The organism is Eximiradius sp., from assembly GCA_937127445.1.
Lineage (GTDB): Bacteria > Bacteroidota > Ignavibacteria > Kapaibacteriales > UBA2268 > JAKIZO01.
The window spans coordinates 1-57671 of record CAKZLY010000030.1; the positions used below are offsets into that span (position 1 = coordinate 1).

The 57671-nt window shown below is 34.6% G+C and carries 53 protein-coding genes and 1 tRNA gene (1 of these 54 running past the window's edge); 18 read left to right on the top strand and 36 right to left on the bottom strand.

The genetic code is table 11. The annotated features are described in order from the left end of the window. The coding region (locus AC6QZF_RS09090) for a fibronectin type III domain-containing protein (RefSeq protein WP_499799569.1) at positions 1-797 on the bottom strand (797 nt) is incomplete at its 3' end. A gap of 114 nt (positions 798-911) precedes the next feature. Then, positions 912-2219, bottom strand: a complete 1308-nt coding sequence (locus AC6QZF_RS09095) for an SdrD B-like domain-containing protein (RefSeq protein WP_499799570.1) — start codon at positions 2217-2219, stop codon at positions 912-914. Positions 2220-2560: 341 nt separating this feature from the next. Between AC6QZF_RS09095 and AC6QZF_RS09100 the strand changes: the two genes are divergently transcribed. Then, on the top strand, positions 2561-4216 hold the full coding sequence (locus AC6QZF_RS09100; protein WP_499799571.1) for a S41 family peptidase: 1656 nt from the start codon (positions 2561-2563) through the stop codon (positions 4214-4216). An 86-nt stretch (positions 4217-4302) separates the two neighbouring features. Here AC6QZF_RS09100 and AC6QZF_RS09105 read toward each other — a convergent pair whose 3' ends face one another. The 6 genes from AC6QZF_RS09105 to AC6QZF_RS09130 form a co-directional block, all read right to left on the bottom strand. Continuing rightward, the gene (locus AC6QZF_RS09105) at positions 4303-5235 is read right to left on the bottom strand and encodes a leucine-rich repeat domain-containing protein (protein WP_499799572.1); all 933 of its coding nucleotides are present in this window, start codon (positions 5233-5235) and stop codon (positions 4303-4305) included. Positions 5236-5318: 83 nt separating this feature from the next. Further along, positions 5319-5867 carry a PepSY-associated TM helix domain-containing protein gene (locus AC6QZF_RS09110; protein WP_499799573.1) on the bottom strand — a complete coding sequence of 183 codons (549 nt, stop codon included), beginning with the start codon at positions 5865-5867 and terminating at the stop codon, positions 5319-5321. A gap of 86 nt (positions 5868-5953) precedes the next feature. Further along, on the bottom strand, positions 5954-6463 hold the full coding sequence (locus AC6QZF_RS09115; protein ID WP_499799574.1) for a hypothetical protein: 510 nt from the start codon (positions 6461-6463) through the stop codon (positions 5954-5956). A gap of 58 nt (positions 6464-6521) precedes the next feature. Then, complete coding sequence (locus AC6QZF_RS09120; RefSeq protein ID WP_499799575.1) at positions 6522-7277, bottom strand: type III pantothenate kinase; 756 nt, start codon at positions 7275-7277, stop codon at positions 6522-6524. Next, positions 7264-7995 (bottom strand): biotin--[acetyl-CoA-carboxylase] ligase, encoded by a 732-nt coding sequence (locus AC6QZF_RS09125; protein WP_499799576.1) that lies wholly within the window; start codon positions 7993-7995, stop codon positions 7264-7266. Before AC6QZF_RS09125 ends, AC6QZF_RS09120 begins: the two co-directional genes overlap by 14 nt. Before the next feature lie 3 nt (positions 7996-7998). Continuing rightward, complete coding sequence (locus AC6QZF_RS09130) at positions 7999-8895, bottom strand: dipeptidase (protein WP_499799577.1); 897 nt, start codon at positions 8893-8895, stop codon at positions 7999-8001. A 150-nt stretch (positions 8896-9045) separates the two neighbouring features. Between AC6QZF_RS09130 and ftsY the strand changes: the two genes are divergently transcribed. After that, entirely contained in the window at positions 9046-10101 is a 1056-nt protein-coding gene (gene ftsY, locus AC6QZF_RS09135; RefSeq protein ID WP_499799578.1) for a signal recognition particle-docking protein FtsY, read from the top strand. Here the strand turns inward: ftsY and AC6QZF_RS09140 are convergent. Together AC6QZF_RS09140 and AC6QZF_RS09145 are read right to left on the bottom strand one after the other, a co-directional pair. Further along, positions 10076-10822: a hypothetical protein gene (locus tag AC6QZF_RS09140; protein WP_499799579.1), complete on the bottom strand. Its 747-nt coding sequence runs from the start codon at positions 10820-10822 to the stop codon at positions 10076-10078. The two genes, ftsY and AC6QZF_RS09140, sit on opposite strands and share 26 nt — an antisense overlap. Before the next feature lie 8 nt (positions 10823-10830). Next, positions 10831-12069 carry an ATP-binding protein gene (locus AC6QZF_RS09145; RefSeq protein WP_499799580.1) on the bottom strand — a complete coding sequence of 413 codons (1239 nt, stop codon included), beginning with the start codon at positions 12067-12069 and terminating at the stop codon, positions 10831-10833. A 219-nt stretch (positions 12070-12288) separates the two neighbouring features. Between AC6QZF_RS09145 and AC6QZF_RS09150 the strand changes: the two genes are divergently transcribed. Next, positions 12289-13833: an acyl-CoA carboxylase subunit beta gene (locus AC6QZF_RS09150; protein WP_499799581.1), complete on the top strand. Its 1545-nt coding sequence runs from the start codon at positions 12289-12291 to the stop codon at positions 13831-13833. Between the two features lie 10 nt (positions 13834-13843). Further along, positions 13844-14158, top strand: a complete 315-nt coding sequence (locus AC6QZF_RS09155) for a biotin/lipoyl-containing protein (RefSeq protein ID WP_499799582.1) — start codon at positions 13844-13846, stop codon at positions 14156-14158. Positions 14159-14248: 90 nt separating this feature from the next. Here AC6QZF_RS09155 and AC6QZF_RS09160 read toward each other — a convergent pair whose 3' ends face one another. Further along, positions 14249-16414 carry a vWA domain-containing protein gene (locus AC6QZF_RS09160; RefSeq protein WP_499799583.1) on the bottom strand — a complete coding sequence of 722 codons (2166 nt, stop codon included), beginning with the start codon at positions 16412-16414 and terminating at the stop codon, positions 14249-14251. 224 nt (positions 16415-16638) lie between these two features. Between AC6QZF_RS09160 and AC6QZF_RS09165 the strand changes: the two genes are divergently transcribed. Further along, positions 16639-18285, top strand: coding sequence for a dipeptidase (locus AC6QZF_RS09165; protein ID WP_499799584.1), 1647 nt, complete (start codon positions 16639-16641; stop codon positions 18283-18285). Positions 18286-18513: 228 nt separating this feature from the next. Here the strand turns inward: AC6QZF_RS09165 and AC6QZF_RS09170 are convergent, their stop codons facing one another. The 8 genes from AC6QZF_RS09170 to AC6QZF_RS09205 all read right to left on the bottom strand — a co-directional run bounded on the left by AC6QZF_RS09170 (position 18514) and on the right by AC6QZF_RS09205 (position 26076). Beyond that, positions 18514-19230 (bottom strand): LolA family protein, encoded by a 717-nt coding sequence (locus AC6QZF_RS09170; protein ID WP_499799585.1) that lies wholly within the window; start codon positions 19228-19230, stop codon positions 18514-18516. Positions 19231-19299: 69 nt separating this feature from the next. Then, positions 19300-20178 carry a DMT family transporter gene (locus AC6QZF_RS09175; protein WP_499799586.1) on the bottom strand — a complete coding sequence of 293 codons (879 nt, stop codon included), beginning with the start codon at positions 20176-20178 and terminating at the stop codon, positions 19300-19302. Further along, positions 20175-21290: a L,D-transpeptidase gene (locus AC6QZF_RS09180; RefSeq protein WP_499799587.1), complete on the bottom strand. Its 1116-nt coding sequence runs from the start codon at positions 21288-21290 to the stop codon at positions 20175-20177. The genes AC6QZF_RS09175 and AC6QZF_RS09180 overlap by 4 nt, the downstream gene beginning before the upstream one ends. Before the next feature lie 10 nt (positions 21291-21300). Next, positions 21301-22137, bottom strand: coding sequence for an energy transducer TonB (locus tag AC6QZF_RS09185; RefSeq protein ID WP_499799588.1), 837 nt, complete (start codon positions 22135-22137; stop codon positions 21301-21303). Positions 22138-22237: 100 nt separating this feature from the next. Further along, positions 22238-23542 carry an ABC transporter permease gene (locus AC6QZF_RS09190; RefSeq protein WP_499799589.1) on the bottom strand — a complete coding sequence of 435 codons (1305 nt, stop codon included), beginning with the start codon at positions 23540-23542 and terminating at the stop codon, positions 22238-22240. After that, the gene (locus tag AC6QZF_RS09195; protein ID WP_499799590.1) at positions 23532-24452 is read right to left on the bottom strand and encodes an ABC transporter ATP-binding protein; all 921 of its coding nucleotides are present in this window, start codon (positions 24450-24452) and stop codon (positions 23532-23534) included. Before AC6QZF_RS09195 ends, AC6QZF_RS09190 begins: the two co-directional genes overlap by 11 nt. Positions 24453-24651: 199 nt before the next feature. Then, positions 24652-25143 carry a hypothetical protein gene (locus tag AC6QZF_RS09200; RefSeq protein WP_499799591.1) on the bottom strand — a complete coding sequence of 164 codons (492 nt, stop codon included), beginning with the start codon at positions 25141-25143 and terminating at the stop codon, positions 24652-24654. Positions 25144-25212: 69 nt separating this feature from the next. Continuing rightward, complete coding sequence (locus tag AC6QZF_RS09205) at positions 25213-26076, bottom strand: hypothetical protein (protein ID WP_499799592.1); 864 nt, start codon at positions 26074-26076, stop codon at positions 25213-25215. 88 nt (positions 26077-26164) lie between these two features. On the opposite strand from AC6QZF_RS09205, the gene AC6QZF_RS09210 reads away from it, so the two are divergent. The 4 genes from AC6QZF_RS09210 to AC6QZF_RS09225 all read left to right on the top strand — a co-directional run bounded on the left by AC6QZF_RS09210 (position 26165) and on the right by AC6QZF_RS09225 (position 29559). Continuing rightward, positions 26165-26236: transfer RNA gene (locus tag AC6QZF_RS09210), tRNA-Glu, on the top strand. 96 nt (positions 26237-26332) lie between these two features. Next, positions 26333-26791: an acyl-CoA thioesterase gene (locus tag AC6QZF_RS09215; protein ID WP_499799593.1), complete on the top strand. Its 459-nt coding sequence runs from the start codon at positions 26333-26335 to the stop codon at positions 26789-26791. Between the two features lies 1 nt (position 26792). Further along, the gene (locus AC6QZF_RS09220; RefSeq protein WP_499799594.1) at positions 26793-28337 is read left to right on the top strand and encodes a glycoside hydrolase family 3 N-terminal domain-containing protein; all 1545 of its coding nucleotides are present in this window, start codon (positions 26793-26795) and stop codon (positions 28335-28337) included. A 25-nt stretch (positions 28338-28362) separates the two neighbouring features. Next, the gene (locus AC6QZF_RS09225) at positions 28363-29559 is read left to right on the top strand and encodes a glycosyltransferase (RefSeq protein ID WP_499799595.1); all 1197 of its coding nucleotides are present in this window, start codon (positions 28363-28365) and stop codon (positions 29557-29559) included. Positions 29560-29561: 2 nt separating this feature from the next. On the opposite strand, the gene AC6QZF_RS09230 is transcribed toward AC6QZF_RS09225, so the two are convergent. From AC6QZF_RS09230 to AC6QZF_RS09255, 6 genes are all read right to left on the bottom strand, one after another. Further along, complete coding sequence (locus tag AC6QZF_RS09230; protein WP_499799596.1) at positions 29562-30014, bottom strand: LytR C-terminal domain-containing protein; 453 nt, start codon at positions 30012-30014, stop codon at positions 29562-29564. 54 nt (positions 30015-30068) lie between these two features. Further along, positions 30069-31046 (bottom strand): response regulator, encoded by a 978-nt coding sequence (locus AC6QZF_RS09235; protein ID WP_499799597.1) that lies wholly within the window; start codon positions 31044-31046, stop codon positions 30069-30071. Positions 31047-31103: 57 nt separating this feature from the next. Then, positions 31104-35423 carry a PAS domain S-box protein gene (locus AC6QZF_RS09240; protein ID WP_499799598.1) on the bottom strand — a complete coding sequence of 1440 codons (4320 nt, stop codon included), beginning with the start codon at positions 35421-35423 and terminating at the stop codon, positions 31104-31106. Between the two features lie 136 nt (positions 35424-35559). Continuing rightward, positions 35560-37263, bottom strand: coding sequence for a tetratricopeptide repeat protein (locus tag AC6QZF_RS09245; protein ID WP_499799599.1), 1704 nt, complete (start codon positions 37261-37263; stop codon positions 35560-35562). A gap of 1 nt (position 37264) precedes the next feature. Then, positions 37265-38191, bottom strand: coding sequence for a substrate-binding domain-containing protein (locus AC6QZF_RS09250; RefSeq protein ID WP_499799600.1), 927 nt, complete (start codon positions 38189-38191; stop codon positions 37265-37267). Next, a complete protein-coding gene (locus AC6QZF_RS09255; protein WP_499799601.1) occupies positions 38175-38405 on the bottom strand; it encodes a hypothetical protein in 231 nt (76 codons plus the stop codon). The genes AC6QZF_RS09250 and AC6QZF_RS09255 overlap by 17 nt, the downstream gene beginning before the upstream one ends. 217 nt (positions 38406-38622) lie before the next feature. On the opposite strand from AC6QZF_RS09255, the gene AC6QZF_RS09260 reads away from it, so the two are divergent. From AC6QZF_RS09260 to AC6QZF_RS09275, 4 genes are read left to right on the top strand one after another with little or no spacing between them, the layout of a single operon-like run. Next, positions 38623-40266, top strand: a complete 1644-nt coding sequence (locus AC6QZF_RS09260; RefSeq protein ID WP_499799602.1) for a polysaccharide biosynthesis/export family protein — start codon at positions 38623-38625, stop codon at positions 40264-40266. Continuing rightward, positions 40267-41472 (top strand): GumC family protein, encoded by a 1206-nt coding sequence (locus tag AC6QZF_RS09265; protein ID WP_499799603.1) that lies wholly within the window; start codon positions 40267-40269, stop codon positions 41470-41472. Continuing rightward, complete coding sequence (locus AC6QZF_RS09270; RefSeq protein WP_499799604.1) at positions 41456-41752, top strand: FtsL-like putative cell division protein; 297 nt, start codon at positions 41456-41458, stop codon at positions 41750-41752. Before AC6QZF_RS09265 ends, AC6QZF_RS09270 begins: the two co-directional genes overlap by 17 nt. Further along, positions 41742-43823 carry a penicillin-binding transpeptidase domain-containing protein gene (locus AC6QZF_RS09275; protein WP_499799605.1) on the top strand — a complete coding sequence of 694 codons (2082 nt, stop codon included), beginning with the start codon at positions 41742-41744 and terminating at the stop codon, positions 43821-43823. The genes AC6QZF_RS09270 and AC6QZF_RS09275 overlap by 11 nt, the downstream gene beginning before the upstream one ends. Before the next feature lie 33 nt (positions 43824-43856). Here AC6QZF_RS09275 and purE read toward each other — a convergent pair whose 3' ends face one another. Genes purE through AC6QZF_RS09295 form a run of 4 tightly spaced genes read right to left on the bottom strand, consistent with a single transcriptional unit; the run spans position 43857 to position 46050 of the window. Then, positions 43857-44348, bottom strand: coding sequence for a 5-(carboxyamino)imidazole ribonucleotide mutase (gene purE / locus AC6QZF_RS09280; RefSeq protein WP_499799606.1), 492 nt, complete (start codon positions 44346-44348; stop codon positions 43857-43859). Between the two features lie 15 nt (positions 44349-44363). Further along, entirely contained in the window at positions 44364-44837 is a 474-nt protein-coding gene (locus AC6QZF_RS09285; protein WP_499799607.1) for a hypothetical protein, read from the bottom strand. Positions 44838-44863: 26 nt separating this feature from the next. Further along, complete coding sequence (locus tag AC6QZF_RS09290) at positions 44864-45754, bottom strand: T9SS type A sorting domain-containing protein (RefSeq protein ID WP_499799608.1); 891 nt, start codon at positions 45752-45754, stop codon at positions 44864-44866. Positions 45755-45756: 2 nt separating this feature from the next. Further along, the gene (locus tag AC6QZF_RS09295; RefSeq protein WP_499799609.1) at positions 45757-46050 is read right to left on the bottom strand and encodes a hypothetical protein; all 294 of its coding nucleotides are present in this window, start codon (positions 46048-46050) and stop codon (positions 45757-45759) included. Between the two features lie 71 nt (positions 46051-46121). On the opposite strand from AC6QZF_RS09295, the gene AC6QZF_RS09300 reads away from it, so the two are divergent. Both AC6QZF_RS09300 and AC6QZF_RS09305 read left to right on the top strand, forming a co-directional pair. Then, positions 46122-46835 carry a dolichyl-phosphate beta-glucosyltransferase gene (locus tag AC6QZF_RS09300; RefSeq protein ID WP_499799610.1) on the top strand — a complete coding sequence of 238 codons (714 nt, stop codon included), beginning with the start codon at positions 46122-46124 and terminating at the stop codon, positions 46833-46835. Then, positions 46835-48058, top strand: a complete 1224-nt coding sequence (locus AC6QZF_RS09305; RefSeq protein ID WP_499799611.1) for an MFS transporter — start codon at positions 46835-46837, stop codon at positions 48056-48058. The genes AC6QZF_RS09300 and AC6QZF_RS09305 overlap by 1 nt, the downstream gene beginning before the upstream one ends. Here the strand turns inward: AC6QZF_RS09305 and AC6QZF_RS09310 are convergent, their stop codons facing one another. Together AC6QZF_RS09310 and AC6QZF_RS09315 are read right to left on the bottom strand one after the other, a co-directional pair. Further along, complete coding sequence (locus AC6QZF_RS09310; protein ID WP_499799612.1) at positions 48059-48574, bottom strand: hypothetical protein; 516 nt, start codon at positions 48572-48574, stop codon at positions 48059-48061. A 143-nt stretch (positions 48575-48717) separates the two neighbouring features. Continuing rightward, positions 48718-49623, bottom strand: coding sequence for a hydroxymethylglutaryl-CoA lyase (locus AC6QZF_RS09315; RefSeq protein ID WP_499799613.1), 906 nt, complete (start codon positions 49621-49623; stop codon positions 48718-48720). Between the two features lie 93 nt (positions 49624-49716). Between AC6QZF_RS09315 and AC6QZF_RS09320 the strand changes: the two genes are divergently transcribed. Then, a complete protein-coding gene (locus AC6QZF_RS09320; RefSeq protein WP_499799614.1) occupies positions 49717-50574 on the top strand; it encodes a CHAD domain-containing protein in 858 nt (285 codons plus the stop codon). On the opposite strand, the gene AC6QZF_RS09325 is transcribed toward AC6QZF_RS09320, so the two are convergent. Genes AC6QZF_RS09325 through AC6QZF_RS09335 form a run of 3 tightly spaced genes read right to left on the bottom strand, consistent with a single transcriptional unit; the run spans position 50554 to position 53053 of the window. Next, positions 50554-51288: a hypothetical protein gene (locus AC6QZF_RS09325; RefSeq protein ID WP_499799615.1), complete on the bottom strand. Its 735-nt coding sequence runs from the start codon at positions 51286-51288 to the stop codon at positions 50554-50556. The genes AC6QZF_RS09320 and AC6QZF_RS09325 overlap by 21 nt on opposite strands. Then, positions 51288-52472 carry a hypothetical protein gene (locus AC6QZF_RS09330; protein ID WP_499799616.1) on the bottom strand — a complete coding sequence of 395 codons (1185 nt, stop codon included), beginning with the start codon at positions 52470-52472 and terminating at the stop codon, positions 51288-51290. The genes AC6QZF_RS09325 and AC6QZF_RS09330 overlap by 1 nt, the downstream gene beginning before the upstream one ends. Further along, on the bottom strand, positions 52469-53053 hold the full coding sequence (locus tag AC6QZF_RS09335) for an RNA polymerase sigma factor (RefSeq protein ID WP_499799617.1): 585 nt from the start codon (positions 53051-53053) through the stop codon (positions 52469-52471). Before AC6QZF_RS09335 ends, AC6QZF_RS09330 begins: the two co-directional genes overlap by 4 nt. 118 nt (positions 53054-53171) lie before the next feature. Between AC6QZF_RS09335 and cysS the strand changes: the two genes are divergently transcribed. Continuing rightward, positions 53172-54644 (top strand): cysteine--tRNA ligase, encoded by a 1473-nt coding sequence (gene cysS / locus AC6QZF_RS09340; RefSeq protein WP_499799618.1) that lies wholly within the window; start codon positions 53172-53174, stop codon positions 54642-54644. Here the strand turns inward: cysS and AC6QZF_RS09345 are convergent. Next, a complete protein-coding gene (locus AC6QZF_RS09345; protein ID WP_499799619.1) occupies positions 54637-56598 on the bottom strand; it encodes a monovalent cation:proton antiporter family protein in 1962 nt (653 codons plus the stop codon). The two genes, cysS and AC6QZF_RS09345, sit on opposite strands and share 8 nt — an antisense overlap. 2 nt (positions 56599-56600) lie before the next feature. After that, positions 56601-57494, bottom strand: coding sequence for an agmatinase (gene speB / locus AC6QZF_RS09350; RefSeq protein ID WP_499799620.1), 894 nt, complete (start codon positions 57492-57494; stop codon positions 56601-56603). Between the two features lie 122 nt (positions 57495-57616). Between speB and AC6QZF_RS09355 the strand changes: the two genes are divergently transcribed. Further along, on the top strand, positions 57617-57671 hold the start of the coding sequence (locus tag AC6QZF_RS09355; protein WP_499799621.1) for a hypothetical protein. It continues 725 nt past the right edge of the window; 55 of the gene's 780 nt are visible here — the first part of the coding sequence; its start codon is at positions 57617-57619; its stop codon lies beyond the right edge, outside the window.

Genomic DNA, 57671 nt, shown 5'->3' on the forward strand with positions numbered 1-57671 from the left:
GACCATACTGATGACCAATCACTTTCAGTTGTTCCAGCAGTAGCTTTTACTCGCCAGTAGTATGTTGTATTGTAGTTCAACCCACTTACATTATATGTCGTCCCTGTTACACTCTGATTTAATACTGTTGTTGCAAATGTACTGCTTGTCGATACCTGCAATACATAGCCTGTAGCTCCACTTACTGCATTCCATTCAAGTGTCGGATTTATCGATACATTTGTCGCATTGTTCACCGGTAATGATAATGTCGGTGCTGCAAGCGTCGGCCCTGCCGGAATTATTCCACCGTTGACATAAGATATAGTTACAGTTCCACCGTTCTCTACCAATAAATCTACATTCTCGTTCTCTACAAACGACACCTGCCCATAATTCGATACTCCCCATGTAAATGGTACTGCTCCTGGTCCATTATATATAACGTTAATATTAAACATTACGGAACCGTCAGGAAAACTCTTATTAAATAAATCACCTGCTATCCACCCATTCATTATCATCGTTGGTGAATAGCTCATATTACCTACCCAGTCTGCCGCGGGACACAATGGATGATAATCAGCAAATCCTGTACCTGTGCCCGTCTTTGTTATACCAGTCCCATGACTTATATATAATTCTGCTAACACAATTGCATTAGGCCCATTCGCCCCATATATCTTTACCGGAACTGACACTAGTTGTCCCGGTACCGCTGTTACTGTACCCAATTCTAATGTTATGACTGTATTACTTTGAGAAAATAAATTTAATGAGAGAAAGAAGAAAACCGCTATATAAAATATTTTTTTCATACTATTGCTTTAATATTGTTAAACATTAATTTTTTCAATCAACAAGTTATTCAAAGAAACGAATTCAAAAAAATCAATATTAATCCGAAAATTTAATACGGACATCATAATAATTTAATTGGATGGTGGAGTAAAGCTACCATCAACATCTCCAGAGCATAGTGACTCAATATTAAGAGTTCCATTAGCTCCGTTTATAGTTATATTTAACGGATAAAAGATATAATCAGGAGCTGTCCAGCTGTAACTTTGTTGTGCTAATCTTCGTCTCATTTGCAAAACGTCTACAGCATTAACTACTCCAAGAATATGCACATCAGCAGCTGAAAGTCTAACACCTGATAATGGAGTAATCGTTCCTTGAACACCTGCTAAATGCTGCCTTGTTCTAAGAACGTCAATATTTGCTAATCCACCCCAGGCTTTAGCAGTAGTGATTTGCAATGTATAGTTGCCATCTGCAACATTAGTAAATTCATAGAAGCCTTGAGTGTTTGTGGTTGTAGTGGCAATAGTTATTCCCTGGGAGTCTTTTAGTGTAACTGTACAGTTATTCATTGCGGTTTGAGCACTGTTTTTGTATTTTATATACCCTGAAACTGTGTAACCAGTAGCACCTGGTAAAGTAGTAAATGACCAAACATTTGACCAATTAGTTTCAGTTGTATTACGAAGTGCCTTAACACGCCAGTAATAAGTTGTGTTGTTCAACAATCCGGTAAGTTGAATGGACGTATTTGCAACTGTTCCACTATAAACTGTAGTAGCAAAAGTATTTGAAGTGGAAACTTCAACCATATATCCTGTAGCAGTAGGAACTGCTTGCCAAGATAGAGTAGGATCTAAAGCAATATTAGTAGACAAGTTTTGAGGCGATAACAATGTTGGTGGAACAAGAGCATCACCATAAATAGCATCATACATAAACAACATACTGCCGGAATAAGTTGTTTGGCACGGACCGAGATACGGATAATTAATTGCAGGGATACCATTAGTATTGCAAACGAGATTAGTTACAGGAACTTCCATTTGCAATTGAGCGTCCCACATCAAAAAGTTGAGAGTTTCGCCAGGATAGAAACCTTCTTTAATGTTTGGAGTAAGAGTGTCGTTTTCCCAAACATTTAAAGCATAGTTCATATCGTTGGTTGTGCCCTGCCAAACAATGTAACCACCGCATTTGCGGACAGTGCCATCATAGAAGAACACACCAATAGCATCACCTGCTGCCATTGGACGACCATTAATCATAAAAACACCACCATATTGTACAGGTTTGAACAGGATAGTCCCGTACTCACCTGGGTTAGGTGTAACAGTCCACGAAGAAGTCGGTGGACCATAAGTTTGAGCAACTGAATTTTCAGCTACTCCTACAATGAGTAAAAGGATTAAACATAAAACAGAAATTTGCTTCATATAAAGCTCCTATAAGTGAAACAAATAAAAATCTATACCTGAATTATTTTGCAATACCTGACTTCTTTCTTATTATTAGAAATATTTATTTACTTCAATATTTTCAATGTTTTTCAACAAATCTAATAAATAATTTGAAAATTCAAAACATTTTTTTTATACTTTTTTTATATTTTTATTAACCCTGTGATAACTAACAATCATAATTAATTAATTTAATCAAAACTAAGAGAAAAATTCAATTTTGATAGAAACTTTATTTATAGTTTTTACGTTTATATATTAATAATATTTTTAAAATTGCTATATTTGATTATTAAGTTTTACAGTAGGGAACAATAATGTACAGAAAAATTTCGCTCTATCTATCACTTCTTGGATTAGGAATAGTTGCTGGTGTGTTCTTAAGTCCTTTGATTTCAGGCGACAATATTTTCGACCAGCTTGAAAAATACAAAACAGTATTTAACACAGCATTCAAAAATTATGTAGACGAAGTTTCTCCAAACACACTCACTGAATCAGCAATCAAGGGAATGCTTAGCGACCTTGACCCGCACTCTACCTACATTAATGCTGAGGAAATGCAACGCGTTGATGAAGATATGCGAGGTTCTTTCGAGGGAATTGGGGTTCAGTTTGACATAATTAGCGATACAATTACTGTTATTTCTCCTATTGCTGGAGGTCCAAGCGAAGCAGTTGGAATTCTTGCTGGCGATAAAATTGTAAAAATCGACGGTGTATCTGCAATTGGAATGAGACAAGAAGACGTACCAAAAAAATTACGCGGGCCAAAAGGCACTAAAGTTGAATTAGAAATCTATCGTCCAGGACAAAAAGGAACAATGAATTTCACTATTATTAGAGACAAAATTCCCCTGTATAGCGTTACTGCATCTTACATTTTGGAAGGAACTGATATTGGGGTAATTTCAATTAATCGTTTCTCTGCTACCACTCACGAAGAATTGCTCAATGCAGCGAATGAATTACGCAGTCAAGGAATGAAAAGACTTATTCTTGACTTGCGTGGTAATCCAGGTGGCTATCTTAACCAAGCATTTTTAATGGCTGATGAATTTCTTCCAGGGCAAGGCGATACGATTGTCTATACCCTTGGACGAATGGAAGACGCTAATGAAGTATATCGTTCGCGTCGTGGTAATCAACTTGAAGATATACCATTAATTGTACTTATAGATTATGGTTCTGCTTCAGCAAGCGAAATTGTCTCAGGAGCGATTCAAGATTTAGATCGTGGACTCATTGTTGGAACTACTTCCTTCGGAAAGGGACTCGTTCAAAGACAATATCCGTTACAGGATGGTTCAGCATTCAGATTAACAATTGCACGATACTATACTCCATCAGGGCGATCAATTCAAAGACCATATAAAGATAAAGATAAGTATTTTAAGCGTTTTATGGAACGTTTTGAACTCGAAGAAGGATTAAATCTTGACCATACTATTGAAAAAATGAAGGCAGAAAAAGGAAAAGATAAAATTGAGCTTGATTCCATCCCACTATTCAAGACACGTGCAGGTAGAACTGTTTTAGGAGGTGGAGGAATAACACCTGACTATATTGTCAAAAGCGATACAATAACTAAATTATCGGCGCAAATTCGCAGCAAAAATCTCTACAACGAGTTTATTAACACTCGATATAACAATGGAAAAGAGTTAAGAGCTAAATACGAAAATAATTTTAGCACTTTTTACAAAGAATTTAATGTATCTAATGATGATTTAAAAGCATTCAGAAAGTTTGTTGAAAGCAAGGAAATAACCTGGGACGAAAAAGATTCTGAAACCGACAAGGACTATATTAAGACTGTAATTAAGGCTCTGCTTGCCAATATAGTATTTGACCGTTCCAAGCAAGCTTTGGTATTCAGCGATATAGACAAACAGTTGCAAGTAGCTAAAAATCTATTCCCAGAAGCTGAAAAAATTGCTAGAATGGGACAAAATAAAGGAAAGAAAAAGTAATAGGATTTTCAGTTATTCTTAAATTAAGAAGGCTGTCGCTAACAAAAGGGACAGCCTTTTTCAATTTATATTTATTTTAAATAGAATTATGACCAAATTATACTAACGTCTTTGAGCATTTCATTTATCTTTCGTTTCTCTTCGTCGCTAAAACTATTTTTAGTAAGAATGACACTCTTCAAATTTTTACAATTGACTATACTTTGTGGAAGAGAAGAAATCTCGTTGAAGCTTAAATCGAGTTCTTGTAATTCAACTAAATTCCCGAAATTATCTGGCAATTCTTGAAGTTCGTTCTCGTAGAGGAATAGTTTTCTTAATTTTGTCAAATTGCAGATAGATGAAGGCAAATGCGTCAATAAGTTTTTATAAGCTCGGAATTTTTGTAAGTTTTCCAGTTCGCCAAAATTTTCAGGAAGTTCAGCTAAATTATTCTCGTGAACTTCAAGTTTTTCTAATTTTTTCAAGTTGCAAATAAAGTTAGGTAATTTTGCGAGAAAATTTCCTGGAGCACGCAATTTTACTAAATTTTCTAATTTTCCGATTGTTTCTGGCAGCTCTGAAATTTCATTTTCGCTAAGAACAAGTTCCTGTAAATTTGTCAAGTTACCAATACTATCGGGAAGCCGTTTGATTTTGTTGTTATTCAATCCTAAACGTTTTAAGTTAATGAGCTCGCCAATACTTTCAGGTAATTTTTCGAGTTCGTTCCAACTAAGTACAAGTACATTGAGATTTCGTAACTCAGTAATGGCTTTTGGAACGCTTTTAATTTTGTTACCGCTGAGGTCTAATTTTTTAAGTGAAGTAAGTTGAGAAATCTCTTCTGGAATTTCTTCTATTTGATTATTCCATAGCAAAAGTTCTTCTAAGTTAGGGAATTCGAAAATTTGTTCTGGAAATTTGTTTAAATCTTTGAAATGTAGGTCTAAGCGAGTAACACTAAGGGGATCTTTTAAAGCAGCCTCGATTGAAAAATAAGTAATCGAGGGATTTTGAGAGCTTGTTTCGGTATTCATTTCGCCTCCGATATTCTTTTTAATAGTGGTAGAATTTTTTCATTTTATTATAGTTAAAAAAAAATTAAAAAGCAACAAATATTTTATAAATACAACAATAATATCAGGATTGGGATAATGATACCAACAACTCCCAAAATAGTTCCTCTCCATTTTAATCCATTTTTACCTTTGATGATGAAAAGCCCGGAAATAGCAAGAAATGCCAGTGCTACACAGTAAAAATCTGAGAAATATGTCCAGATTTTTCCAGGATTATAATGCAATTTGTTGAGATGAAAAAAAATTGGACGCCGTTTAATAGTTTCAACTTCGCAATAACCAGTATTTAACTCGCAAGTAACGCTACCACCATCAATAAAAATTTTCAAAATATTATTTTTGGGAAAGTAATGGCTTTTGTATGAATCAACATTGATAGAATTAAGTATTTGGGAAATTTTATCTCTGTCAATTCTATCGCGAGATAAGTTCTCATCTATCTGAAATGCTTCTTTTCTAATAATATAATTCGGATTCCAATCTTTGATATGATTGATAGCAATTCCAGAAACGGCATAAATCAGTGTCATGCCAATAAAGAAATAGCCCAAATCTCGATGAAGAGTACGATTAAGCTTGTATAAATTCATAATTAAATGTGGTTAGTTGAACATATATATAAAAATATCGAGACGCTCGGTGAGGCGTCTCGATACAAATTGAGCAACATTTCTGTTTATAATTTTTTAAAAGAAATAGCTGTCATAGTGTATTTAGAAATATACCCTTTAGGACTATTTTGAATTCTTTGCTTTAGGTTTTCAACTTTTTTCATACTTTCTTCGAATTCGCATGAATGGTCGGAGTTTTCTTTCTCTTCGGCTTTTATTTCTTCTTCTAATTTATTAGCGTACTCAATATCTAATTTTTCTTCTTCAAGAGTACCAACGACGGACACTTTTGTTCCTTCCAAATCTTTTGGGAAAGAGGAAATTTTATCGCTTGTGAAAATCTGAATTTTTTGCTCAGGATCATCAGGATTGCCAATAAACATTTTTTTACCACTGTGAGCACAAACGTGCAGAACCATACCTTCAAGTTCGACTTGTCCACCTTTGTATTCAAAATTATCAGACAGGACTTTCGCAAGTGTTAATTTCTCAACAACTTCGGCTGGCTTTTCAGCTTGTTTGCAAGAAACAAGAGCGAAAATTAATGCGACAAACCAAAAGAATGTTTTTTTCATAGTTGTTTTCCTTTATTAGATATTAGACTAAAAACTACAATACAAATTAACAAAAAAATTAGAAAATTTTAACTGATTTTGCTAATTTTTGAAGTCCTTTCAGAACAAGATTTGGATCGAAATGAACGTCAAAACCACTTAAATTGTCTGCAATAAGCGGTCCATCGCCACCAGTAACAACAACGGTAGGTTTTTGCCTTTTGAATTTTTTGCGAGATAAGTTAGTAATCACTTCTTTAATCCCACCAATTACTGAACTGAAGATCCCTATCTGTATAGCTTCGATAGTATTTGTACCATAAAATGAGGTTGGTTTGACAGGTTCAACAAATGGAAGCAATGAAGTGAATTTTTCTAATGACTTAGCTTGGGTTCGCAAACCAGGGAAAATAGCACCACCCAAAGCGATATTTGGCTCTATGAGCACATTAATGGTGATGGCTGTTCCGCAATCAACTGTAACCAGCGGTGGAGAAAACTCACCAACAGCAGCAATTAGCCCAAGACGTCTATCTATTCCCATACCTTCAACACGTGAAAAATTTACAATTTGAGATTTTTCTAAAATATCAGATGCATTAGAGAATAGGATACTTTTTTCCTTTAATAATTTAGTTAAATATGAATAAGCCTCTTGATTTACGCTCGAAATAACTATGAATTTATAATCATTATCCTTCAAAATATATTTTTCAAGTTTTTTGAGCCAATTATCATATTGAAGTTCATAAACAGAAAAAATATCATCGTCGAGCAGTTTTATTCTACTGTTCCCAATATCAATAGCAAGTGCTTTTTTCTTAATCCAGTTCATACCTTATTGAATCAGAATTATCAACAAAAATATAATTACCTGTATCCAATGACAATAGTTCCAATTGACCAGTAGGATAAAGTTTTGATGCTTGCCATAAACCATCTTTGTTTGAAACAGTAACAATTTTGCTAATAATATTCAACTTATTAGACCATTTCTCGAATATTTGACTGGGAGAAAGTTCTAAGTATTTCTTAATATTACCAGAAAGTGGTTCGATCAATCTTTCAGGTTCTGTTTCGATACCCAAAAGAGACAGAGAGGTAGGATTAATTCCTTCAGCAATTGGGAATTCTCTCTGGTTCACATTTATTCCAATACCAATCACAGAGCTTTCGCAACGATCGCCGGAAAAAGAATGTTCAACAAGCACACCGCTAATTTTTTTCCACCCGTTTGGAGTTTTGGCATAAACATCGTTTGGATATTTAAGGCGAAAGGAAATGTTTGGAGCAATTGCTTCAAGCAACTCCAATACGGCAAGGCAACCAACAAATTGATAAGAAACAAGTTCTTCGTAATTAACTTCCGTTTTGTGTTTTTTCCCATAAGAATAGTACAGATTGCTTCGATATCCTCCGAACCAATTTTTTTCGTTTCTACCACGTCCTTTTGCTTGGAATTCAGCGGTAACTACCACTTCATCTTCGATTTGAAGAAGATGTCCAATGTAATCATTTGTGGAAGAAATTTCACCAAAATGATAGTGTTTCATATCTTATTGAATATAGTTTAGAGTAAAATCTTTCAAATTTCTAAACATTATTTTATCGACTAAATCATCATCAGTAAGAGCAATTTTAAGCATTTCATAGATTTCGGGATAGCTTTCCACACCAGAGAATGGACAATGAGTAATGCCATCGAAATCAGCGCCAAAACCTAAAACTTTTTCGCCACCGAGTTTTAATATATGTTCAATATGTTCAAGCATTTTATTTTTCAGATTGTTTTTTTCGTCACCCAAGAAATTAGAATAAAGGTTAATGCCAATGAAACCTTTTCTTTTGATAATTTCCTGAATTTGTTCGTCGTAAAGATTTCTTGGATGGTCGAAAACTGAGCGAGCATTAGAATGTGAAGCAATAAAAGGAGAAGAAATTGTGTTGACAACATCATCGAAGCCAGCAATATTTAAATGAGAAACATCAACAATCATTTTGAGTTTTTCCATTTCGATGATAACTTCTTTGCCGAAAGAAGTAAGCCCGAAAGGTTCATCGATGCCATCGGCAAGGAAATTCCTATGGTTCCAAGTCAAAGTTATTGCGCGCACACCAAGAGAATAGAAAGCATAAAGATTGTTTATATCGTTAATTATTGGAGCTGCACCTTCGATGGAGAGTAAAATATTTACTTTACTTTCATCGTAATTGCTTGATTTTGTGAGCAATCTGACATCACCGGGCATTTGTTTAAGAAGGCGCCCAATGCAATTGACAGCAAAACTTAAAGCAGTATCGCCTACAAGCTCGGGTTCAGTAAAAAGAGCAAAATATTGGAGTCGCCCACCAACAGATTGAAATTTCGGCAAATTCCAATGGGCGTTTTCACAAAAAAAAATGTTATTTCTAAATGCGGTCAAAGTATCGCAATGAGCGTCTGATATATTCATAACACTATCCATTTATATTAAATTGCAAATATATGTATTTTTTTATTTTTATAAGATATAAAATTAAATTAAGTAGTTTAATTAATGAACACTTAATTTTTTTCTTGTGTTTTTTTTAATTAATTTTGAGTTTAAAACAATGGAGTAGAAATGAATTTTTTTAAGAAAATCAAAGATAAAGTAACCGAACAAGTTGAAAAAGCAACCACGCAATTTACCGAAGCAGTTAAGCAAGCAACTACGGCACTTGGTTTTGATAAAATTAAGCAAGGACTATCGAAAACACGTAATTCATTAGTAGATAATTTAAAGGCATTACTCGGAGGCGGACGAAAGATTGACGACGCTTTGATAGATGAAATAGAGGAAATTCTAATTTTATCGGATATTGGAGTAGCAACAACTGAAAGGATAATAGAAACACTGCGGAGAAGAGTTAAGCGAGAAGGGTACGAAAATGCAGAAGATTTGTATTTCCTACTGAAACAAGAAATACTAAATCTACTTGTTGAATCCCCATCAGCAAAAAATGACGCAATATATGAAATTCCTGAAGAGAATACTCCGTGGGTAATTATTGTTGTTGGCGTCAATGGTGTTGGGAAGACAACAACAATCGGGAAACTGGCGTACAATTATAAGTCAGTTGGCAAAAACGTCGTGATTGGAGCAGCTGATACTTTTCGAGCTGCTGCAAACGAACAATTAGAAATATGGGCTGAACGAGCAGGAGTCGAGATTATTCAGCAACAGCAGGGAGCCGACCCCGCCGCAGTAGCGTATGATACGCTTAAATCTGCAATTTCAAAGAAAAAGGATGTTGTAATTATTGACACAGCAGGACGACTGCATAATAAAGGGCATTTGATGGCTGAACTCGAAAAAATCACAAGAGTTGTGAAAAAATTAAAGCCCGATGCACCGAATGATGTTTATTTGATATTAGATGCTACTACAGGACAAAATGCAATTCAGCAAGCAAAAGAGTTTTCAAAAGTTGCAAATATAACGGGCATAGTTCTCACTAAATTAGATGGAACTGCAAAAGGTGGAGTTGTTATACCAATTGCTAATGAATTGAATATTCCTGTTAGATATATCGGGGTTGGCGAAAAGATTGATGATTTGCAACCATTCGACCCAAAAGAATTTGTTGATGCATTATTTGAGGACAGAGATACTAACGAAGAAAATACACAAGAGTAGAAGCAGTTTGAATGGTTAAATATGCTGAAAGAGCAAGGATTAAGGAAAATACAATATAAAGAATAATTCGAAGGATTAGTTTTCCTTTTGTTGAAATTAAGTGAAATAGTATTCCAAGAGTAGCAGTTAGAGACAAAATAAAGAGCAAGATTTCTTTTTTGATGTCAACTTTAACCTTTTCGAATTTTGTTTTATGCCAAAATTCGTGTGAATATATTTTTATTGGAATAGATGGGACAGCGAATGCGTAACCTATAAAGGGATCCGATTTATAGCTAAATCCCAATAATTTGACAACACCGATAATATCGTAATCTTTTAACCCACTTCGAGTATTGATTTGGTATGCATCATTTTTTTTTACAGAAAATATTGGCATTTTATTCAAACTAATAGGTGATTTATCATAGACTGGTTCCCAAATATCTGATTTGAATTTTCTGCCGATGAGTAGGAATTTTTGTTCGGTATTTTCTGTATTTTCAATTATTATTTGTTGAATATTATCAGGTGGATTAATATAGTTTTCGACATAAGGGAAAACAAACGGAATAATAACGTAGAAATAAGCTGCCCAAAAAGGGACAAGTATTGAAATTTTTAACGTCCATAAAAATGCAGATGAAACAATCCATTCTTTACGAAAAATTTTTCGCAACCACAAAAAAACATAAAATACTAAAGCAACAGAGAATATGTAAAAATAGTTTTCCAGATACATATAACTAACTAATTATTTAATGGAATTTCAATAGCAAAAGTTGTGCCTTTTCCTAATTGAGTTTCTTTGACAAAAATTTTACCGTTGTGATAATCTTCGATAATACGCTTTGCAAGGCTGAGACCAAGCCCCCAACCACGTTTTTTTGTCGTAAAGCCGGGATAGAATAAATTACGGCGAACTTTGCTTGTGAGCCCTTTACCATTATCTTCGATGTAAATAAGTGCGTATTTGTGAGAAACTTTTGTAGTGCGAATAATAATTTTACCTTCTTTGTGTTCGATTGCTTCGGCAGCATTTTTAAGCAAGTTTTCAAAAACCCAGGCAAGCAAATCCTGGTTAGCTTCGACTGTAATATTTTCGCTGAATTCCCGGACAATCTCGACTTTGCGTCCAAGGTGGGGCAAGCGTTTTTCGAAATATCTACATACTTCATCAATCAGTGTATTTAGCTCAATATGTTCTTTTTCTGGCATAGAACCAATTTTTGAGAAGCGAGTTGTGATAATTTGCAAGCGATTAATATCGTTACTCATCTCATTAACTGTATCTTCGACTGCTTTGGGGTCGTCTTTGGAATATCGCAAAATTTCGAGCCAGGCTAATAAACTCGACAATGGTGTTCCGAGCTGGTGAGCAGCTTCGCGAGCCATACCAACCCAGACTTTGGATTGTTCGTTTTTTCGCACACTGCTGAAAGCAACATATCCGATAGCTACAAAAGCTGAAATAATAATTAAAGAGACAAATGGGAAAAGGCGTAATCTGTCAATTAATTCAGAATGAGTATAATAAATTTTTTGGACAACGACACCGTTTTCGTCCTCAATAATTATCGGTTCATAATTTTCTTTCATTTTTTGAATATAACGTTTGAGAAAGGCTCGCTGTTCTTCGATAGTCATCATTTTACTGAGATTAATATTGAGGGTGTAAGAGGCAAAATCTTCGAGTGGTTCATCGTTTGCGTCTGTCATAATAACGGGAAAAGTAATAGTTGGTGTAATTTCGTCCAAAAAGAAAATAAGATACTCTAAATTTTTTTTGGGGTCCGAATAATGTTTGTATGTATTGGAATATAATCTTATAATTCGCTGTTCGTGTTGAATTAGTTCATTGACAAGTACTTGAGTAAAGATGACAACAGCGATAACAATAGAGAATGCAATAAGGGTGAGCAAAGTTTTAAGTTGCCATTTTCCGTCAGTGCTGAAAAGTGATTTTAATAAATTGATACCATTGAGCATATTATAGAATTATGAATTTTTTTAAATAATATAAGATAATTTAATAAGAAAAATGTAAAAAAATTAACTTTTTTGGTTCAATTTTGGGACAAACAACCAATTGATTAATTATAATTAATTGTATTGCAAAAACTTATGTAAATTTTTATTTAAATATTGATTAATTAATTTTATATTTGTGAAGAAAATAATGTTGTGAAATTTTTAAGGAAAAATAGTATGTCATTTCTGGATAGGGTACGAGATTTTTTCCAAAGAAAGAAAACAGTTGAAATCGGCGGTGGCGAGCAAGCAATTGAAAAACAGAAAAAGATGGGGAAGCTCACTGCACGCGAACGCATTCAGTATTTGCTTGATCCAGGGACGTTCCACGAATATGATATGTTTGTCGAGCATAAAGCAGAAGACTTCGGAATGGACAAGAAGTTTCTGCCGGGCGATGGTGTGATAACTGGTACAGGAAATATTCTGGGGCATCCCGTTTGTATTTATGCACAAGATTTCACTGTTGCAGGTGGTTCTTTGGGACTGGCTCACGCAAAGAAAATCACAAAGATGATGGATCACGCAATGAGAATGGGTATGCCACTTATTGGGATAAATGATTCTGGTGGCGCTCGTATCCAGGAAGGTGTTAATTCATTAGCAGGCTATGGAGAAATATTTTTCCGTAATACACGAGCTTCGGGAGTTATTCCACAAATATCGGTAATATTAGGCCCTTGTGCTGGTGGGGCAGTGTATTCGCCTGCACTGACAGACTTTGTATTCGTAGTGGATAAAATTTCTAAGATGTTCATCACGGGACCAGAAGTAATTAAAACAGTGCTTGGTGAAGAAATTTCGATGGAAGAGCTTGGTGGCGCCCGTGTTCATGCGGAAATTTCTGGGAATGCACATTTCTATGCAGAAAGCGAGCAAGAATGTTTTGAGCAGATAAAACGCCTTGTTACTTTTATTCCGTGGAACAATCGCAAGAAAGCGGACAAATTCCAACCTAAACCGCCAATTTTTGACAAGCCAATTGCAGAAATATTGCCCAAAGAGCCAAATGAACCTTATGACATTCGCGACGTGATTAAGGCACTGGTTGATAATTCTGATTTTCTTGAAGTTCAAGAACATTGGGCAAAAAATATAGTGATTGGATTTGCAAGAATCAATGGAGAAACAGTTGGAATAGTTGGTAATCAGCCTCTGGTACTTGCTGGAGTGCTTGATGTAGATTCGTCGGATAAAGCAGCACGTTTTATTCGATTTTGCGATGCATTTAATATTCCTTTGCTAACACTTGTTGATTTGCCTGGATATTTGCCAGGTGTTGACCAGGAACACGCAGGTGTAATTCGTCATGGGGCAAAAGTGCTTTATGCATATAGCGAGGCAACAGTATTGAAAACGACTGTGATATTACGCAAAGCTTACGGTGGTGGATATATTGCAATGTGTAGCCGCCATTTAGGAGCTGATTTTGTGTTTGCCTGGCCTACTGCAGAAATTGCTGTAATGGGTCCGGAGGGTGCTGCAAATATTATTTTCAAAAATGAAATTGCTAATGCACCAAATCCAGAAGAGATGCGTAAACAAAAGGTTACAGAATATATCGAAAAATTCGCTAATCCATATAAAGCAGCTGCAAATGGATATATCGATGCAGTAATCACACCGGAAGAAACACGCGATTTCATCATCCACGCTTTGTGGGTTTCGCAAAACAAAGAAGATGTTCCGCCAAAGAAAAAACACGGTGTTCCACCATTCTAATGGAGTAGAAATGAATAACGAAAATCTTGGGAAATTAATTCTTGATGATACAGTTTACGAAACGCAACTGACAAAAAAATTTACCTTACGGAAAAAATATGTTCCGAAAGATCCGAAAAAGATTACAGCATTTATTCCAGGTGTAATACGTGAAGTGTACGTAAAAATTGGTGATAACGTAAAAGTAGGCGATAAATTACTAGTGCTTGAAGCAATGAAAATGAGAAATACGATAACATCACCAATGAATGGGAAAATTCGCTACGTTGCTGTTTCGACGGGTAAATCCGTTGCGAAGAATGAACTGTTGGTTGAATTTGAATGATTTTTTTAAATTAATTTAATGTAATATTCAACATAATTCAACATAGAGACGCAGAACATTGCGTCTCTATTTATGTTAAGCTTTGCATCTCTATAACATACCGCTTCGCTTACGAATAAACCATTCTGCTGAAAGAAGCAGAACAACAAGAATAAGCAAATAAGGTAGATTCCAGATAATTATATCGTCGCGTTTTTTTATGCTACGTTCAGTAAAAAATCTATTGCTTCGAATATCATCTACAATAGATGAAACATTATCCGGATAATAGAATTTCCCACCACTGATTTCAGCAATTTTTTTAAGAAGTGGTTCATTCATTTTCAAGCTCAAATATTCAATAGAAATTTCACCGATGGAAAATCTACCATCGTCTGTACCGAGAAAGTTGTTGTTGAGAGTTGCTTCAGCTGAGAAGGAATAATCACCCGACGGCAGCCCCTCGATAGTTGCGTAGTAGTTACCTTGTCCTGTTGGGACAAGAGTTATTTCGCGGGTTTCACCTTTTCCTATTACTTTAGCTTTAAGATTTGCTTTTTCGATAGGATTATAGGAAGCATCGTAAACTTCGCCAAAAAGTTCAACTACTTCATTTTCGTTATAGAATTTGCGCGAAGTACGAACTTTGACTGGCTTGGCCTGTTCGGCAACGGAAAGCCATCGCAAGCTATTATTGACAAATATGTTCAACAAGTCTTCGGCTTGACGTCCTTTTGCAAGTTCAGAAGCATAACCAAAAAGCTTCCATCGGTGTAAACCATACCCCATCAGAGCGATAGATTTGCTATTTTGAAAATGTCGGGACATAATTAAAGGTTCATTCAAAGGAGCGTTGTTGATTTTCATTGTTGCTAAAACTTCGCTTTCAGCTTTTGGACGAACAAATGTTTCTGTGCGAAAAAGTGGTGGAAGGGAATTCCACAGTTTTAGATCGTCTTCGCTTCCGGTAATTCTTAATATTGGAGAAGAAAGAGCAGAACTTTTGAAATCAGGAACAACAAGTAATTCCTGCGGACGCGAAGAAACCACAATAAAAGGTAAATAATTTTGAAATTCTTTAAGTTTATTATAATCTGTGGTTTGCGAGGCAATGAAAAGAAGCGGTTTCCCGCGTTCTAATTCAAGTTTTATCATATCGATAACATTTTTCGGGGTTGATTGAATAGGGAAGCCGACAAAAACAATAAGTTCGCTAGATTGCAGAACTTTCGAGTTAGGTGCTTCGTAGAATTCGGCACCTTTTTTCTGGATAAATTCTTTAATTTCAACACCTTTTTCGAGTAAGATTGATTGTTTAATCATCGATAAATCTGGGGAAGGAGAGCCTGCAAAAATTGCGAAATTTCGCTTGTTTTCCAAAACACGGATAAATTCAGAAATTGAGTTGTTTTTGCGGGTAATTTCATTATCTATCGGGTCAATTTGCGCAGTTATTTTGTGGTTACCTGGTTTAGTAGGAATATATTCGAAATTATGAAAATAGCGTTCTCTGCCTTGTTCGATTAAAATATCTTGTTCAGCAATTTTTTCTTCATTAAAGAATAATTTTAATTTCACAGTTTTATTTGAAAAGCCATTTGCTTTGAAATTAACCATAATTTGAATTTTATTATCGACGTAAGCAATTTCGTTAGTAACAACTGATAAAACTGCAATATCTATGGGTTCGGTTGTATCGCCAATGCCGACAACGTAAAATGGAGTAGTGAAGCGTTCTGCATCGAAAATAGGATTTGCACCAGCGTTATATGCACCATCAGTGAAAAGCACAATGGCACGGATATTGTCTTCGTCGCGGTATCTATCCAACCTGCGAATTGCTTTTGAAATGTCAGTTGCTCTGCCATCAAACGATAAACTATCAATATTGAATTTATCTAATTGTTTGACATCACTATCGAAGAGAAAAGTGATATTGTCCAGATTATCAATATTAGAATTAATCAGGGCATTTTTAAAAGTTTCAGATCTATTGCCTTTTGCATCAGTGGTACCGGTAGAGATAGAATTATCGAGAAGAATTGCTATTTGGGGTTTTTCGATAAATGCACGAGTGATTGAATATATTGGTTCAAAAATAGCAAAAATCAAAATTGCAAGAGCAAATCCACGAAGAGCAATAAGCAGATATCGCTTTTTTTCTGAAATTGGAGGGATAGTAGTTTTATATGCCCAAAAAGATAATGCAAATCCAGCTATTACAAATAATATCAACAGCCACCAGTAACCAGAAATAATCAAATTGTATGAATTCATAACGTGTATTTTTTTTATCAAAAACAAATATGAAAATATAGTAACGAAACAACAACGAAAATATGAAAAATAAATTAGTAAATCATCAGAAGAAAAATCAAAAAGTTGCAATTAGAATTCATCAAATGTTCATAATTCGTTTATATTTTTTTTTGTTAAATCTTGTTTTTTTCTTTATATTAGGTAGATGCTTAAATGATTTTGTTTAATACAAAGGACTTATAATGAAATCAAGATTAGTTTTATTACTGCTAATTTTTGCTATTACATTTGAAGCATATCCTTGCACAAACTTTCTGGTAACAAAAGGAGCTTCGGCAGACGGTTCGACAATGATTTCCTATTCAGCAGATGCAGGTGGATTTATGGAACCACTTTACTATGCACCAGCTGCGAAGCACCCCGAAGGATCGTGGCTTGATATCTACGAGTGGGATAGCGGCAAACATCTTGGGAAAATAAAGCAAGTTCCTGAAACATATAAAGTAATTGGGAATATGAATGAATATCAGGTAGTGATTGGAGAAACAACATTTGGAGGACGAGAAGAGCTGAAAGATACGGCTGCAATATTGGATTATGGTTCGCTTATGTATATAGCATTGCAAAGAGCAAAAACAGCGAGAGAAGCAATAAGAGTTATGACTGAACTTGTCGCTGAATATGGGTATTATAGCTCGGGTGAATCTTTTTCTGTTGGCGATCCCGAAGAAGTATGGATTCTGGAGATGATAAGCAAAGGTCCGTATGAAAAAGGTGCTGTGTGGGTAGCAGTTCGTATTCCCGATGGATATGTAGCAGCGCACGCTAATCAAGCACGAATCCGACAATTCCCAATGAACGATCCCGAAAATTGTATGTTTGCACCGGATGTGGTTTCTTTCGCTATTGCTCGGGGATACTACAATCCTAAACAAGGGCCATTTAGTTTTGCTGATGCTTATTGTCCACTTGACCCAAGTAGCTTGTTATTTTGCGAGGGACGAGTATGGAGTCTATTCAGACGTGCAGCACCATCGCTGAATTTATCGAGCGATTATTGGCGTGCATATGAAGGTGAAAAACCTTATCCCTTATACATAAAGCCTGATAAGAAGCTTACTCCGCAAGACGTAATGAGCTTAATGAGGGACCATTTCAACGATACAGAATTTGATATGACAAAAGGTTTAGCAGCAGAACCATTTGGAAATCCATATAGATGGAAGCCACTTGTATTTAAAATTACCGGCGACACAACAACTTATGCCTGGGAACGACCAATTTCAACTCAGCAGACTGCATTTTCTTTTGTTTCTCAAAGTAGAAGTTTCTTGCCAAGGGAAATTGCAGGAGTATTTTGGTATGGAGTAGATGATACTTATTCAACCGTGTATGTGCCACTTTATGTAGGTTCAATGAATGACATCCCGAAATGTTTCAAAGGGGGTAGTATTAAAGAACTCGACTTGAATTCTGCTTTTTGGATTTTTAATCTTGTTGCAAACCTTGCATATACGAAATATTCATATATCATCAAAGACATTCAAGTAGTGCAAAAGCGTCTTGAAAGCAAGTATGAAATGTTTCAGCCAATAATCGAGAAGGCAGCAATTGATTTGTATCAAAAAGATAGATCTTCTGCGATGCAATTTTTGAGCGATTATTCACTGAACGAATCTCAAAAAATGTTCGATGAATGGTTTGCTCTCTGGAAGCAGTTGGTTGCTAAATATAATGACGGATATATTAATGATGTAAATGTTGATAACGGGCGTCATCCAAAAGGTGTCGGGTATGGCGATGAATTTTTCAAACGGGTTGTAAAAGAACGCCCAGGCTATTATGAAGTTAAAATGAAAAAGAAAAAAGACAAGAAAAAAGGGAAATAATTATTAGAAAAGGGCGTATTGAAAAATACGCCTTTTTTTCTATTAATGATTAAGTGTATTTTTCATTAAAAAAGCATTGGAGAAAAGCACTCAAAAAAAAATAACAATAATTTTTGTCAATAAAATCGATGAAATAATAATATCTTTTAGACAAATAACAAGAAGCAACAAAAAAGAGGCTGCCCAAAGTAGCCAGCCTCTTCCCTATTTAAGTTCTATAATTATCAATTAAGGTTTCTCGAAAACTTTGTCCTCTAATACACCACCAATTTCATATTCATCAAAATTAAATACCATTACTGTATTACCGTTAATTTTCAACTCAATTACAGAGGGAACGATTGCACCACTGACTTTTGTTTTTTCTTCGAAAACATATTCAATGGCATTAGTTTCATCGTCTTTTTTAACTTCGGTAGCTAATTTATAGAACCAATTTGTAATCTCATCAATGTAGATAGTGGAAATATCATTATCTTTGTCCTTCATTTCTACAGTAATGTAATTTTTATCATCAATTGTTTCTTTGCCAAGATATTTGAATGAATATCCTTCTTCACCGTATTTAGTTATAGGTGAATTAAGGAAATCAAAAATTTGTAAAATTTGATCTTTTGCGGCATCAGGCAAGTTTCGCTTCTCTTTGGAGCCAGTGAGAGGATTGACCATCCAGGCTTTTTTGCCATCGTAAGCCTGAATAATAGTATTGCCCATATATTCGATTTCAATTCTGACTTTGTCGGGTCTTTTGATTTTGTAAACGATAGGAATTTGTTCGCCTTGTTCAGCAATGAACTGACTGCCGTGTATGACAAAAGTTTCAATTTTATCTAATGCTTCTTTATTCATTGCTTTGATTGCATTTTTCATTATTTCATCGATATTTTGAGAATAAAGCAAATTTGCGGAAGCAAACAAAAAGAATAAAAGCAAATATTTTTTCATAACTACCTCTAATTATTGATTTTTAAAAATAAGTAAAAAATAAAATATAATAAAGCAATATTATTATTTTTATTGTTTTTCTAAGAAAGTTCCTAATTCTGAAATAATCACAGCGGAGAATAGTAGAGCAGCTCCGAAAATCTCAGTATTCGTCATAGTTTCACTAAGAAAGATAACTGCGACTGAACTTGCAACAATAGGTTCGAGCGAGAAAATCAAAGCAGCTTTGACAGGAGTAGTGTATCTTTGAATACTTGTATGAATAAATGTAACTAAAAATGATGCTAATACTGCATTGAATGCTAATGAAATTAGAAGTAAATTATCGAATTTCACAATCCAAGAACCATCTTCGAAAGTAACAAAATAAACAATAGCAATAATCGACGATGCCACAAATTGCAAAAAAACTAACTGAGCAGTAATGGAGCGATTTTCTATTTTTTTTGTAAAGACATCCATATATGTAATATAGAATGCCCAAAACATTGTAGAGAAGAGAGTAAGAACATCACCAATGTTTATATTGTCGAAATCGGGGTTAGTGAAGATCCACAGTCCAATCATAGCAACAAAAACACCCCAGAAAGAGTATTTGCTAATCTTTTTACGGCAGACTATGTAATATACAATTGGTGTAAGTGGAACAGTAATGCCAGTAATAAAAGCTGATTTTGAAACAGTTGTGTATTTCAAGCCAACTGTTTGAAGCAAAAACCCGCCACCGAAGAATAAGCCTAAAATTAGCCCATTGATTAGAGTTTTATTGTTTATCTTAAATAATTTTTTGTTAAAGAAAATAACGCACAGAAAAATGGCAATACAAAAACGCAATAGGATATACACACTTGGAGATGTGAACTTCAATCCTATTTTTGTAAAGACGAAAGTTCCGCCCCAGATAAAAGTGACTAAAAAAAGGGAAAGCTCAGCATAGAAAGGCTTCAATCAGATGCTCCATCTTTATTCTCGATATCATTTAAAACAGGCAAATCATTTTTATTATTTTCACTCGCGTTATTTTGTTTTTTTGCTTGATTTTGACGTCTTAGTTGATTAAAGTTTATTGATGGAGTAAGTTTTACGTGTTTTCGAATGATACCGCGAGCACGAAGAGTATCTTCAGCGTATAAATATCTTTGAATATTCCGTAAACTCGAACGAGCTTCCTTAGGAATTTGAATGATTGGGATAAGAGCTTCTTCGACTTCGAGAGGATTATCGGGTAATTGAACAATGCCATCTTTGTTTGAAGTAAAATCGAGCCAGGGACCACCTTTAGTGCGAGAGAAACCAAAATGTCCGAGTAAAATCACAGGTGTTCCACTAAAAGGAATAAATTTGCCGCTGGTATCTTTTTTTGCAGATTCACCCCAATTGTAAAGCCATTCAGCATCATCAATAAACTGGCGTAAGCAGGAATGGGAAACAGGCCGTCCGGGCATTTCAAATTGATGGAAGGCACTGCCAGCTGCACTATGGAAATTGAAAGTAAAAGGCATGATCCACGTGCTATCGAGAGACGAACGTCTGAGGCGTTCTCTCCATACAAGAGCATATCTACCTGGAAACGATGGGGTTCGCTCTTTACCAGAGTTGACAGCAGCAAATCGAACTAATTTGCCATTTTCGTAGCATCCATAGGCTTGTTTATCAATGGAAGCCAATATGATTTTTTTAATATTGCTTGCAGACGAGTACGATTGAGGGAAAATTGAATAATCAAGAATATTGTTCGTAAAAATTTCAGGTACAATAATTTTTTCACCATTTTTGATAAAGCGTAATTCTTTTCGATTTAACGTCATAATGATTTTTTTGGCAATTGATTTATCGATACTATCTGGCAGAGAAGAAAAAATCGAATCAAGGAAGCCGCGATTCTTAATTTCTACAAGATTGTACTTTATGTAAGGTGGTTCATAATAAGCGGTATTTGTTTGTTCAGTCTCAACATCTGGAGAAATGTCAGGATTTTCTTGAAAAGTATCGTCATTTTTGCTGCAACTTATTAGAAAAATTGATATTATCGCAAAACAGAGAAAAAATTTGTTTAACATATCGTTTTAATTATTGATTTATAAAGTGAATTGGAATAGTCAATTTTGAATGAACTGGCTTACCTCCACGTTTAGCAGGGCGAAATTTCACATAGTCTATCACATTAAGAGCATAAGAATTAAATAAATCGTTATCTGATGAGACAACTTTCTTTTCGATAACATTACCAAGTTCGTTAAGCACAATTTCGATGGTAACAGTCCCTTCTTTACCTTGTTCTTTAGCTCTTTGAGGTATTATAAGGTTTTCGGTAATGTCGCGATAGTCGTAATAAGGAGCTTCGTCGATTTCAGGTTTTTCTTCTGCTAACTGGATACCACCGTTAATAGTTTCAATTTGAATATGGGCAACACCTTCCTGGGTTCTAATTTTATTAGAGGATTTGGTATCAAACTTAATTCTCTCGGAATTTTTAAGCATCATAGCTAAATTATTCAACAGATTAATTTTTCCAGGGAATAGGAAATATTTACTTTTTTCAATATTAATTTTGTCTAATTGGTTGATTTTTTTCAAAATGCTATCACATTTCGAATTAATGTTTTGCATAAAGGTGTTCTTTTCCTCTAAGCTCATCTCTGCGCTTAGAAAAGCAGAACTATTAGCAATCATAAAGAACTGATAAGCAGAAGAATAATCTTCGAGTTCAAGCAACCAATCAGCAAATTCAACGAACTTGCTTGGATGTATTGCTGAAAAGTCGTTCCCAAAGTGATTGGATAGCCCTTTATATATTTTTGAATGGTCTTTTGCATAAATGCCGATTTTAATTTCATCAAAATTGTTTTGAGAGAATAGGAACACACAACTCGATAAAAAATAAACTAAAAAAAACAACTTTTTCATATAATATAATACCAGAAACTAATTATCTATATTAGCAAATATAAAAAATAATTGCACAAAATAAAAACCGCATACGAACCAGAATAAGCAAAGCTAATTACTACTTAGCAATACGCATCCATTTAAACAAATCTTTAAAAGTAGGTTTCTTTCCATACATAAGAATGCCAACTCGATAAATCCTTGCGGCAATTTTCAGGCATAAAAAGAATGTTCCGACTGTTAAAACAATTGATGCTAATATTTGCCAGAGTGGCACTTGTGTTGCAGCGATTCGAACTGTCATCAATATAGGAGTGAAAAACGGAATAAGCGACAAAATTATGGCAAGAATGCTATCAGGATTACTAATCACATTGAAAACAAGCAAAATAGGAATGATTATTGGCAAAGTAACAGGAGTTTGTAATTGTGCAGCATCTTGTTCTTGGTCGACAGCCGAACCAATAGCTGCAAACAAAGTTGCATAGATAAAATAACCAATTAAGAAATAATAAATGAAGCCAATAATAAGCCAAGGAGAGATAGCTGGAATTTCAAGACCAGCAATATTGAGCATGGTTCCGGAGCTTTGTGGCATTGCAGTTTGATTTTGCAATTGAGCAATCTGCTCCGGAGAAATAGAACCGCTGAAAATTGTTCCTGCAATTGTAATTGCAGCAAAACCGAGAATAATCCAGACAGTGACCTGTGTTAACCCAACCAGCCCAATTCCGATAACCTTTCCCATCATAATTTCGAATGGTTTTGCAGAAGAAGCAACAACTTCAATTATGCGATTTGCCTTTTCTTCGATTACTCCCCGGCTAACAAGCGAGCCATAAGCAAACATCAGGAAATAAATCACAAAGCCCAGAAAGTAGCCAATTGCAGCATAAACTTCTGTGTAATCTTTTTGTTCGCCACGTTCAGTAACTTTTAGAGTTTTTATTTTGAAAGGCTTGTCTATTAATTTGAGAATATCATCAGTTGCTCCCGCATCTTTAAGTTGTTTTTGCTTTATAATATCACCAAGATTGCCTTCTAAGCTGGTAATAAATCCAATGCCACCACCCGAGGTGAAAACAAGTGCTTCGCCACTGCTAATTACATTTTCATCAACAACGACGAAACCATCACTTTCGCCAGCAAGAACTTGACGACGAAGTTCATCTTCTGATTTATCAGATAAGTAATATTTTGAAGTATCGAGGTTTACCAATTTCTGTCCAATCCCAAAATTTGTTTTATCGACGATAGCAATTTTTTTGGAAGTTGAATCAGCAGATAAATAAGCCACTAAACCGGGAATAACAATCAGCAAAATGAGGAACAATGGTCCTAAAAGAGTGCCAATAATAAAACCTTTTGATTTAATACGAGTAAAATATTCGTGCGAAATAATTGTGATAATTTTATTGTTCATTTTTATCTCCTTGTTGATTAGCAACAGTATCAATGAAAATTTCGTGCATTGTGGGGAGCGAAAGGTCAAATCTTGTTACAGTGGCAAATTCAGAAACAGTTTTGAAAATATCATTAGTATTAATTGATTGATTAAGCAATTTTAATTCTAAACGTGAATTTGAACGGTTAAGAATTTCTACATTCTCAAGTAATTTGATAAATTCATCGCTTCCGTCAAATTCGACAACTAAATGATTGCGACCATATCTCGATTTGATTTCTGAAACTTTACCGTCGAGGACGAGTTTGCCCTTGTTAATCATACAAATGCTGTCGCACAGTTCTTCGACTTGCGACATAACGTGGGTTGAAAGGATAATTGTTTTACCTTCATCTCTAAGTTCAAGCAAAATATTTTTAACAAGTTCAGTGTTGATTGGGTCGAACCCAGAGAATGGCTCATCAAGAATAATAAGTTCAGGAGAATGGAGAATAGTTGTAATAAACTGAATTTTTTGCTGCATACCTTTGGATAATTCTTGAATTTTTTTATTTTCCCAGCCAGAAGCACCAAGCTTATTAAGCCAAAAGCGAGCACATTCGATAGCGGTTGATTTTGGTATTCCTTTTAGTCGGGCAAAATAAACGATTTGTTCCATTACTTTAAGTTTTTTGTAAAGACCTCTTTCTTCTGGCAAATAACCGATTTTATTTTGCAAATTTGAATTAAGTTTTTCGTCAAAAATATAAATTTCACCTTCGTCAGGGATTAAAATATTGTTAATCATTCGAATAAGGGTTGTTTTGCCAGCACCATTGGGACCGAGCAAACCAAAAATTTGCCCGCTTTCGACTGTAAAAGAAACATTATTAGCAGCGGCATAGTTCCCAAATCTTTTAGTAACATTTTTTACTTCGAGTATTTCCATCTATATTGCTCACATAAATTGAAGAAAAAAACTCAACAAACATACGAAAGAAAAGAATAAAAAGTTTCATTTTTATTCTGATAACGATTGAGTTAGTCGCTTTATAACAAAAAAATAAAGAGAAGAAACAAATTTAAAACTCTCAAAAATGGGCTGAACCATCGATATAGAACAGTCTATATTTCGAAAAAGTTGACAATTATTCTTCGATGGAATTTATAATATCCATTATGATATTTGTTTGCTCTAAATCTTTAACAGCAATGTTCAAGCAATGTCCGACTTCGTTAATAACGTCCATTTCGTCGTAGCTAATTTTGTAACCAAATAGAGAACCAGAAGCATTGGCAATAAACACACCAATAGCAATTAAGTGTTTTTTAAAAGAAAGTGCGTCTTTGGGTTCAATTTTATTATCAAGGATAAATGCAGTTTTGCGCAAAATTTCTTTTGCAGGTTGTTTTTGAGCATCGAAAATGTTACTGAGTTCATCACCATTAGGAACAGTTTGAAGAATTTCTTTTGCAAGGGAGTTATTTAACTTATGGGAATTTTTGATAATTACTTCGATAGCGTCTTTTTCTTTTTTGTCGATTTTTCCATCAGCGCCGGCAATCATTTTAAAAACCGCAAAAATTGAAGATTGCAAAATAGCCCAATCTTCGTTCGGAAGCAATTCTTTGTAAGCCATATTAACCTCGAAAAAAGGATAAAAGTAGTATTTTTAGAGACTTAAAAGATAAAATTATATTGTAAAGAATCAATTGTTTTTGCGAATAAATTCTTCCAAGGTAAAGTAAGAATTTGTGAAATGTTTGCCGACACGGTAATTATCTTCGTCAAAATATACGCGCAATTTTTGCTCGATTGTCTGAAAGAAGTGGACAGGGACAGAAAATTCGGAGGAAATAAACAATCTACCACCTGAATTAATAATTGCACTTGTTAGCAGTGATTGCTGTTCAGATTGCACTTGATAAGTGGCTTCGCCTGTACGGATAAAACGAAATCTAATGCAGGAATAGCCAAGAGTATCGATTTTATCTTCGGCACGCATTAAATTTGAGTGTTCAACAATAGCAGGTGGGAAAGAATTTTCGACAAGAGTATCGATTGAGCTCACCAACCAGGATTCATTTACTGCTTTGCAAGATTGACTGAATGGAAAAAATAAATACGGTTGAAATGGTCCTCCTGGCGAAACAGCAGCATTAATAACATCCCCGGCAACCGAACGAATTCTCTTTGAAACAGAATCTATAACTAAGAAGAATTTTCTATTGACCCAGGGTGAAGTTTTTCTCATTACATCTTTTATTTCACCTTTTGATTCGGCGGCAGTATAGTCTGTAAAACACAAATTTAGATGGAATCTGCCCAATTTATCAACAGAATCACATTTGACAATAAATCTTTCCCAGCGGTCCCTCACCAAAGGGGTATCGTCCTCAAAAACGATACTATCGCGGGATTCGACGCGATAAATTAGCAGGTCACCTTGCTGAAATTTATATTTGAAACAAGCTGTATCACCTGGAACTTTTTCAATTTCCTCAAAATCAGATTGAGCGAGACAAAATATGCTCGTTGTTATGAGTACTATTAAATAAACTAACTTTTTCATATGCTCGAAAAAATGTATTTGTAATAATTACAAAAATAGTGTTAATTTTGAAATAATTGACGATAATAATGATAAATCGTTTCATTAGGGCGCATTCGTCTAACGGTTAGGACGCAGCCCTCTCAAGGCTGAAATAGGGGTTCGATTCCCCTATGCGCTGCAAGAGTTCCTCGGTAATATTCCACAACAAAGATTAGTTGATTGATTTGTAAACATTTTTTTTTATTTTTGGATATGTTAAATATTGCCGAAAAATATGGATGAAATAGCAAAAAATTTAGACAAGTTTAAATTTTACGTTGAGGGAAAAGTTCAATTTAACGAAGTTGATTCTTTCGAGGTCGTTCACAATATACAATATCTATATTGGATGGAAAATTCACGATTGGAATATCTGGACAAAATTGGGATCAAAATAGGGAGAAATACTATTAGAGAAAAATTACCATTGATGGTTGTAAACACAAGCATTTCTTATCTTGCTCCTTTATTTTTCACAGACAAATATAGAGTATATTGCCGAACAGCTTCAATTGGGAATTCATCACTGACGATGGAAAATATTGTAACGAATGAAAGTAATGAAGTGTGTGCAATAGCAAGGTCTGTAATGGTGCATCTTGAAAAAGGAACTTTCAAATCAAAAAGAATTCCTGATGAAGTAAGAGAAAAAATCAAGCAATTTGAACAGGTTAATTTAGAAATTTCGGGTTAATATGAAGAAAATAGAGAACTGGGCAGCAAACGAACTTGCAGCTCAATGCATTATCCCAAGATTGGACATCGAGAAATTTTCTGAGGATAGTGAATACAAGAATGAGATAATAAAGCTCGTGGAAAAGGGCATTGGTGGATTTTGTATTTTTGGTGGGAATTGCGAACTTGTTGAGAAAACTACAAGTTATTTGCAGTCAATAGCAGAAATACCGCTAATATTTGCAGCGGATTTTGAAAATGGACTACCTATGCGTTTGGACGATGGAACTTCGTTTCCCCACGCAATGGCTATTGGTATTGCCAACGACACAAAAATAACAGAAGAGATATCAATTGCAATTGCTAAAGAAGCAAAAGACATTGGTGTGCACTGGAATTTAGCACCTGTGTGCGATATAAACTCAAATCCAAAAAATCCAATAATAAATATTCGCTCTTTTGGTCAAACAAGCGAAATTGTTGTCCAACACATTAGGACATATATCAGAGGGACACAATCAGAAAAAGTTGCAGCAACGGCAAAACATTTTCCGGGACATGGGAATACTTCTATTGATTCTCACATAGAATTGCCAATAATTGATTGCAGTTTAAGTGAATTATATGAAAACGAATTAATTCCATTCCAAACAGCAATTAAGTGCAACGTAAAGTCAATTATGGTTGGACATCTCCTTGTAAAATCTATTGACGAGAACAAACCAGCATCACTATCTGAGAAGGTCATAAAGTTATACATTCGAGAAAAGCTTGGCTATGATGGGATTGTTCTAACAGATGCATTGGATATGAAGTCAGTTTCTAATAAGTTTTCACCAAATGAATTAATAATGCAAGCGATTTCGGCGGGGAACGATATTTTGTTGATGCCCGAAAATCCATCAGTTGCAATTAGCATTGTCGCACAGGCAATTGAGAAGTCAGAAGAGTTGCGGGAACAAGTTATCAATTCAGTTCGGAAAATACATTCTTTAAAAAGATTTTGCGGGCTAATTCCAAGTTTTGCTAGAAATGAAACAAAACTGAATACTTGGATGAAGCATACAAATCTGGCTTTAAGAGCAGCGATAAAAACGATCAAATCGAATATTGCTGAAAGTGAGTTGCCAATAGATAATAGCAAACAATATGCTGCATTTTCAATTATCCAGAACGATTATGATATGCAAGCAGCATCAAGATTTTTTACAATGTTGGCACAGGCAACAGAGAATGACTGCGACTACGGATATTTAGATACAAATATTTCAGATGATGATATTCAAAAATTAGTAGAAAACATTCAAAATGCAGAATTTTTGATTTTTGCGATTTTTTCGAAAGGCAGAGCCTATCAAGGGGACATTGAAATTTCTGAAAAATTAAATACAATTATAGAAAAGGTATCGAACGGAAGGAAAAAGTATGTAATTATATTCGGTTATCCATATTTTGCAAGAGAGTTAGAGTGCAAAAATATAATTTATTGCTATTCAGATTCTTTTCCTTCGATTGCAGCTGCGATAATGAAATTAACGGGAAGAGAGTTGCCTGAAAATTATTAATTTTGTTAAACAATTGAAAAATAATATGAGTAAACGTTTACGAGTTTTATTTTTAACCGCGAGATTTCCATATCCACTGATTGGTGGAGACAGATTAAAACCATATTATATTTTGAAATACCTGGGAAAGCAATGTGATGTAACATTAGTAACCTTTCATCAAGGGACTGATTTACCTAAGAGTTATATTAACGAAATTGAAAAATTAGGGGTCAAATTAATTATAATTCCGCTTGATCCTGTTTCGGCAGGTTTGAAAGCAGGAATGAAGTTACTGACAAAAAGTCCACTGGAAATAGATTATTATTATTCAAATAACTACAAGAAAGCAGTAGAAGAATTGCAACCTGAAAGAAATTTTGATGTTGCGATTGCTTTCTTTATGCGAACAGCAGAATACATTAAAGATTTAAGAGTGCCTAAAATATTAATGGCAGAAGATTGCAGAACAATTTACCAATATCGTTCATTTCGGGAATCAAAGAGTTTGCTACAAAAATTAGTAAGGCGTTGGGAGTACAACAAGTTAAAAAAATACGAACCTGAGATTGTTAATTATTTCGACATTGTAACTTTCGTAAGTAACGACGATATAAAAGAAATGCAAAAGTTAAACAGCGGAGTTGAATACAGATTACTTTCGAATGGAGTTGATTTGAACAGGTATATATTTAACAACGACATAAGAAACCGGGAAGGCATTCTGTTCGCTGGGAAGCTCGATGTTTGGGCAAATCAAATAATGATAAATACAATTGTCAATGAGATACTACCTGAAATATTGGCAAAACTGCCAGAAGTAGAGTTTCACATAGCAGGAGCCAAACCACCTCACAGTATAATGTCGCTAAAGGCCAAGAAAAACATTAATCTTCATATTGATGTACCAGATATGTTGCCATATTTACATAGTGCAAGGTTATTTTTGCACCCACATTCGGGTGGGTCTGGCATTCAGAATAAATTATTAGAGGCAATGGCAAGTGGTTGCCCTGTAATTACTACACCGACTGGCAATCAAGGTATTTATGCAAAAAACGAAGAAAGTGCGATAATATGTAACACTAAAGAAGAGATGATACGTTATGCAGTTAAGATATTAAAAGATGATGAATTTGCATCAAAGCTTGCAAATAATGCAAGAGTGCTTATCGAAGAAAAGCACTCTTGGGAAGCAATTTATCAACAGTTAGATGATATTCTTAAAGAATTGCTGGATTAAGTTTAATTGAATGGCTTAAGCAATGGAAAATCTTTTCCAATAACGACGGTGGAACGAACGAATAAAGTAGAATCAATTGTACTAACCACTAATGAATCAGGTATACCAATGGCGTAAGCTACTTTCCTTGCACTGCGTACATCTCCGAGCCTATCTAGAATAAACGATTTTTCTTCTTTCTTTGGATAGTTACCAATTTCGACAACATCAAATCCGCGAAGGCGTAAAAATTCCATAACTTTAGCAGCAAGTCCGGGCTCACCACAAGCATTCAGCACATTCACCTGAATAACAATGTCGTTTTGGCTTGTATTTGCTCCGTTCTCAATTTCAGCCTGAACAGGTGGAGATATAATTACTCGATTAATAAAAGACGAAAGCATAACGATAACGATTAAGCCAAAAGAAACCAGCAATAGAATGTTAGCAGTTTTGTTGTTTGATAAGATTTTCATATTCCCCCCAAAAATTATAAAATAATCACAGGGGAATTATCAATAATTATGCCATTATATTTCCCAGGTTCCTTTATCAGGGAAATAAATTTGCATTTTTGTATCACCGGCTTTAATGGAAACAGTGCGAGAAATAGTATCGCCGGTATCTTCACTCAAAATTTTTATGCCGCGTTTCAATAAACCGGCTTTCACGGCAACAGTATTGCGTTGACCAATACTGAAATATTCACCGAGTTCAATTTTGGTTTTTGCTCCACCAGCGATTTTAGCAAAGATTTTTTCCTTAGGGCAGCCTAATTCATTCATTTTTTGCAACAGAGCGTCAACAGCAGTATCAGCGAAATATCCGGGAAGTTTTTCAGCTTTTTCTTTGTCCGTGTTAGATTGTGGGAGGGCAACGTGAGCAAGTCCAACTGTATTTTTAGATGGGCAGAATAAACCCAGACCTATGCAGGAACCAAGCGCGAAAATTTTCAAAACCTTATTCGGGTCGCTGGAAACATCCATAGCCCCCATACCAAGAATAATCTGGTTTGTTTTGGCAGTTCTATCGAGATGGTTGCTGGGCAGTTTGAAATCTTTTTTAACTTTTTTGAGATGGCTTACATCTTGAGTATATGCAAGTTTAATTTTATATATTAACTGCGAGAAAAGTTCAGGCAATGCACGAGCACCTGCACCCGGCTTAGGCTGGAAATCGACAGCACCAGCTTCGAAAGCTTCCTTGGTAATTTGCGAATCTTTTTCGGTTAAAGCACTGAGAACTATTGTTGGGATAGGATCGACTGGCATCAGGTTATGCAGGAACTGGATGCCATTCATACGAGGCATTTCCATATCAAGGATGATTACATCAGGCTTTAATCTATTGACTTGATTAAGAGCAATATAGCCGTCAGTAGCAGTGCCAACCACTTCAATCATAGGATCTTTTGCTAAACCCTTTGCTAGAATATCAAGCACCAGAGCTTGATCATCAACGATTAAAACTTTAATTTTTTGATTGCTAACATTATTATTCGCTTGCATATAATTTTCTCAAAAAAGTATATATATATTTGTTAACTACAAATTAATAATAATACATTATTTTTTATCAACTAAATCATTAATACTTGAAACAAGTGTATCGAAATTTACAGGTTTGCTAATATAATCATTAGCACCGGCAGCAAAGCATCTATCACGATCACCAGGCATTGCGAGAGCAGTAAGCGCAATAATAGGGATATGAGAAGTATTGTTGTCACTTTTCAAAATGCGAATAGCTTCGATCCCATCCATTTTTGGCATCTGAATATCCATCAAAATAATATCGGGCTTGTATTCGACAGCAGACTCGATTGCTTCTTTACCATTACGGGCAACAAGTACAGAATAACCAGCATATTCTAAAAATGCTTCCATAGTTTCAAGGTTAGCTTCATTATCCTCAGCTAAGAGGATTAGTATTTTGTCTTTTGTCATATCATTTATCTCCGAATCAACAAGTAATTTTGCCTTTTGTTTTTCAAGCTTTAAATCAACTTTATTTAAAGTTTCATATAAGGTAATAAGTTTATATGGCTTTTGCACATAGCCATCGGCACCATTGGCAATTGCGCGTGTTTTTTCTTTTAATATTGAAACGATTACAACTGGAATATATTTGTGGTCTTCGTGTAATTTTATATGTTTTAAATAATCCCAACCAGATTTGTCCCAAAGCAGCACATCAAGAATAACTATATCATATTTTTTTTGATAAAGCATATCTTCAATTTTTTGCTCAAAATCATAAAAATCGGACGCGATGCTAAACCGTTCGAGATCTTGTCTAATTAGTTCGGCATCTTCTTTTGAACTACAAATAATCAAAGCAGTTTTTATATTGGAAAATTGTTTATTAAGCAACTCATCATAGTAAGCATCATAAGCTTTTTGGCTTTTAATTGGGAGTGTGATAATAAATTTGCTGCCAAAGCCGAATTGGCTTTCAACCGCGACACTACCACCCATCATTTCGGTTAATTTAGCAACTAACGCAAGCCCTAATCCTGTACCTTCGTATTCACGCGAAAGATTGCTGCTAATTTGAGAAAAGGGTTTGAACAATTTGTTCATATCTTCTGTGCGGATACCGATGCCTGTATCCCAAACAGTGAAACGGATAAGATTATTATCAAGTTCTGCTGAGATAGATAAGCCAACAGAACCACCTTTTTGAGTAAATTTTACAGCATTGTTAAGTAGGTTAATCAAAATTTGCTTTGTACGGATTTGGTCAGCATAAATTTCCTTTGGGGTTCCGTCTTGAATATCGAGCTGTATTGTAATTTCCTTTTTATTAGCCATCTGTCTGATGAAATTAATTGAAGATTGAGCAATCTGTTCGACAGAGCAATCTTCCATATAAATTTCAAATTTTCCTGCTTCAATTTTAGAAATGTCTAAAATATCGTTAATTAAATTAAGAAGATGATGACCACTATCGTGAATAGTAGTTAAAGCACGCTGAAAACGGTCATTTGATTGTATTTCCTGATGTTTGAGAAGAATTTCCGAGAGCCCAAGAATAGCATTAAGAGGTGTCCGAAGTTCGTGGCTCATATTTGCCAGGAATTCATCTTTAGTTCGAATGGCGCGTTCGAGTTCGGCATTGAGGGCGCTAAGTTCTTCGGTACGTTCCATCACACGTTCAGCAAGCAAACGGCGTTCGAGGTTTAGGGCTTCTTCGATTTTTTTCCTGTAAATAACCATTGCTGTCTGAGTTGAGACAAAAACAAGAATATCTTTTGTAAGCTCATCGAACATAATATCTTGATGGTAGCTTTTAACAGCAATTACCCCAATTGTCTGGTTTCCAATTGTTTTCAAAGGAACACCCAGCCAATATTTAGGAATTAATCCCTGGATTTCAATTGTTCCATCCGAAGCTAATTCTAATAATTTTTTTTCATCGAGAAGCTGAAAATGCCCTGTTTTGATAACATATTCGACTAACCCATTTGCGAATGGGTAAGGTCCGCTGAAAGATGGCTTTGGTGAATCAATTTCATCAACATAATAAGGGAATTGGATTTCGTCGCGTTCGAGGTCATAAATTGCAATAAAGAAATTACGAGCAAAAATGAGTTGAGAAATAGAATGATGAATAAATTTATAAAGGTCATGGAAATTATCAATATTATAAGCAGCTTCAGAGATGCTATAAACAGATTGTTGTAATTTCTCTGATAATTTACGATGAGTAATGTCTTCGGTAGTACCCTCGATATATAAGACATTTCCGTTTGCGTCTCTTACTACTCTTGATTTTTCCAGAACATTAAGAGCTGAACCATCTTTTTTTATCCAAGTACTTTCGAAAACCTGAATTTCGTCGCTTGAAAGTATAGAATTCAGAAAAGATTGTCGTTCAGATGAATTAATAAAACCTTCAAAATTTAAATTTCTTTCCTTCAGCTCATTGATTGAGTCAAACCCAAGCATTTTAACAAGTGTAGGATTAGCAAGAATAATTCTACCGTCAAGAGTGGAACGGTATATTCCGACAGGAACATTATTAAACAAGTTACGATAAATTTCACGGCTGCGTTTCAGTTCTTCTTCGATACGAATTCTTTCTTGAATCTCCATTTGGAGTTTCATTGTTCGTTTTTCGATTATTGCTTCAAGTTCCTGGTTGATGCGTTTGATATCGTCTTCCAATTTTTTGAATTCGGTAATATCTCGAGCAATACTAATTAGCCCAATAGGATTTCCGTCTGGATCGAAAAATGGAGTTTTAATATTATCAAAAGTATGTAAAGTATTATCAGAAAATCGCAACAACTGTTCGGAACGCACAGTGGTTTTAGTTTCAAAAACGGTTTTATCGAAATCTGTGAAGGCGTCGGCTTCTTCTTTTGAGAAAAGCTCGTAATCGGTTTTACCAATTATCGCTTCTTTGGGAAGGTTCAAAAAATTTGAATAAGCTTCGTTACAATTAATGTAATTGCCAGAACTATCTTTAACCACTATAAAATCTGGTACATTATCAATTAATTTGGAAAGCAATTCCGATTGTTTTTTAATCTCCAGAGTGCGTTCTAAAACTATTTGCTCTAATTCTAAATTTGTTTTGGACAAGATTTTTTCTGCTTCTTTGAATTGAGTGATGTCATTAATAAAAATACAAGCACCTGAAATTTCTTCGCCAATTTTAACAGGATAAAGTGAGATTTCGTAATATATACAGGTAGTTTTTATTAAAACTTCATATACAAAATTTGATGAACCACCTTGATAAACACGTTCGAACCTATCAAGAATAGCGGGGACATTACTAAATAGTGTTTGCAAATCACTTTTATCATCAACATCATTGCCAGAAATAAATTTAACAGCATCAATAAAGACTTGATTGTACTTAGTAATTTTTTCATTTACATCGAAGAGAGCAACACCAATGTGAGAATAATTAATTGCGGTTGAGAGATTTGCTTCAATTAATTTTTGTTGTTCTTCGGCAATTTTTTTATAAGTAATGTCCCTTAGTGTAACAAAAATTAGATTATATCCATCTTTCTGAACCGGTTTGAGATATACTTCTGTATAAATCAATTGGTTGTCAGTATTAAGATGCACCCATTCAAAAACATTAATACCTTGAGAATAAGCAATATCTATCATTAGTTTAGCTTTTTCAACTGAGCTAATTCCGTCGGGCTGATAAGGTGGGGAAAAATCATAAGGATGCTTACCAATAATCTCGTTTTTGCTTTGCAGTCCAAAAATTTTCAATGCTTGCTGGTTGCAATCGGTGTAAGTATCTCCGTTGAGAAAATAAAAGGCATCAGCAGATTGTTCAAAGAAAAAAGAATAGAGTTTTTGCTGTTCTTCAATAATCTTTTGGTTTTGTTCGACTTCGGTTATATCAATAAAAGCTGCATAAAACTCGGTTTGTTTTTCTCTGATAATTGCTTTAACCACACCTGACAAGCTAACAACAGAGCTATTTGCAGCGTTAATTCTTATGTAGCAGGGTATAATTTCATTAAAATCTATTGCTTCGTTGCAAGAATTAAAGAAGGTGTCGATATAATCTGATAGTACAAAAGAAGTGATATGCTTACCAATAATCTCGTGTGTAGGTAATCCCAGAACAGTGGAAGTGCTTTGATTAGCAGAAATAATTTTTCCTTCGGCATCAATATTAAAAAAAAGAACAGGAGAACTATCATAAAGGAATTTGTACCAATTACGAGAAACATCAAGTTCGTGCTTAATTAAATTTAACTCGTTATTTTTTATTGAAATATCGATGAGATAGTTTTTAATTTTATCAAAGTCCGGCTCAATTTCTCTTGCGATTTCTTTGCATTCAGGACAAGAAGCATTGAGCATTCTCTTCAAAATATTTTCAAGAGTAATAAAAACATCCATAATAATTAAAAAATTAATAATGAATTGCTATAAATTTATACAAAAAAACTATAAATACAATAAGTAAAAATACTCAAATAAAATTTTCAAAAAAAGGCTGCCTTTGCAAGACAGCCTTTGAATAATGGCTAAAAAATCATTCGCATCCGAGAGCTTTAATGTTGTCGCGAGCAGTTTTATTATTTGGATTAATTTTAAGAACGAGTTTATAATTTTTGCAAGCAGCTTCATTTTGGCCCTGGCCATGATAAGCAACAGCAGTAAACAAAGCAGCGAATTCATTATCGGGCATAGCAGAAAGCCAATCGCGACCAATTTTTTCGAGGTCTTTATATTTTTTCTGTTCGAGTTTCATTTGAGCAAGCTTTGCGAAAGCTTGATTAAGTTCGGACTTGTATTTTTCTACGTCAGAGGTACCAGTAGAAATAGCACGGGCAAACATTTCTTCTGCTTTTATGTTATCATTCAAGTTTGCGTAAACGTCGCCCAAATAAATCATAGACCAAAGGAAGGTAGAGTTAAGTTCGATTGCTTTTTGCAGCGGTGCAATTGCTTGCTGAGAATTACCATCGAAGAAGTAGCTTAATCCGATAAAGTAATGGATAAGATAGTTGTTTTCGTCGTTACACTCATTGGTTGCTAATCTTTTATTTAAAATTTCGATAGATTCCTTATAGCGTTTCATCTTATTGAGTGAAGTACCGAGAACATACATAAGTTGACAATTCTCAGCAGAGTTCATTTCAATAGATTGTTTCCATTTTTCAACAGCAATATTAGTATCTCCGGCAAACAAAGCAGCTTGTCCCCATCGGCGAATATCTTCCATTTGAAGCGTTTCGGTAGCGCTTAATTCTTCAAAAGTTTTTTTTGATTGTAAATAATCACCTTCGGAAAGGTAGCATCTTGCAAGAAGCAATTTAGCGCGAGCGGCGGCTGTATCAATTTCAGTAGCAACGATACGAAGATGTGAACGAGCAGAATCGCATCGCCCGAGTTCGTATAAAGATTGCGCAAGATACCAGCGACCAAGCGAGCCACTGGGACGCAGCTGAATATAGTTGTTAAGTGATTGGGCAGCTTGGACATAATTCTTAGAGAAGAAGAAGAGTTTGCCTTGTTCGAACCAAGCACGAGCATTTTTAGGATCTTTTTGAGTAAGAGTGTTCCATTCTTGCAAGGAACGAGTAAAATAGAGATTAGCTAAATCAGGATTAACTTCGTTTTCGCGGATACCGAGCCAATAATAAGATTGAGCAAGTTTCATTCTTGCTTCGTTCAAATCGGGATTGATTGAAAGAGCAGCTTCGTAGCTATCTTTTGAGAGCTCATATACTCTTTGTTGGTAATAAATATCGCCACGTTTAATATTGGCATCAACATTATTTTTATCCATATCTAAAACACGAGCAACAGCCAGTTCAGCCTGGCTTAAAGAATCTGCTCTCAAATAAACATCAACAAGCAACAGCCAGTTGCTGATTTCTTTTTTTTCGTCGAGTGCGAGTTTTCTTAAAATTCTGACAGCTTCTGAATGATAAGAATTTATTGAAAGAGTATTGGCTAATTTTCTAAGAACGAAAGGCTTGCTTGAAATTTTTTCAGCTTGGCGTATAACTTCAAGAGCTTTATCGTTTCGACCGAGTTCGAGATAAACATCATTACAAAGCAGATGCAAATCTAAATCCTTGGGGTTTTCGGCAAGAGCAGCTGGGATGAAACTTTCGGCTAATTCATAATTTTTCTCATTCAAAGCTGACAAGAAATTTTGCTTGGCTTGTTGAGCAAAAGAAACTGAAAAGCTGAACAAAAGCAGCACAAAAAATAATTTGAATTTCATATTAATCCTCTTTTATTAAATTAAATCTTGCATATTTCGGAACTATTCCTGCATCTTTCAGATATTTTGTTGATGACGCCTCACGAGAAAGATGCATAGCGAACCAGAAAGGCAAATCTTTGAAATTATTTAAGAAAAGTGCTTTGTATGTAACGATATATGGATATAATCCTTGCACAATGTATGCTTGATGAACAGGTTTTGGGGTGATGTATTTACCGGTTGTATCGGTATATCCGATAGGGATTGGCTTAAAGTCTAAATTTCTATGAATGTGTGATAAATAAGCAATTCCAATTGCATTAGAGTTAGTATTGACAAAGTTAAGTAAGGAATCAACAGTTGAAAACAGTTGTAAGCGTCTTTGAATAGGTTTGTTACGCACAACAAATTTATTAATATTTGCGAAAACTGATGAATTTTGTTCTAATGTTGCAATAATTGGCTCATCTTTTAGAAATGGGAAATATGATTTAAGCGTTTTGCTTCTATCAGTAAGGACATTGAAAATTTGTTCAGAATTAAGGGTATCCAGAGAAGAATTGATTTTAGTAAAGAAGCATAGAGCATCGTCGGCAATTTCTTCGTAATTATGTTTAGCTACTTTGTAAACGTTCATTAGAGAATCTTCGTCGCGAAGATAGTCTCTTGCGATGATGATAATGCGAGCTTCGCCTGCGAGAAGTTTTGCCATTGCTTCGCGAGCTGAAACGGAATTAACAGTAAGATTGACATCTGGATATCCTTTACGGTATGAAGAAAATAGAGTGTCAAACAATTGGGTTAAAGTATTATCGCAGTAAGCAGTAAGTTCGCCACTTGTCATAGACTCGCGTTGAGTTGCCTGTTTATCGGATTTTTCATTACAGGAGACAAGGAAGAAAAGCAACAGTACTGCTGCAATCATAGCATTATTTTTCATTCTCATTGTCGTCCTCATTAATATTGAAATTATATCTTTCAAGTTGTGTCCTATACATTATTAAACGATAGATACCAAAAAGAGTTACTACAATTCCCATTACGATTATCAAGGTACTGTCGTGAAGTTCGTTTTTGAATAAAATACCATAAATTATAAAGGCAATACCCAATATTATCATTAAAATTCGAACGCTATAATTTACAAATTTTGAGAACATAGAATACCCGCAAATTTATAACTTACAAATTTATCAAATTTTTATTAATAATAAATTAAGTAGAGTGAAAAAATTATAATGTATCAATAAATGAACAAAAATTAAATCATTTTTCATAATTGGGGGACCGATTGAAATTATTATGAATTAAATATATTTATTTATTATTGCTTTTTTTATAAATTTGTAAAATTATCTAATTATAATGCAGTGCAGTATGAAAAAAACGATTTGCACAATTATTTTATACTATTTGTGTTTTGCATTCACCTACTATATTTCATCCGCACAAATTGATTATAGCATATATAGATTGCCAAAAGATGAATTTAGCGATTCATTGGCAAAGGAAATGGCTTTTTCATCACTTAAATCAGCAACTGGTCTATTGGAGAAAGAAATAGATCCAGATAAGTATATTTTAGGACAGGGCGATGAATTGGCAATTTCAATTATTTCTGCGAAGCCCAAGCACTTCGAGATTAGTATATCGCCCGAGGGGGCATTATTAATTCCTGGAATTGGAAAAATTGAATTAAAAGGCAAAGCATTATCACAAGCAATTTCGTTAATCGAGGAATTAATTCGAAAAAGGCTAAATCCAACGGAAATACATATCACTTTGCAAAAGATACGACAGTTTAAAGTTAGTGTTAGTGGGCAGGTTGTGCGGAATGGGATTTATCCGGCGACACCTGCTGATAGAGTGTCTGAGGTAATCGATAAAGCAGGTGGATTACGTCGAGAAGCCTCTTGGAGAAATATAATATTATTGAGAAACAATGGCGAACAAAAAAATGTAGATTTAATGAAATTCTACTTTCTGGGCGATGAGGAAGCAAATCCTTATGTGCTCGGAGGAGATAAAATAATTGTCCCGGAAATAAATGAAAAATCCATTATTGGGCTGTATGGTGATGTTGTCAATAGTGGGTTGTTTGAATACCGCGAGGGAGATAGTTTATCGACATTGTTAAAGTTTGGGCTTGGATTTACAGAATCCGCTTTTCTCGATTCGGTTGAATATTACTCTGCTCAAAAAACGGGTTTTCAAGTAAGCTTTCTTGATCTGTCATATTTAAAGAGTCAAAATTTAAGTACAGAAACAATTCAAAATGATTTTTTGCTTCATTCGGGAGATAGGATTTTCGTTCGCAGTGTACCTAAATGGAGGAAATTACACTATGTTGTTATCAAAGGAGAGGTAAATTTCCCTGGTTACTATGCCATTGAAGAAAAAAAAGATAGAGTTACTGATTTGATCAAGAGAGCAGGTGGATTTACAGACGAAGCAGCAGTAGAGTTTGTTGAATACATAAGCCAAAATGAGCTTGAAAAACCAGATTTAGAAATGGAAAGATTAAGCAGAGTGCTGCCTTCAGAAATGTCGGAAAGCGAATTCAGATATTTCCAATCAAGGAAGACAGAAAGAAAGGGTGTAATCTCGATAGATTTTCGGAAAATTATGAACAATCCTAATACACCGGATAATTTTTATTTAACTCATAGAGATTCAATAGTAGTCCCATCAATTAAGAAATTTGTGAACGTTCAAGGACGAGTAGCCAAGCCTGGTTTGATTGCATTTCGCCCGGGTGCTGATTATATGGAATACATTGAGTTAGCGGGTGGATTTGGATATAGAGCTGACGAAAGCGAGACGATGATTAATAAACACAGTGGAGGATTGTTTCGAGCAAAGAAACGAGATTACGTTATTGAACCTGGCGATGTAATATTAGTGCCACCTGAGAGAGAATTAACATTTATGGAGGCATTTACCAAAGGTTTAACAATAGCAACACAAATTCTTACTATTGCTGGTGTTGTACTCGCATTTTCAAACATTAATAAGAAATAAATGAAAGAAACAGAAGCAAAAATAGAAAGCATTGGCATAAGTAAATTTTTCGAGATTTACAAAAAGCACTCGAAAATAATATGGATAATTGTATTTGTTGCTTGTGTTGTTACGTTTATTTTCTCGCTAATAATGCCACACACCTACAAAACGTACACAACGGTTATGCCCCCCAAGCAAGGTGAGAACACAGGATTATCAGGAATTTTGCAGAATTTTGCTGGTGGACTACCTTCTGGATTGCCAAGCCTTGGAAGTTCTAATAATCAATCATTAGTTTTGGCTGATATATTAAGAAGCAGGGCAATTGCAGAATATTTGATTAAAGAACTTAAATTAAAGCAATTGCCACAATACGATGGAATGACAAACAATGAATTAATTGAATATTTGCAGGAAAATTTCAAAGTCGATGTAGAGAAAACGGGACTCATTGTTTTTCAAACATCTGCAAAAACGTGTTTCTTTGCATCATCACAGGAAAAACAGGCAACCAAACAATTAGCAAAGAAGTTTGCGGACGAAGCAGTAAAAGGATTAGATTTAATTGTTCGGTCGAAAAACACATCAGCTGCAAAAAAATCAAGAATGTATATAGAGAAAGAATTAGCAAAATACAGAGAAAAATCTGATTCAATAGATAACATTCTTGAAAACTTTCAGCGAACTAATAGAGTACTTAAAATTGACGATCAAACACAGGCTCTTGTTAAACAAGCGATAGAAGTTGGTTTGCAGTTAGCAAAAGCTGAAATGGAACTTAATATTGCGAAAAATGAATTAAGCAAGGACAATCCATATTTAATCCAGCAGCAAAATATAGTGAACCAACTGAGAAAACAGTATAATGCAGTGCAAAGTGGAGGTCTAACTGGTTCAGATGGTTTTTCTATACCTTTTGATAAGATACCGAGTCTTGCTCGTGAATACGCTAATTTATACAGGGATAAGAAAATCGTTGAGCAAATTATTATGTATCTCGAAACGCAGCGACATCAGGAAGCAATACAAGAAAACCGGGACGTCCCAACTGTTGAAGTGTTAGACAAAGCATTTGTTCCAGACAAACAATCTTCACCTAACAAAAAGTTAATGTTGTTGCTTACATTTGTGATTTCATTTATATTAGTTTTAATGTATTTTACTTATAAAGAGTTCAGGATTTATTCCAAAGAAACAGAAAAGGGAAATGAGTCTAATCAATAAAATAAAATCTAACAGATGGAAAACATTTGGTTTGGTTGTATTGGCAGCAATTTTGACTATTACTTATATTGATAATGTATTTAAAGTAAATAGTTTGTTATCGGAAATACAGAATCTTGAAAAGCAGTATGATGAGGTTCGGACATCAAATCAAGTATTAATAACAAAAATCATAGAACTGGAAAGCGTATCTAGAATAACCAAAATAGCAGAAGAAAATTTAGGTATGATGAAACCATCGAAAGTACCTCAAAAAATTAAATTGAAAAATGAAGAGTAGCGAAGAGAATACATATACAAGAAGGAAGAAGTTCTGGAAATTTTGGCTATTAATGATATTGATTAATATAGGACTATTAATTGTAATTGGTCGATTATTTCAGCTTCAGATATTAAAGGCACCGTATTACAAAGAAAAAGCACGGCGGCAACACGAAACTAAATTAGATTTAAGTTCCCAGAGAGGGAATATTTACGACAGGAATGGCAATTTACTTGCTTCGTCTGTGAAAAGTTATTCGATAGCAGTAGATCCGAACCTGTTGCAGAAAAAATCAGAAATACTAAAAATCATTGAAAAGAATCTTGGAATAGCGGCAGAGAGTTTAAATAGAAAGATCCTATCTGCAAAAGGTTCGTTTCTGTGGCTTGTTAGAGGAGTTACACCAGAAAAAGTAAAAGAATTGTTTTATATCAAAGATAGAGGACTTATATTAATAGAAGAACCACGACGGCAATATCATTATGGCTCGCTGGCATCACAAATACTTGGTTGCACTGATATAGATAATCGAGGGCTTACGGGAATAGAGTTAAGTTATGACAGCATACTTACAGGTAGAAGCGGATATATGATTATGTTTCGTGATGGGTTGGGCAGGTTGCGACCATCAGCAGATTTACCAATAATACGACCTACAAACGGATATTCGTTGCAGCTTACACTGGATATTGATTTACAAAGGATTGTAGAATTTGAATTAATGCAAGGTGTTAAGAACTCGCTTGCTGAATCTGGAACAGTTGTTGCAATAAAGCCCTCGACAGGTGAAGTGTTGGCAATGGCAACTTATCCAAATTTTAATCCGAATGACCCATCAACATACATTAATGCAAATATGCGAAATCGTTCAATCACTGATGTTTACGAACCGGGTTCAACTTTCAAAGTGGTTACAGCGTCAGCAGCTTTAGAAGAGAACATAACAAAACTTGAAGATAAATACAACGGTTTTCAAGGCGAATTGCATTTTTCGAATTTTGTAATTAAGGACGTTCACCCGCTTGGTATAACGACCTTTAGAGAAGGTATTGTGTATTCGAGTAATATTATTCTGTCGAGTGTTGCAGCAAAGATACCTGATTATAAATTTTACAAATATATTAGAGATTTTGGATTCGGTATTCCAACAAGGATTGATTTGCCGGGAGAAGTATCAGGAAAGATCCAAAGAGCGGAGCAAATGAATGTATCCACCAAAAGATTTATTGGATTTGGTTATGGGATATTGGCAACACCACTACAAATGGCAAATGCATTTGCCACAATCGCGAATGGCGGAATAATGATGAAACCGTACGTTATAAATGCGATCTACGATGAGAAAGGAAATTTAGTAAAGCAATTTAGCCCTGAAAAAATAAGACGTGTAGTATCTGAAAATACAGCTAATACATTGACAAATGTTTTAAAAGAAGTAGTTCAAAAAGGTACTGGGATTGCTGCAAAAATTGGAGGAGTAGAAATTGCTGGGAAAACAGGAACTTCTCAGCAGCTTGTTGATGGATCATATTCGAAATCTGACTACAATGCTTCTTTTGCAGGATATTTTCCTGCTAACAATCCTGAAATTTGCATACTTGTTTTTTTAGATAAGCCTAAAACAAGCATATATGGAGGTTCAACAGCAGCACCTATTTTTAAGAATATTGCTCTCAGATGGCTTTCAATAAAGAACCAATCGATAAAAGTAAAAAACATTGCGAATAATGCAAGCGATACCGTCTTTGTTCCCAATATAAATGGACTTGAATATTCGGAAGCAGAAAAAATATTACAAGAATTAGGATTACGATATTCAGCAACAGTGAGAGAGGGTGTCGTCAAACAAGTATTTCCCGAGCCAGGGCGAAAGATTTTACGTTCAACTGTAATAAAAATTGAGACATCGCAGGAAAAAGCAAATAGTGAGAGGATGCCCTCAGTAGTTGGATTACCATTAAGACGTGCGATTACAATATTGCATTCGGCTGGGGTAAAGGTGCAAGTGCGAGGTTCAGGGAAAGTTGTAAGGCAAGTTTGGGAACGTTCAAATAATGAAGTTACCTGCACACTATTTGCAAGTCCTTAACTTATAGATTAGAAATACTTCATCTAAAATTTATCAAGCAAAAATATCGTTTTTTGCACGCGATTCCTCTGCCATTTTATTTTTGTATTCTATCATTTTTTCCAAAAGTTTTGGGTCGGCAATAGCAAGCATTTTAATCGCGAGCAAGCCAGCATTTTTCGCATTTCCGATGGCGACGGTAGCCACAGGGACACCAGCTGGCATTTGCACAATAGAAAGAAGAGAATCAAGTCCATTCAATGCCTTTGACTGTACAGGAACACCAATTACGGGTAGTGGTGTATGCGAAGCAATCATACCGGGCAAATGAGCAGCGCCGCCGGCACCAGCAATAATCACTTTAATGCCACGTTTGTGAGCACTGCGTCCGTATTCAGCCATATCATCAGGTGTTCGATGAGCTGATACAATTTTAATTTCGTAAGGCACGCCAAATCCTTCGCAAATATCAGCGGCAGCTTGCATTGTTGGCAGATCGGAATCGCTTCCCATAATAATTCCAATTATTGGTTTCAGTTGTAACATTTATTACCTCTATTGTTAAAAGTTTGATTCATCACGCCATAATATTATTTTCCATTCATCGCTTGGATTTTCTCGTTTCAGATAAAAAATAGCTTTTCCAAATACATTTAAAACATCGTTGGGTGCGAAAGTAATTGTAAGGGAGAAGCTTCGAGAAACATCTAAAAAGAGAGAATCGCCTCGAATGTAAAGAATTTCATTCCAAACAAGGTTTAAGTCTTGAGCTGCTGCAAAAAGCCGAGCAGTAGCAATCATATCTTCGCTGCGTGTCCAGGTCGGGTCGATATTCTTGTCGTAATTACGGTAGTTGAAAGTAAAATCAGGATGTAGAATCTTGCCATATAGAACAGTATCTTTATATTTATAAGCGTAGCTAAAATTTTTGAACACACCTTCCACGGTTCGTTGGTCGCCGAGCTGAAAGTCGTCTCTTGCATCTTTGAGCAGAGCAGGAGCGAAAGGATTGGTGCAAGATACTACTAAAATCAAAAAGAGCAATATATAAAAGATTTTTATCAATGTAAAAGTAATTTTTTTAAAATAATTTGTTCATTTTTCTTCAAAACTATAAAATATACTCCATTTAGCAAAAAATTCATATCGATTACGGTAATGTTTTCCATTAGATTAGAGGAATAGACTATCTTGCCTAATAAATTATAAATTTCAACAAAGGAAATATCGTCCGAATTGAGATATATTATTTTATCGACCACAGTAAATTCACTATTTTCGATATCATCATACACTGAATTATTTAAGTTGTCTGAAACAAGAATATCATCGACTGCAAGTTGAGGGCGAGTGCCGGAAGAGCCATCATTGGCATAGCAATATTTCCAGCGAAGTTGGATGTAGCTTTTGTTTGAACAAATATCAGGCAATTTGGTAGGGCCGAAAACCCTGAAATCACCTTTTGTTTGAGAAGAGGAATAAGTTGAGTTGGGAACGTTGACGAATTTTGATTTATCATCAGTTCGGTATTGCAATTGAATGAAGTAGTTTCTCTCCCCTACGTTAAAAGTGCGAGCAGTCCAACGAAGATAAATTTCGGAACAATTACGGGTATCAAGAGCGAGGACAGCAGCACCAGGATAGCCATCATCATCCTGCGATAGTGATGTTGATAGAAAAGAAAAGCCGTATTGCCCAAGTCCGTTTATTCTTGCTTTTGATTTCAAGTTGTAAGGAGAAATCCAGTCGCCGGTCATTTCGTCTTCGATTTTTGGATCGGATTTTTTTAAAGTGTGAAAAATCATAGAAACTGGGTAGGTTTTTGCAGGTGCATCTTCTTTCCACTCATTGAAATTGTAAGATGAGCCACTCAACTTGAAGGCTTGTGGATTACTTTGAGCAAATGCTAAATCCGATACAACGGCAAATGCTAAAAATAGAAAAAATATCATAACTATTTATTTTGATAGTTCGAAATATATTTTTCGAATTCATCAAAAATTTGTTTGAAAATGCTTTCAGGAACTATCATCCGGAGAAAGTTCTGACCAAGAGAACCTTTCAGCGTGTAATAACCTTTGACAATAATCTTAAAATATGGGATATCGAACGTATTATCGATTTTGATTTTACCTAATTTAGAAAGATAATCAATAAAATTTTGGTCGGTATTTTTGTCAAAATAAATATCATAGCCGATATTACCGTCGGCACAGCTTTCAGCTTCGGATATTTTAATTATTTTCAAAGCGAATAAGTATAAAAAGTTTATAAACAAAGAAAAATAACTTATTTTTGTAAATTAAGCAAGAACAAAAAATGATTATGAAACCAGAATTATCAGTAATAATACCAGCATATAATGAAGAGGCAAGATTAGGTAATACATTAAGTCTGATTACACAATATTTAAGAAACACTACTTTAACCTATGAAATTATCGTTTCAGACGATGGTTCGACAGATGGGACTATTGATGTAGCGAAGAGTTTTGAAGATGTAAAAGTAATAAGTGATGGAATAAATTACGGGAAAGGTGCCGCTGTTCGGCGTGGGATGCTTGCAGCAAATGGAGAATATAGGTTGTTTACCGATGCAGACTTATCGACACCAATATACGAAATCGAGAAGCTCAAAAAATTTCTGAAAAATGGATACGATGTTTGTATAGGTTCAAGGGCAGTAGATTATAAATTGATTAAGAAACACCAGCCATTTTACAGAGAATTTATGGGCAAAACATTCAATAAAATTGTTCAGATGCTTGTAGTGAAAGGAATAAAAGACACTCAATGTGGTTTCAAATGTTTTCGTGAGCAAGCTGCACTGGATATTTTTAATCGAGCAAAAATCAATGGTTTTTCATTTGATGTTGAAATTTTATATTTAGCAAAAAAAATGAATTATAAAATAAAAGAAGTTGGGGTAGAGTGGTATAATGACGAGAGAACAACGGTTAGCCCGATAAAGGATAGCGTAAAAATGTTTGCAGAAATTCTTAAAATCAAACGAATTCACTCGGATTTAAAATAATGGATTTATTCAATAAATTCAAAAAAATTCGACAAATTTTATTCAGACCAAGCACCGAAAACTTATGGAAGCGTAATTTAATAATCCTTGCAACGGCTCAGTTTATTGCAATGGTAGGAATGAACGGGCTTGTACCGTTTCTTCCGTTATTTGTGCTTGAATTAGGCGTGAACGACCCTGTACAAGCAAAATTTTGGAGCAGTATGGTGTTTGCGGGACCGTATTTTCTGTCGATTTTTGCTGTCCCAGTGTGGGGAATGCTAGGGGATAGATACGGACAGAAGAAAATGGTAATTCGTGCAATTTTCGGATTAGCATTAGCCGTATTTTTGATGGGATTTTCGGTAAATATATATCAATTATTTGCTTTAAGGGTTTTCCAGGGAGCGTCGAGTGGATTTATTGCAGCAGCACTGGCATTTGTGAGTAAGAACACGCCAAAGAACCGAAATGGATATGCAATAGGAATATTACAAAGCGCATCATCTGCTGGCATCATCATTGGACCGTTTTTCGGGGGAATACTATCTGATGCAAGTGGAGTTAGAAGTGTTTTTATAATAGTAGCAATATTATGTGTAATAAGTGGAATATTAATTATCGGATGCGTTAAAGAGCAAAGAGTGGAATTAATAAACACTCGAAGCAAAGTTTTAGATAATTTAATAACAGTTATTCATAACAGTGAAATGTCGAAGATAATCTTGTTAATTATATTCTCACAAATGGCTATATTATTATCAAATCCGATATTTCCTTATTATGTGGCAAGGCTTGGAGCACCACAAAGTGTATTATCAACAATCACGGGGCTATTAGTAGCTACCGTTGGAATATTTAGTATTATTTTTGCTCCATACTGGGGAAGAAAAAACGACACAACTGCATATAGCAAGATATTTTCGCCTGCAGTGTTTATTGCTGGTTGCGCATCATTGCTTCACGTAATTTCTAATCATTATCTATGGTTGTTTCCAATTAGAGCGCTTGTAGGCGTATTTTTTGCAGCAATTGCACCGAGTTTATATTCTGCATTGAGCTATCGCGCTGATGAAAGCAATAAAGGTGGGATTATGGGAATTGCATCATCAGCAAATTTATTAGGTGCTTTGCTTAGTTACTTAAGTTGTAGTGTAATTGTGTCGCATCTTGATATGGTTTGGACATTTGTCGCATCGGGAGTAATATTAATATCATTATCTATTTGGGCAAAAATCAGATAGTTAATTTTCAATACCTGTCCAATCACTCCAAAAAGTAGGCAGAATCATATTTTCATCGCTTCTAAATTCAAGAGTCACTTTAACAGTTCGGTTATCTCCACCCCAGTGAGTAATTGTAGGCTTAATCCAATAGTCATCAAATCCAGGTTGGTCATTGATAAATAAAGTTTGTTTAGATACAGAATCATAAACACCAATTCTACAAATAGCCCAGTATTGGCGCGGAATGTTAACAAAGAAAAATGTATGCTCGCCGGGTTTAAGAGTTTGGTTTGTTTTAAGCAAATTATCACTCCATTCCCCTATCGGGTTCAAACCTGACGTAACAAGACCAGCGTTTTTGTATTGCAAAGTCGTAACAGTGTATTTAGATTCTGGGTTGTTAATAAACTTTACATAAAGCCTATTTTTATCTCCGGTAAGATTATTATCGGAATTCGTTGGTTCATTTTCATCGTCATCGCAAGAAAACACTAAAAACGAAACTGCTAATAATAAAAAGTAAAAAATATTCATACGAAAAATCCTATATTTATTTATTTATTTTATTATTATCTGTTTATCTTATCGCTTATTGGTATAAATTATTGTAGAATATATAAAAAAAATGTGTTTACCAAGTGGTAAACACATCGATTTTATATAACAATTTTTGCTGGTTAGTAGTTTAAAATTCCGGCTTGATAAACGCAACCGGGAAGTGTTTTACCAAAGTAATCGGCAACTTGTTTTGCCAAATCAACAATATAAGGAAGAACAATATCTTTTCGCAAGTTCAACCTATGCAAGTAATGGGCAAAGTCTTCGGTAGAAACATTGCCTGAGGCAATTTTAGTGAATGGGCAACCACCTAATCCACCGAAAGCAGTTTCGAAATATTCGACTCCAATTTGCATTGCAACATAGATATTTGCCATACCAAGACCGTATGTATTATGGAAATGACAAGTTAGTTCTGTTTTATCGGAACGCTTTTTGATTTCTTCAAACAAATCTTCTACTTGCTGTGGAAAGGCGTGTCCTGCAGTATCAGCAAGAGATATTTTGAATAAATCATTTTCTAAATATTTGTCAATGATGGATAAAACACGTTCTTTTGGAACTAGACCTTCGAAACCACACCCGAAAGCACTCTGGACAGAGACCTGAACAGCAAAACCAGCGGATTTGGCTTGTTGTGCCATAGCAATAATTCTTTGTAGAGCTTCGGAAGTAGTCATTCCAGTATTTTTCTGACTGTGAGTTTCGCTTGCAGAAACACCCATACAAATTAATTCAACGCCGGAGTTGATTGCACGCTCTAATCCTTTTTCATTTAATACAAGTCCGGAAAAGATTGGGTGCTTTGAGTTTGCATATTTTTGGTTGATTTCGAGAAAAAGTTCATCTGTATCGGCCATTTGAGGCATTCTTTGTGGGTTAACAAAAGAACCAACTTGAATAATATCAACATTTGCATTTACTAATCGGTCAATCCATTCAAGTTTTTTTTCTTTTGGGACAACAGATTTCTCCATTTGTAAACCATCACGCATCCCAACTTCGTGAATAAAAATATTTTTCATACTAAACCTTTTATAATTATTAACTAATACAAAATACTAAATAAACAAATTATTATTAAATTGATAGTAAAATTAATAAAAGTTTGAATAAATATGAAGATTGACGATACAATATTTATTGAGGAAGTGCAAAAAAGATATGAATTATTGACCGACACATATATTAGTCTATATAATAATGCTTTAAAAAAATTTAAGAGCGATACAATTCACGATTTAAGAGTTTGTTCAAGAAGAATTATCACGTTGGTAGAATTTGCTTTAAGTAAAATTAACTCGGCATATGGAGAAAATTTAGTAAAAATATTAAAATTTCATTTCAATAAACTTTCCAAACTTCGTGACATTCAAATATTAATTGAAAATCACAAAGCAAAAGCAATAAATAGCGAATATTGGTTATTGTTCATTAACTATTTAATTAAGAAAGAGAAAAAAATAATCAAGAAATTGCAGCCGTTATTTTCACAGGATAATTTAGTTGAAATCGAAGGATTGTTTTTCTTTTTTGAATTAGAATTGCGGAATGCTCTAAAAAATGGGATTATCTCAGATGAAGATTTTATCATTGCATTAGACAAAAAGTATAAGCAGGCAATAGATAGTTTTGATAAAATTGAAATAGAAAAAATTGATACCATTCATAAATTTCGCATAAAGTTCAAAAAATTCCGCTATTTGTATGAGTTTTTGCAACAAATTGATACTGAGAATAGCATATCGAGTAAAGAATTAGGTAAGTATCAGACATTACTTGGAGATATTCAGGATAGCGAAATCCTAAATAAAAGCATATTAGTATTTGTAAGAAAGAGTGGAAAATGCAACTTGGCAAGCAAATTGCTTTCAGATGCAACAGGAATTAAAACTGCAGCAGTATTAAAATTCATTGAGAAGAAAGATGAAGTTTATAAATTCTGGGAAATACAATCAGATACCGTTTCCAAATAATCTGGAAATATTATCTACAACGCCATCATTATTTACTTCAAAGCGAAAGATGTAATTAACTTCATATTTCTTTATTGCAGTGGGACGAAAACTAACAATAAGTTGCCGAGGTGTTCCATTTGCTGGAATAGTGAGTGGAAATTGCTTCGGACTTAAATTTTCAATTTTAAAAACAGAAGAATCACCAATAATAGAGAAATTATCAATCAACACCTCATTTGAAGAAAAATTGTAAATATTGATGGAACTAATTTTCATTGAACCGATTTGAACAGCGCCAAAATCAATATCTGATGAAAAAACAAGCGGCACACTATAATGAACTAAAAAGAAAGGACGAAAATATTCTCGGAAAAAAAGAGTATCTGTAAATTGTCCAAATTTTGTCGGGTTTATTTTTAATAATATACTATCATTTGAAAATGGAGATAGATAAAGACTTTTTAGATTTTCAAGTTGGTAATTATTTTTATTTCCTTTAATTACAATATCTTTAAGCAAAATATATTGATAAGATAAATTTTCTATTTTTAAAGTTAAGTTAGTATTTTTCCCAAAAAGCAGATTATCCAAGTCAATGTTGCTGGGAACAATTGCAAAAATTGTGTCGCCATCTTTGCGTAAATCCAAAACTTCACGGTTTGCTTGAATATCGATAGGATTGTCGCAAGCATTGAGTGCAAAAACAAGTAATATTATTAGCAAAATCGCCATTAGAATTTAATCGATACTCCTCCGGATAGTCCACTTTTCAAAGACGAATACCATTTATTCTGGAATTCGTAGAATAAGCCGGTATTTTCTATTCCAGCAAAAGCATAAACTTTGTTCGATAAGTAATATTTTGCACCAATAATAATTTTAGAAACAGGCCCAATTCGAGTACCACCAATCATACCACGAACGAATGGACTAATAGACTTGTAATCTTCAAAAGTATATTGATAGGACGCACCAGCCCAAAAAGCAGTGTAGTTTTGTTTAACTAAAGCAGGGAAATCATCTATATTTCCTTTGAATTTCTGAACAAAATCTTCTTGTCCGAGTTCTATGGCAACAGAATTATTATTGTCAATATCATAGATAATTGCAAATCCAAAGTTGTTTAAAATTGGTTCACTAATAGGCTTGACATTAGCATTAACAAAGTTCTTAGCTTCGAAAAAACGAATTTGCATAGAGAGTTTATCTAAAAATTCAGTTTTTGTGAAAACTGTCTCGAATATTTGAGAAAAACGCTTTTTCTTTTTGAATAAGAAGTTCGAATTTGTTTCAATAATATCACTAACATCAATAAAAAATATAGGATTATCAACAGATTGCACTAGTTCTTCTTTGTTAATCATTGATAATTCCCTTGTTTGAGATGAATTAGTATTTAGATTTGTGACAGGATTTGTAATTACCGTTGAGCTTTTTGATTTAATAATTTGTTTTGGTAATGCTTGATAATTTTCGCTAAAAGAGCTTGACGCGGGAATTTCTTTTGGTAAATCAAATTTTGCAGAGACTAACGCTTGTGTATTATCTGCTTTCAGTTGTTCTTTATCGAAGAATTGATAAGAAACAAAAGAAACAATCAGCAATAACAGAAGCGAAGACAGAATCAAAGTTAATCTTTTATTGAGTAGTTTCGAATAAATGGTTCTGGGGGTATTGGACACAGGAACAGAAGTAGCACCAATGGCAGCGAAGATGTTATTTTTCAAAGTTTCAGGAGGGACTAAAAGAGACTTTTTCAAAGTTTGAGAGATAATGATTTGCTGTCGCATTTCTTCTTGTAATTGCGGGCTTGACGCCATAGTAAGGAAGAGGCTTTCGCGTTCGGAGGCGTCAAGTTCCCCATCGAGGAAGGCGACAATTTTTTCAGAATAGTTAATATTTAGAAAATCATTCATTTTATTTTACCTATTTTGTTTTTTTCATTTTCGGTCAAGAAAGATGCTAAAAATTCTCTCAGTTTATTTTTAGCACGAAAGATACGGATTCGCACCACTGGCATAGAAATACCAAGAATATCAGCAATTTCTTGATAGGAAAAGTCCATAAACTCTCGCAGGACCAAAACTTCTCTATATTTTTCTGGAAGAGCGTCTAGCCCAATATTAATTAGTTCATTAATTTCTTTGTTTTCATAGGATTTATCGTAATATGCGAAATTAAAATTAGCAATATCTAAATGCGATGAATTTTTGGAATTTTTTTCGTTAAGACAAAGATTACGTGCAGTTTTTATCAAAAAGCCAATGACATTGGTCATTTCTTTGCATTTTTTAGAAAATTCATAGAAACGGATGAATGTTTCTTGAAAAATATCGTCTGATGCAGGTGAGTTATTTAATATTTTTCGAATATAAGTATAGATTTTCGAAGAATATCTATTATATAATTCCTCGAACGCAAGAAAAGACAATCGATCGCCTTTTGCCATCAGCAGAAAAAGTTCCTCATCTTTAATATTTTTTAGATCAGTTTTCATCTAAAAAGAAAAACAATCGAACTGCCAAAAAGTAACAAAAAAATATCACAAATTTTCAAACGAATAATTCGTAAAAAATTGCTAATTTTATTTTTTGTAAAATATTTTTGATTTATGAATGATGGAAATACGGTTATATAACTCATTAACTAAAAAAGTAGAGACATTTGTCCCAATCAAAGATAACGAAGTGAGAATGTATTCTTGCGGTCCAACTGTATATAATTACGCACATATAGGTAATATGAGAGCATTTTTATTTGCTGATTTTTTACAAAGGGTGTTAAGAGTTGTGGGTGGTTATAGGATGCGATGGGTAATGAATATAACAGACATAGATGATAAAACGATACGCGACAGTAAGATTGGTTCACTAGAATGGAAAACCGAAATGGGTGAACAAACAGAAGACCCACGAGAAAATTTAAAGAAATTCACGAATTATTATCTTGAAGCATTTATTGAGGATATTTCAAGACTTGGAATTAAAAAAGAACACTTTTATTCTATGCCAAGAGCCACAGAATATATAAAGCCTATGCAAGAATTAATACTGAAAATTATGAAAAATGGTTTTGCTTACATTTCAGAAGGTTCAGTATATTTTGATGTTTCTGCCTGGCGAGAAGTTGATGTTTATGGGAAATTATACAGAATTGACTTCGATAATTTTAAGAGTGGGTATAGAATTGATGCAGACCAATACGAAAGAGAACAAGTAAGCGATTTTGTTCTATGGAAATCTTACAAGGAAGGCGAACCTTGTTGGGATTTTTATATTGATGGGACGAACTATCCTGGTCGCCCTGGCTGGCATATTGAGTGTTCATCTATGGAATATGAACTATTAGGATTGCCATTCGATATACATACAGGTGGGGTTGATTTAAAATTCCCGCATCACGAAGATGAAATTGCTCAAAGCAAGGCAGGATATAGCATTGATCCAACAGCATTCTGGTGTCATAACGAATTTCTGGAAGTCGAAGGCGAAAAAATGAGTAAATCGCTTGGAAATTTCTTCACTCTTAGAGACTTAATTGCCAAAGGCTTGGACCCCATAGATATTCGTTTTGCTATGCTATCGGCGCATTATTCATCAAAATATAATTTCACTTTCGATGGAATTAGTGCAGCAAGAAAGGCAAGATTGAAAGTGCAAGAATATATTTATGATTTGTGGGATAAAGCCGCTGGGATTGCTGGCGAAAAAATTGAAGGAGCAGCCTTTGAATTACAGAATAAAGTATTTACCGAACTTGCAAACGATTTGCATTCTCCGAAAGCGTTAGCAGCGTTGTTTTCGTTTATTAACGAAAACGAGGTTGATAAAATAAGTGTGGAAGATGCGAGAAAATTACTAACAGTAATGTCGCAAGTAAATGATATTTATTCAGTCTGGGAAATATCTGAACGCAAAGAAGTTAAAGAAGAAATTCCACAAGAGATAATAGATTTAGCTGAGGAAAGACTTTCGGCGAAAAAGGCAAAAGATTTTAAGCGAGCCGATGAAATTAGGAATAAAATTATTGAAATAGGCTATTCGATAAAAGATACAAAAGAGGGATACGAAATATCGAGAGCTAACTAATAATCTTTCTCACTGTATCGATATTCTCAATACTACCGAATAATAGAACGATATCCCCCGATTGAATACGAAAATCAGGCGGGGGATTAATTATTACTTCCGAGTTACGCTGAACAGCAATAATAGCAGTTGAGTATTTGCCACGCAAATCTGCTTCGAACAGGGTTTTGCCATCGAGATAAGAATTTTTATTTACTTTTGTTGCATAAGTTCGATGGTTGCTCAGCTTGGATAAAAAAACTTTATGTTTGATAGATTTTTTGATATTTCTAAACAGTTCATATCGATTTCCACGAATGTAGTTTGCGAATTTTTCAATATCTTCGGAAGGAACATTGAAAATATGTAAAACGCGGGTAAAAATTTCAATAGATGTTTCAAATTCCTCTGGGATAACTTCATCAACACCTAATGAATAAAGGGTGTCCATTTCCCTATCGTAGCGAGTTCTAATAATCAGATAGACGTCTGGGTTCATCCTTTTGACAATTTTGGCAATGGCGTGTTCAGCAATTGGGTCTGGAATAGTAGAGACAACGATTTTAGCAGAAGCAATGCCCGCTTTCATAAGAATAAGTTCGCGAGTTGCATCGCCGAAGATAATTTTTTCTCCTTTTTTTGCTTCTTCCCTGACGGTAACAGGGTTCATTTCGATTATAGAATATGGAATATTGGCAAACCTGGCAGCAGCAGCTAAATTTCTTCCATTAAGTCCAAACCCAATGATAATAAGGTGATTGCTGAGATTGAAAATGTTATTCACTTCATTAGCAATTGATTTATCTTTTTTGTATCTTTCTGAAATATTATTAATTAAGAGCATTCCGAGTTCAATCAGAATAGGATTGATCGTGATAGAAAGAACAGTTGTAGCAAGAAAAAGTTGATGAGTAAAGCCATTTATAAGCCCGAATGAAATACCAGTAATCGCCAAAACAAAGGCAAATTCTCCGATTTGAGCGACCGTCAAACCAGTCAGAGTGGAAACCCGAATACTTTTAGTTAGCAAATACGATGGAACAAACGCAGAAATGAATTTAATTGATACTAAAATAAACAGTGCGAAAAGAACAGCACCATAGTTATTGAGAAGAAAATTAATATCAAGGAGCATTCCGACAGAAACGAAAAAGAAACTTGCAAAAACCTCTTTAAAAGGTTCAATGTTCGACAGTGCTTCTTCGCTATATTCAGTTTCCGAAATGACAAGTCCAGCAATAAATCCACCAAGAGCGAGAGAAATGCCAATCAGAGAAGAAATCCAAACAGTAATAATGCAAATAGACAAGATAACAAGAATAAACAGTTCTTTGATACGAGTTTTAGCGATTTGAAAAATTAAGTTTGGCATTATATATTTTACAGAAACAAAAATAAATCCAACGATAAATAAAGTTTTCCCAAAAAGTATAATAATTTCTTCTTCGAAATTAACACCCCCACCTACAAGTAGCGGGACAAGCAAAAACATTGGTAAAATAACCAAATCCTGGAAAATTGAAATACTCAGAGAAAGCCTTCCAGCAGGGCTATCGGTACCTAATCGGTGAGAAATAATTTTCATCATCAAGGCAGTAGAGCTCAGAGCAATTAAAAAACCAATAAATATTGCCTGATTAAGATTAAAATTCAAAAAAGAAGAAAGCAAAACTGATAACGCAATGGTAAGCCCGACTTGCAATCCACCACCAACAAACACATTCCTTTTGATTGAGAAGAGTTTAGTAAGTGAAAATTCTATACCAACAGAGAACAAGATTAAAATAACGCCTACTTCTGCAATAAGTTGAACCTGAGACAAATCAGAAATAAGTTTCAATCCAAAAGGTCCGATAAGCATACCTGTAAGCAGGAAACCAACGATTGAGGGAAGTTTAAGCTTATGGAACAAAAATACAACAAAAATCGAAGTACCGATGATAATCAAAAAGTCTCTTAATAGATGGTGTTCCATATCTAAAATTTCAAGTAGTGCATTAATTTATAAACTAAGCTGGCAGTTGTCAAATTTGGGTGATGCAAACCCTCGATTGGAGCCAATTCGACGACATCGAAGCCAATAATTTTCTTGTTTTGCTTTTGCATTTCGTAGAAAATATCAAGAACTTCTGCATAGAAAAGACCGTTGGGTTCGGGAGTGCCAGTCGATGGCATAAGTGATGGGTCGAAACAATCGACATCGAAAGTTACATAAACGTTTTCAGCAAGGGTATCAGCAACAACTTTTTGCCAGTTATCACCCCAGATTTTTCTTCGAATTTGCCATGCATAGAAAGTATTGATATTGTTTTGCTTAATAAAATTGGCTTCTTCGATACATTGGGCACGAATACCGACCTGAGTAATGTTTTTAGTTCCAAAAAATTCAACAACTCGATGCATAAAGGAAGCGTGAGAATATGGATTATCCTCATAATTTTCTCGTAAATCCGAGTGAGCATCAAAATGCAGAATTGACATTTCTGGATATTTCTTGAAGTGAGACTTTATTGGAGCCGTCGAAATTGTGTGTTCACCACCTAAAGTAACCACAAATTTGCCATCTGCGAGGAGTTTATCGACGGTTTGTTCAATCAAATCAAGTGCTTCTTTATCGTGTTTTCCATTGAATTCAATTGAGTATAGCGTTGCAATACCTTTATCAAAGCAGAGCTGGCTATTGAACTCTTCGTCATAAAATTCGACATAATGAGAAGCTTCGATAATGGCATCTGGTCCGAGAGCAGTACCTTGCCCATAGCTTGTAGTATGTTCGTAAGGGACAGGAAGAATAACTATTTTCGAATTTTCATAAGAAGAGAATTCATCTTCGATTGCAAGGAAATTTTCAGAAATATTTTTTGTTTTCATATCTACTATTTCGATTAATACAAAAATGTATAAACGAAAATAGAGAGTTAATAATTTATTTGTTAAATTAATTCTAATCTTCATTCGTTAAAGATATGAAAAATATTTAATTTGAGGGAAATATGAAAAAAACATTGTTTTTATTTTTATTCGTATTATTAGCTACTTCAAGAATAT

Excerpts from the sequence above, each read along its gene's own strand:
- AC6QZF_RS09165 (WP_499799584.1), top strand. The coding sequence starts at position 16,639 with ATGAAATCAAGATTAGTTTTATTACTGCTAATTTTTGCTATTACATTT.
- AC6QZF_RS09215 (WP_499799593.1), top strand. The coding sequence starts at position 26,333 with ATGGATGAAATAGCAAAAAATTTAGACAAGTTTAAATTTTACGTTGAG.
- AC6QZF_RS09265 (WP_499799603.1), top strand. The coding sequence starts at position 40,267 with ATGAAAGAAACAGAAGCAAAAATAGAAAGCATTGGCATAAGTAAATTT.
- AC6QZF_RS09255 (WP_499799601.1), bottom strand. The coding sequence starts at position 38,405 with ATGTTCTCAAAATTTGTAAATTATAGCGTTCGAATTTTAATGATAATA.
- AC6QZF_RS09110 (WP_499799573.1), bottom strand. The coding sequence starts at position 5,867 with ATGAATTTATACAAGCTTAATCGTACTCTTCATCGAGATTTGGGCTAT.
- AC6QZF_RS09275 (WP_499799605.1), top strand. The coding sequence starts at position 41,742 with ATGAAGAGTAGCGAAGAGAATACATATACAAGAAGGAAGAAGTTCTGG.
- AC6QZF_RS09315 (WP_499799613.1), bottom strand. The coding sequence starts at position 49,623 with ATGAAAAATATTTTTATTCACGAAGTTGGGATGCGTGATGGTTTACAA.
- AC6QZF_RS09335 (WP_499799617.1), bottom strand. The coding sequence starts at position 53,053 with ATGAAAACTGATCTAAAAAATATTAAAGATGAGGAACTTTTTCTGCTG.
- AC6QZF_RS09095 (WP_499799570.1), bottom strand. The coding sequence starts at position 2,219 with ATGAAGCAAATTTCTGTTTTATGTTTAATCCTTTTACTCATTGTAGGA.
- AC6QZF_RS09170 (WP_499799585.1), bottom strand. The coding sequence starts at position 19,230 with ATGAAAAAATATTTGCTTTTATTCTTTTTGTTTGCTTCCGCAAATTTG.
- AC6QZF_RS09180 (WP_499799587.1), bottom strand. The coding sequence starts at position 21,290 with ATGTTAAACAAATTTTTTCTCTGTTTTGCGATAATATCAATTTTTCTA.
- AC6QZF_RS09345 (WP_499799619.1), bottom strand. The coding sequence starts at position 56,598 with ATGGAACACCATCTATTAAGAGACTTTTTGATTATCATCGGTACTTCG.
- AC6QZF_RS09125 (WP_499799576.1), bottom strand. The coding sequence starts at position 7,995 with ATGAAACACTATCATTTTGGTGAAATTTCTTCCACAAATGATTACATT.
- AC6QZF_RS09190 (WP_499799589.1), bottom strand. The coding sequence starts at position 23,542 with ATGAACAATAAAATTATCACAATTATTTCGCACGAATATTTTACTCGT.
- AC6QZF_RS09245 (WP_499799599.1), bottom strand. The coding sequence starts at position 37,263 with ATGAAATTCAAATTATTTTTTGTGCTGCTTTTGTTCAGCTTTTCAGTT.
- AC6QZF_RS09185 (WP_499799588.1), bottom strand. The coding sequence starts at position 22,137 with ATGAAAAAGTTGTTTTTTTTAGTTTATTTTTTATCGAGTTGTGTGTTC.
- AC6QZF_RS09220 (WP_499799594.1), top strand. The coding sequence starts at position 26,793 with ATGAAGAAAATAGAGAACTGGGCAGCAAACGAACTTGCAGCTCAATGC.
- AC6QZF_RS09225 (WP_499799595.1), top strand. The coding sequence starts at position 28,363 with ATGAGTAAACGTTTACGAGTTTTATTTTTAACCGCGAGATTTCCATAT.
- AC6QZF_RS09200 (WP_499799591.1), bottom strand. The coding sequence starts at position 25,143 with ATGGCTTACAAAGAATTGCTTCCGAACGAAGATTGGGCTATTTTGCAA.
- AC6QZF_RS09150 (WP_499799581.1), top strand. The coding sequence starts at position 12,289 with ATGTCATTTCTGGATAGGGTACGAGATTTTTTCCAAAGAAAGAAAACA.
- AC6QZF_RS09115 (WP_499799574.1), bottom strand. The coding sequence starts at position 6,463 with ATGAAAAAAACATTCTTTTGGTTTGTCGCATTAATTTTCGCTCTTGTT.
- AC6QZF_RS09320 (WP_499799614.1), top strand. The coding sequence starts at position 49,717 with ATGAAGATTGACGATACAATATTTATTGAGGAAGTGCAAAAAAGATAT.
- AC6QZF_RS09160 (WP_499799583.1), bottom strand. The coding sequence starts at position 16,414 with ATGAATTCATACAATTTGATTATTTCTGGTTACTGGTGGCTGTTGATA.
- AC6QZF_RS09300 (WP_499799610.1), top strand. The coding sequence starts at position 46,122 with ATGATTATGAAACCAGAATTATCAGTAATAATACCAGCATATAATGAA.
- AC6QZF_RS09260 (WP_499799602.1), top strand. The coding sequence starts at position 38,623 with ATGAAAAAAACGATTTGCACAATTATTTTATACTATTTGTGTTTTGCA.
- speB (WP_499799620.1), bottom strand. The coding sequence starts at position 57,494 with ATGAAAACAAAAAATATTTCTGAAAATTTCCTTGCAATCGAAGATGAA.
- AC6QZF_RS09120 (WP_499799575.1), bottom strand. The coding sequence starts at position 7,277 with ATGAACTGGATTAAGAAAAAAGCACTTGCTATTGATATTGGGAACAGT.
- AC6QZF_RS09100 (WP_499799571.1), top strand. The coding sequence starts at position 2,561 with ATGTACAGAAAAATTTCGCTCTATCTATCACTTCTTGGATTAGGAATA.
- cysS (WP_499799618.1), top strand. The coding sequence starts at position 53,172 with ATGATGGAAATACGGTTATATAACTCATTAACTAAAAAAGTAGAGACA.
- AC6QZF_RS09305 (WP_499799611.1), top strand. The coding sequence starts at position 46,835 with ATGGATTTATTCAATAAATTCAAAAAAATTCGACAAATTTTATTCAGA.
- AC6QZF_RS09250 (WP_499799600.1), bottom strand. The coding sequence starts at position 38,191 with ATGAGAATGAAAAATAATGCTATGATTGCAGCAGTACTGTTGCTTTTC.
- AC6QZF_RS09325 (WP_499799615.1), bottom strand. The coding sequence starts at position 51,288 with ATGGCGATTTTGCTAATAATATTACTTGTTTTTGCACTCAATGCTTGC.
- AC6QZF_RS09140 (WP_499799579.1), bottom strand. The coding sequence starts at position 10,822 with ATGTATCTGGAAAACTATTTTTACATATTCTCTGTTGCTTTAGTATTT.
- AC6QZF_RS09235 (WP_499799597.1), bottom strand. The coding sequence starts at position 31,046 with ATGCAAGCGAATAATAATGTTAGCAATCAAAAAATTAAAGTTTTAATC.
- AC6QZF_RS09195 (WP_499799590.1), bottom strand. The coding sequence starts at position 24,452 with ATGGAAATACTCGAAGTAAAAAATGTTACTAAAAGATTTGGGAACTAT.
- AC6QZF_RS09240 (WP_499799598.1), bottom strand. The coding sequence starts at position 35,423 with ATGGATGTTTTTATTACTCTTGAAAATATTTTGAAGAGAATGCTCAAT.
- AC6QZF_RS09270 (WP_499799604.1), top strand. The coding sequence starts at position 41,456 with ATGAGTCTAATCAATAAAATAAAATCTAACAGATGGAAAACATTTGGT.
- AC6QZF_RS09310 (WP_499799612.1), bottom strand. The coding sequence starts at position 48,574 with ATGAATATTTTTTACTTTTTATTATTAGCAGTTTCGTTTTTAGTGTTT.
- purE (WP_499799606.1), bottom strand. The coding sequence starts at position 44,348 with ATGTTACAACTGAAACCAATAATTGGAATTATTATGGGAAGCGATTCC.
- AC6QZF_RS09105 (WP_499799572.1), bottom strand. The coding sequence starts at position 5,235 with ATGAATACCGAAACAAGCTCTCAAAATCCCTCGATTACTTATTTTTCA.
- AC6QZF_RS09205 (WP_499799592.1), bottom strand. The coding sequence starts at position 26,076 with ATGAAAAAGTTAGTTTATTTAATAGTACTCATAACAACGAGCATATTT.
- AC6QZF_RS09155 (WP_499799582.1), top strand. The coding sequence starts at position 13,844 with ATGAATAACGAAAATCTTGGGAAATTAATTCTTGATGATACAGTTTAC.
- AC6QZF_RS09330 (WP_499799616.1), bottom strand. The coding sequence starts at position 52,472 with ATGAATGATTTTCTAAATATTAACTATTCTGAAAAAATTGTCGCCTTC.
- AC6QZF_RS09145 (WP_499799580.1), bottom strand. The coding sequence starts at position 12,069 with ATGCTCAATGGTATCAATTTATTAAAATCACTTTTCAGCACTGACGGA.
- AC6QZF_RS09290 (WP_499799608.1), bottom strand. The coding sequence starts at position 45,754 with ATGATATTTTTTCTATTTTTAGCATTTGCCGTTGTATCGGATTTAGCA.
- AC6QZF_RS09130 (WP_499799577.1), bottom strand. The coding sequence starts at position 8,895 with ATGAATATATCAGACGCTCATTGCGATACTTTGACCGCATTTAGAAAT.
- ftsY (WP_499799578.1), top strand. The coding sequence starts at position 9,046 with ATGAATTTTTTTAAGAAAATCAAAGATAAAGTAACCGAACAAGTTGAA.
- AC6QZF_RS09230 (WP_499799596.1), bottom strand. The coding sequence starts at position 30,014 with ATGAAAATCTTATCAAACAACAAAACTGCTAACATTCTATTGCTGGTT.